The sequence below is a fragment of the Azospirillum sp. UENF 111221 genome, from assembly GCF_058780625.1.
The window spans coordinates 168,082-224,301 of sequence record NZ_JBSNCH010000002.1 but is presented as its reverse complement, the minus strand read 5'-3'; the positions used below and the strand labels follow the sequence as shown (position 1 = coordinate 224,301).

Here is a 56,220-nt window from a genome sequence, read left to right as displayed (position 1 = left end):
GAGCGTGCTGAAGACGACGCGGCCGGGGCTTCAGGTGGTGCGCGGGCTGGGCATGCTGGGCTCGGCGCTGTTCTTCATCATGGCGATGCAGCATCTGCCGCTGGCCGAGGCCGCGGCGATCAGCTTCGTCTCTCCCGTCTTCGTCACCGTGCTGTCGATCCTGCTGCTGGCCGAGACGGTCGGCGTCCGCCGCTGGGCGGCGCTGCTGGTCGGGCTGGCCGGCGTCATCATCGTCATCCGGCCAGGGGCGGAGGGGTTCCAACCGGCCTCGCTGCTGCCGATCCTGACCGCCTTCAGCTGGGCGCTGGGGCTGGTGGCGACGCGCAAGATGACGGTGCAGGAGAACCCGCTGACCACCATGGTGTGGAGCGCGCTCACCGGCCTGATCGCCCTGACGGCGCTGCTGCCGCTGCATGCGGCATGGCCGACGCCGTGGGAGATGCTGCTGGGGGTCTTCATCGGGCTGGTCTACACGGCGGCGCAATGGCTGCTGATCCTGGCCTACCGCCAGGGCGAGGCATCGGTGCTGGCGCCCTTCACCTACGTACAGCTGATCTGGTCCACGGCGCTGGGGTTCCTCGTCTTCGGCGCGGTGCCCGACCATTGGACCTTCGTCGGCACCGGCGTGATCATCGCCAGCGGACTCTACACCGCGCACCGCGAGCGGATGCGGGCGCGGGAACGCCGTTCTGTTGCCTGAAATGGGATTTGCCGGGGCCATCCCCGGCTTGCGGAGAAGAAGCATGACCGACACGCCCAACCGCGTCGCCGCCCTCGGCGAATGCATGATCGAGATGTTCCGGCGGCCGGACGGGTCGCTGACCATGGGGTTCGGCGGCGACACGCTGAACACCGCGGTCTATCTGGCGCGTCTGGGCACGCCGGTCGACTATGTCACCGCGCTCGGCGACGACAGCATCAGCGACGACATGGTGGCGGCCTGGGCGGCGGAAGGCGTCGGCACCGGCCATGTCCTGCGCGTGCCGAACCGCCTGCCCGGCCTCTACCTGATCGAGACCGACGCCAGCGGCGAGCGCCGCTTCCTCTACTGGCGCGACAATGCCCCGGCGCGCGAACTGTTCGCCCTGCCCCAGACGACGGAGCTGTCCAAGGCGCTGGAAGGCTACGGCATCGTCTATCTGTCCGGCATCAGCATCGCCATCCTGGGCGAGCAGGGCCGCGAGCGCCTGTTCGAGGTGCTGGAGCGGGTGCGGGCGCAGGGCGGCAAGGTCGCCTTCGACACCAACTGGCGTCCGCGCCTGTGGCCGGACCTCGACACCGCGCGGGCCGCCTTCGACCGCATGCTGGCACTGACAGACATCGCGCTGCCCGGCGTCACCGACCTGCGCGACCTCTATGGTGACGCCGATGCCGACGCCGTGCTGGCTCGCGTCCGCAAGGCCGGCGTCACCGAGATCGTCCTGAAGCTGGAACAGCCCGGCTGCGTGGTGATCGAGAATGGCGAGGCGGTCGAGGTGCCGGCGCAGAAGGTCGCCACGGTGGTCGACACCACGGCGGCCGGCGACAGCTTCAGCGCCGGTTATCTGGCATCCCGCCTGCGCGGCGAGGGTCCGGCCGACGCCGCCCGCGCCGCCCACAAGCTGGCCGCCGCCGTCATCCAGCACCGCGGCGCCATCATCCCGCGCGACGCCATGCCGGCCTGATTCGCGGTTTTCTGTCGGCTTCAAGCCGACACATCACCCTTCCGCCGCCAGTTCGCGGCGGAAGGCGCGGCCCGCCATCCGGGCGACGACGGTAAGCGCCTCCTCGCCCATGCCGTCGCGCGCCGCCGCCGACATTCCCTTCATCGTGATGGCGACGAAGTCCGCCAGCGCGTCGGCCCGCTCCGGTGCCTCCGCGGCGATGAAGTCGCGGATCGCCGCCACGCCGGCCTTTCTCATCGTCTCGGCCAGCGCTGCCGCTTCCGGGTCGGCGCTGTTGCGCGCCCCGTCCAGCACCAGACAGCCCGCCACCCCATCACGCTTCGGATAGAGCCGCGCCGCCAGCAGCAGCGTGCGCTCGATCACCTCGGCCATGCTGCCGCCCTCGGCCTGCGCGCGGGCGAAGATGTTGGCCTCCCCCGCCGCATAGCGCCGAAGCGCCCGCTCGAACAGCCCCGCCTTGCTGCCGAAGGCGGCATAGAAGCTCGGCGGCTTGATTCCCAATTCGGCTCCCAGCTCGGCGACGCCCACGGCGTCGTAGCCGCGGGCGTGGAACAGCCTCATCGCCGTCTCGACCGCCTCGTCCACATCGAAGGACCGCCGCCGTCCACGGGCTCCGGATTTTTCTGTAGCGACCACTATATTTTCTCCTTGCGGAAATCCCCCGCCTGGATTTATATAGCGCTCACTACATTTTCTCAAGGAGCACATCATGGGTGAGTTCACCGGCCGCAAGATCCTGGTCCTCGGCGGCAGCCGCGGCATCGGCAAGGCCATCGTCCGCCGCTTCGCCAAGGCCGGCGGCGCGGTCGCCTTCACCTATGCCGGGTCGAAGGACGCCGCCGAGGCGCTTGCCGCCGAAACCGGCGCGGAGGCCATCCAAACCGACAGCGCCGACCGCGACGCCCTGATCGCAACGGTGGCCGGCCGCGGCGCGCTGGACGTGCTGGTGGTCAATGCCGGCACGGCGATCCTCGGCGATCCGCTGACCTTCGATCCCGACGCGGTCGACCGGATGATCGACATCAATGTCCGCGCGCCCTACCACGCGGCGGTCGAGGCGGCCCGGCGGATGAACGACGGCGGGCGCATCATCGTCATCGGCTCGGTCAACGGCGACCGCATGCCGTTTGCCGGCGGGGCCGCCTACGCCCTGACCAAGGCGGCGGTCCAGGGCATGGTGCGCGGCCTCGCCCGCGATTTCGGCGACCGCGGCATCACCGTCAACGCCATCCAGCCGGGTCCGACCCACAGCGACATGAACCCGGCCGACGGCCCGATGGCGCCCGCCATGCACAGCTTCATGGCGATCAAGCGCCACATCGACGCCGACGAGGTCGCCGAACTGACCGCCTATGTCGCCGGCCCGCATGCCGCGATGATCACCGGCTCGTTCCAGACCATCGACGGCGGCTTCGGCGCCTGACCGACGGGTCCGATTGCCGTCGAAGCCGGACCCGCCCGTCCCGGCCGTCATCCCCCGCCCTGGCGGAGTTGACGGCCGGGACGTTTCCTTCGGCACTCCTGCTCCGTTCCCCACCGCCCCGCAGCCAGGGTGCCCCACAGCCATGACGGGAATGGGGGGCGCCTTTGTCACACCCGGATCCGAACGGGGGATGAGCGAAATCGCTTGCCGCGCTAGCTAATATATTAGTATTCTGAGGCATGCGCTTCTGAGGAGGCTGGACGCCATGCCAACGGGCAACCCGCCGGCCAAAACCGGTTCCATCGCGGCGACACCGCCATCGACAACGCCACCGGCCACGCCACCCGCCACGCCGGTCATGCCGGCCAAGGCCGCCGCGCTGCTGGTCCGCCCGCCGGCGCGCCGGGACATGCGGCGCGGTCCGACCGCCGCCGACGCCATCCACCGCGACCTGCGGGCGGAGATCGTGTCGCTGAAACGCAAGCCGGGCGAGCCCATCGCCGAAAAGCAGATCGCCGAGGCCTATGGCGTCAGCCGCACGCCGGTGCGCGAGGCGGTGCTGCGGCTGGCCGACGAGGGGCTGATCGAGATCTTCCCGCAATCCGGCACCTTCGTCGCCCGCATCCCGCTGGGCGCCCTGCCGGAAGCCGGCGTGATCCGCAAGGTGCTGGAGCGGGCGACCGTACGCTTCGCCGCCGAACGCGCCAGCCGCAGCCAGATCGCCGCCTTGCGCGCCTGCCTGGAGCACCAGCGCGAGGTCGATGCGGTGGGCGACGCCGACGGCTTCCATCAGGCCGACGAGGCCTTCCATGCCCAGATCACCGAGATGGCGGGATATCCCGGCTTCTGGGGCATCATCCAGCAGGCCAAGGTCCAGCTCGACCGCTGCCGCCGCCTGACCCTGCCGGTCCCCGGCCGCATGCGCACGGTCATCGCCGAGCATGAGGGCATCGTCGAGGCCATCGCCGGCCACGATCCCGACCGGGCCGAACAGAGCCTGGTGCGCCATCTGGACAATCTGCAGATCACGGTGGACGACGTGCGCAACGCCGCCCCGCTCTATTTCTCCGGCAGCCTGACCGCCGACATCGCTGCCGCGACCACCCTGGACGGAGCGCTTCGATGACCGGTTCCCGTCGCCGCATCGGTGTCGTCGGCCTCGGCATGGCGTCGGCGCCGCACGCGCAGAGCCTGATCGATCTGGCCGACCGGGTGGAGGTGGCGGGCTGCTTCAGCCCGTCGGCCGACCGCCGCGCCGCCTTCGCCGCCCACCACGGCCTGCCGGTGGTCGACCGGCTGGAAACCCTGCTGGAGGACCCGGCGCTGTCGGCCGTCCTGCTGCTGACCCCTCCCGACAGCCATGCCGCTCTGGTGGCGCGCTGTGCCGCCGCCGGCAAGCATGTGCTGCTGGAAAAGCCGCTGGACGCGACGCCGGAGGGGGCGCGGGCGGTGGTCTCCGCCATGGAGGGAGCCGGGCTGACGCTGGGCGTGGTGTTGCAGCACCGCTTCCGCGCCTCGGTCGAGCGGCTGGCGGCACTGATGCGCGACGGCACGCTGGGCCGGCCGCTGACCGCGGCGGTCTCGGTGCGCTGGTGGCGCGACAACGCCTATTACGCCCAGCCCGGCCGCGGCATGAAGGCGCGCGACGGCGGCGGCGTGCTGCTGACCCAGGCGATCCACACGCTGGACGCCTTCGTCGGCCTCGTCGGCCTGCCGGATCAAGTTGCCGGATTCGCCGCCACCAGCGTCCTGCGCAAATCGGACCCAAGTGTGGGCATGGACACGGAGGATGTGGTCGCCACGGCCCTGCGCTACGGCAACGGCATGCTGGCGACCGTGAACGCCACCACCGCCGTCCATCCGGGCTATCCGGAGCGGATCGAGATCGCCGGGACCGGGGGCTCCGCCGTTCTGGCCGGCGACCGGCTGGAGGTGCAGCTGGTCGATGGCGAGCGCATCGCCGCCGGGGCGGACGGCGCCACGCTGGGCGGCGGCGCCGACCCGATGGCCTTCTCCCACCAGCATCACCGCGCGGTGCTGTCCGACTTCCTCGACGCGCTGGACGAAGGACGCCGGCCGCGGGTGGACGGGCGCGAGGCGCTGAAGGTCCACCGGCTGATCGAGGCGATGCTGGAGGCGTCTGGGCTTGAAGCATCGGGCCGTGGCGCGAGCGTGGAGGTCGGCACGCCCTGATCGGCAGTCCAACCGGAACGCCCACCGGCCGCAAGCGCGGCCTTGCGCAATCCACAGCTTTGGCGTAAAGCGCCAGAACCAGGCCGGGCCCCTCTGGCAACCTTCACCGGTTGCGATGTCGGACTGGGAACATCAGGAGCGGCCCGCGCCTTTTGCCCTTGACCGGCGCTTCCCGTCCGACGCCATCGGCGCGGCCCGGCCGGTCATCGGAAGACCCCGTGCGGCCTCTCCTCCCACACTGATCGTGATGCGAGGACTCGTGCCCAAATGACGGAACTCTTCACCACCGACGCGCTGTTCGCGCTGCTCCAGGTCATCATGATCGATCTGGTGCTGGCCGGCGACAACGCCATCGTCATCGGTCTGGCCGCCGCCGGCCTGCCGAAGGACCAGCGCGGCAAGGCGATCCTGATCGGCATCCTGGCCGCCACCGTGCTGCGCATCGGCTTCGCCGCCGTCACCACCCAGCTTCTCCAGATCATCGGGCTGCTGCTGGCCGGCGGCGTGCTGCTGCTGTGGGTCTGCTGGAAGATGTGGCGCGAGCTGCGCCAGTCCAATGAGGAGGACGAGGCGGTCGAGTCGCTGGAGAACGATGACGCCGCGGCGGCCGGCCCGCGCAAGACGCTGGGTCAGGCGGTCTGGCAGATCGTCGTCGCCGACGTGTCGATGTCGCTCGACAATGTGCTGGCCGTCGCCGGTGCGGCGCGCGAGCATCTGGGGGTGCTGGTCATCGGCCTGACCCTGTCGATCGCCCTGATGGGCCTCGCCGCCAGCTTCATCGCCCGCATCCTGCACAAGCACCGCTGGCTGGCCTATGTCGGCCTCGCCATCATCCTCTATGTCGCCCTGCACATGATCTATCGCGGCGCCCTGGAGGTGTGGCCCCTGGTGAACGGTCACGCCTGACCGACTGAAGGAGTTCGGCGCCGCATCCGAGTACTGGGGGGCTGGCTGCGGCGGACGCTGGGGCCGAATGTCGCACCCGCCCCCCTGCGGCGATCCGTGGTCTGGCCGAAACCCGCCCCGCCAGTCACTTTGTCCCTCTCCCCGCAATCCTGATCGCAATAAAGTCCGAACGGTTGTTGCCGCTTTGAACTTTCAGGGTTGCGCGCAGATTGATATACTAATATCCTAAGTACAGTGAACAGGGGGCGGCGCAAGGTTAGCCGGGGGGCTGAAGGAGGATGGGGGGCAGGGCCGGTGTCGGCCATGCATGGTGCCCGGTCGCGCGCCGCGCTGTCGCAGCGCTGCGAAATCCGGCCGCCGCAAGTCCCACCTTCCACGCTTCGTCTGTCACCGGTCCACGGTACGTGCTGTCGAGTGTGCAGGGCGGCCCGTCGCCTTCAGGCCAACGGGCAACGCCAGAACAAGAAAGGACGGGCCGCAACAGGCTTCGTCCCCACCATCAGGAGGAGAACCTATGAAGTTTTCGCTGACTTCGGTCCGCACCGCGCTGCTGGCCGCCTGTGCCGTCTGCGGCATCCTGGCCACCCCGATGCTGTCTGCGCCGGCCGACGCGCGCGACTTCCGGTCCGCCGACATCCACCCGACCGACTACCCGACCGTCGAGGCGGTCCGCTATGTCGGCAAGCTGGTGGCTGAGCGCAGCAACGGCAAGCTCGGCATCAAGGTGTTCCCGAACGGCGCGCTCGGCACCGAAAAGGACACCATCGAGCAGCTGAAGATCGGTGCGCTGGAGATGATGCGCATCAACGTGGCGCCGCTGAACAACGTGGTGCCGGAGACGATGGTCACGGCACTGCCCTTCATCTTCCGCGACACCGGCCACATGCGCCGCGTCCTGGACGGCCCGATCGGCGACGAGATCCTGGCGGCGATGGAAAGCCAGGGCATGATCGGCCTCGCCTTCTACGACAGCGGCTCGCGCAGCATGTATTCGGCCGCCAAGCCCTACAAGACTCTGGCCGACATGAAGGGCGCCAAGATCCGCGTCCAGCAGTCCGACCTGTTCGTCGCCATGATCCAGGCGCTGGGCGCCAACGCCACGCCGATGCCCTTCGGCGAGGTCTACACCGCGCTGAAGACCGGCATCGTCGATGCCGCCGAGAACAACTACCCGTCCTACGAATCCTCCCGCCACTTCGAGGCGGCCAAGTACTTCACCCTGACCGAACACGCGATGGCGCCGGAAGTGCTGGTCTTCTCCAAAGTCGCCTGGGACCGCCTGTCGAAGGACGATCAGGCCACGGTCCGCAAGGCCGCCAAGGACTCCGTGCCCTACATGCGCAAGCTGTGGGACGAGCGCGAGCTGAAGTCCAAGGAGATCGTGACCCAGGCCGGCGCCCAGATCGTCGAGGTTCCGAACAAGCAGGAATTCATCGACGCCATGAAGCCGGTCTACACCCAGTTCGCGAACACGCCGAAGCTGCAGAGCCTCGTCCAGCGCGTCCAGGAAACCAAGTAACGACCTTTCTGTAACGCCAAGAACAAGGCGGCGCGCGGCTTCGTCCCGTCCGGGACGGACCGCGCTCCGCCGGGGTCTCAGGAGTGGGGAGCCGCAGCATGGATATCGAGCTGCAAGCAATGGACGTCAGCCCGCCGCATGCGGCTGGCTGGTTGACCCGCATGAACGCGGCGCTGGCCAAAACCGGCATGTATGCCGCCATCATCGGCCTGATGATGATCGTGTGCGTCGTCTTCTATCAGGTGTTCGGCCGCTATGTGCTGAACAGCTCGCCGACCTGGGCGGAAAGCCTGGCCATCGTGCTGGTGCTCTACGTCACGCTGATCGGCGCCGCCGTCGGCGTCCGCGATGCCGGCCATATCGGGCTGGAATCGCTGCTGGTGATGCTGTCGGACAGCGCACGCCGCAAGATGGACGTGCTGATCTACGCCCTGGTCGGCATCTTCGGCGCCTGCATGGCCTACAATGGCTGGATCCTGGGCAGCTCCGTCGCCTCCTACACCATCCCGAACCTGCATGTCTCCGAAGCCGTGCGCTATGTGCCGCTGGTGCTGTCGGGCGTGCTGATCGTTCTCTTCTCCATCGAGCATATCGTCGCCATCGTGCGCGGCGAGGAGGTCAAGCCGTCATGGAACTGACCATCCTGTCCATCACCTTCTTCGGCTTCCTCATCCTCGGCATTCCGGTCGCCTTCGCCATCGGCCTGTCGGCGCTCTGCACCATCCTCTATGAAGGCCTGCCGGTCGCGGTGGTCTTCCAGCAGATGATGTCGGGCATGAACGTCTTCTCGTTCCTGGCCATTCCCTTCTTCGTCTTCTCCGGCGAACTGATGCTGCACGGCGGCGTCGCCGACAAGATCGTCACCGCGGCCAAGAGCATGGTCGGCCACATCCGCGGCGGGCTCGGCATGTCCAACGTGGTGGCCTGCACGCTGTTCGGCGGCGTCGCCGGATCGCCGGTCGCCGACGTGTCGGCCATGGGCGCCGTGATGATCCCGATGATGAAGCGGGAAGGCTACCACGCCGATTACGCGGTCAACGTCACCACCCACGCCGCACTCGTCGGCGCGCTGATGCCGACCAGCCACAACATGATCATCTACGCGCTGGCCGCCGGCGGAAAGGCGTCCATCGGCGCGCTGATCGCCGCGGGCCTGATGCCGGCGCTGCTGCTGATGGTCTGCAACCTGGGTGCGGCCTATTACGTCGCGGTGAAGCGCGGCTATCCCAAGGGGACCTTCCCCGGCTGGGACATCCTGGCGCATTCCTTCGCCGCCGCGGCGCCGGGCCTGCTGATCGTCGTCATCATCCTGGCCGGCATCACCACCGGCGTGTTCACCGCGACCGAGTCGGCCTCGGTGGCCGTGATCTACGCGCTGCTGCTGACCACCTTCGTCTACCGCACGCTGAGCTGGGAGAAGTTCCTGGCCGCCGCCGCCAAGACGGTGAAGACCACCGGCGTGGTGCTGCTGCTGATCGGCGTGTCGACCATGTTCCAGTACCTCATGGGTCTCTACGAGGTGGCGGACATGACCGGCGAGCTGCTGGCCGGCGTGTCGACCAACCCGCTGATGATCTTCCTGCTGATCAACATCATCCTGTTCCTGCTGGGCACCTTCATGGACATGGCCAGCACCATCCTGATCTGCACGCCGATCTTCCTGCCGATCGCCATGCAGTACGGCATGGACCCGGTCCAGTTCGGCATCGTCATGCTGATCAACTGCGCGCTGGGCCTGAACACCCCGCCGGTCGGCACCACCCAGTTCATCGGCTGCGCCATCGGCGGCGTGTCGGTGGGCGAGGTGATGCGCTCCATCACGCCCTTCTACGGGGCGCTCTTCGTCGCACTTCTGCTGGTCACCTATGTCCCGGCCTTCTCGCTGTGGCTGCCGCGCATGCTGATGCACTGAGGCGGACCGGGAAACAGGCGGCGCTCCCGCACCCCTGAACGACTTCTCTCCTGGACTGGGCCATCGGGTTTTCCCGATGGCCCTGTTTTTTGTGCGCTTTCCCCGCCCAGCCGCGCCGGCCCCTCCCGAATTGGGGGTAGTTTTCGAGTAATACCCCCCAATCTGGAAAAAGAGTGGCAAGCCGCCGCAACAAGCCCGACCGGCCGGATGGCGTCGAAATCGGAAGAGACCGCACCGCTTTCGCTATGACGGAGAAAACAGATCGCCCGGCCGGAGTGGATGCTTCCCAAGGAATGATGGGCTTATTGGACGTTGTTTGGTGGACATGATCCCGTACATCACAGAACGCGCAAACGACTTCCAACAATTCCCCAGAAAGGGGTTTTCATGCACGGGATCATTCTTGCCGACGCCGCTCTGGCCGACATCGATGCGCTGATCGGCCGGCACGCGCCGGACGTGACGGTGGTCCGGGTCGCCGCGGACGAGGACGCCCTGGGCCTGCTGGCCGACGCCCTGGAGGCCGCCCGCGAGGCAGGCCCGGCGGCGGTCCACCTGATCGCCCATGGCGCGCCCGGTGTTGTGAAGCTGGGAGCGACGCCGCTCGACACCAGCGCCCTGTTCGACCGCCGCTGGCCCGATGCGACCGGCTGCGAGATCCTGATCCATGCCTGCGACGTCGGCGCCGGAGGCAACGGCCGCCGCTTCGTCGAGCGTCTGGCCGCCGTCACCGGTGCCCGCGTCGCCGCCGCCAGCCACCCGGTGGGTCATGCCGACCAGGGTGCCTCCTGGGACCTCGACGTGGTGACCGGCCCGATCCTGGCGGCCCGCCCGTTCGCCGGTGCCGAGGCCTGGCCGCACCGGCTCGGCTACAGCGGCACCGCCACCAGCGGCAACGACACGCTGATCGGCGACAACAGCGGCAACACCATCAACGGGCTGGCCGGCAACGACAGCATCGTCGGCGGCACCGGCAACGACAGCCTGATCGGCGGCATCGGCAACGACACGCTGGTCGGCGGCGGCAATACGGGCCAGTCGGCCGGCGACACCATGAACGGCGGTCTGGGCGCCGATCACTATGTCGGCGGCAGCGGCTTCAACATCGTCACCTACGAGAACGCCACCAGCGGCCTGACGCTCGACCTGACCAACGGCGCCAACAACACCGGCGAGGCGGCGGGCGACACCTTCGTCAACATCCAGCGCTGGATCGGCTCCGAATATGCCGACAGCCTGACCGCCGGCGACACCGCCGTGTGGTTCTGGGGCCATGGCGGCAACGACGTCGAGCATGGCGGCGCCGGCAACGACACGCTGGAGGCCGGCGACGGCAACGACAGCGTCTTCGGCGGCGGCGGCAACGACCTGATGTACGGCCGCGCCGACAACGACCAACTGCATGGCGAACTGGGCAACGACACGGTGGCCGGCGGCGGCGGTGCCGACCTGATCTACGGCGATGCCGGCAACGACCTGCTGAAGGGCGATTGGGAGCGCGACACCGTCTATGGCGGCGACGGCGACGACACCATTCTCGCCGGCATCGTCAGCTCGGGCAGCTACGCCCAGACCCAGGCCGACCTGATCTATGGCGATGCCGGCAACGACCGCTACATCGTGGTCAGCCAGTATGACGCCGGGACGGTCAGCTTCGACGGCGGTGCGGGCACCGACACGCTGGAGCTGCGGTCGGACAACCTGACCAGCTACAACGGCTACAATCTCGAATATTACAACGACGTCGCCTCGCCGAAGATCGACATCAGCGGCATGACGCTGACCAGCGTAGAGACGCTGGCCCTCACCGGCAGCCAGCGCCACACCGTGACGATGACCGCGGCCCAGGGCAACGGCTTCGGCAGCATCACCGGTGCGGCAACCGGCGACGCCTTCGCCATCGTCGGCGCCGCGCTGTCGGGGACGGTCGGCAGCGGCAACGGCAGCACGCTGACCGCCGGCAAGGTACAGGCGGAGACGGTGAACGGCGTCACGCTGGTCCATGTCGGGCTCGACGGCACCGCCGGCTCCGACCTGACCCTGCGCATCGCCGGCAGCTTCGCCGCGTCCAACATCAGCCTGTCCGGCAACACCATCACGCTGGGCCAGGGGAGCGGCTCGACCGGCGGTGGCGATACGGGGGGCGGCAACACCGGAGGCGGCAACACCGGCGGTGGGACGGGCAGCACGGGCGGCCAGACGCTGACCGGCACCGACGGCCGCGACTATCTCACCGGCGGCAGCGGCAACGACACCATCATCAGCAACGCCGGCAACGACTACATGACCGGCGGCGCCGGCAGCGACATTTTCGTCTTCAAGCCGGGCGACGGCTGGGACTATGTCGGCGACTTCCAGGCCGGCAGCGGCGGCGACGTGCTGAACGTCGCGGGCTGGGGCGGCTTCAAGGACTTCGCCTCGGTGATGGCCGTCACCGTGCAGGACGGCGCCAACACCGTCGTGAATTTCGACGGCAACAACAGCGCCATCCTCGCCAACGTCACCCGCAGCAGCCTGACCGCCGCCAACTTCTCCTTCACCGCCATCGGCGGCAGCACGGGCGGCGGCAGCACAGGTGGTTCGACCGGCGGCACGCCGGGCCAGACCATCACCGGCACCTCGGCCGGCGAGTATCTGGCCGGCGGCAGCGGCAACGACACCATCACCGGCAATGCCGGCAACGACTACATGATCGGCGGCGCCGGGCGCGACACCTTCGTCCAGCATGCCAGCGACGGCTGGGACGTCATCGGCGACTTCCAGGCCGGCACCGGCGGCGATGTGATCGACATCCGCAGCATCAGCGGCTTCACCAGCCTGAACAGCGTGCTGACCCACTCGACGCAGGACGGCGCCGACCTGTCCATCGACCTGGGTGCGTTCAACTCGATCAAGCTGATGGGCGTCGACCGCAACAGCCTGACGGCGGAGAACTTCCTGTTCGCCAGCTCGGTGGGGTGATCGGGGGAAGCTGACCACTCCCTCTCCCCCGCTCATGCGCAAACTTCGTTTGCGCTGACGCGACAGGCGGATCGAAGATCCGCCGAAAGCGGGGAGAGGGTCGGGGTGAGAGGGAAGCGCGGCAGGATTTCCACAAAGGTCCCGCAGTGCGTCCCCCTCACCCTAGCCCTCTCCCCGGGGGGGAGAGGGGATCCTGGTGCGGTGCCGCTTTACCGCTCCACCGCCACCGGGACGTTCAACGCATTGCGCTTCTGCACCGCCTCGTAGACCGGGGGGAAGGCAGGGCGGTTGATGTAGCGGCCGGCGCCGCGCACCGCGCGGCTCTCGCCCAGCGCATGGACGATGCGGCCCTGGCTCAGCGTGTAGACCGGGGTGCCGGTGACGGTCATGCCCTCGAAGATGTTCAGGCCGACCTTCTGCATCTGGGTCTTGGCCGAGATGGTCTTGGTCGCCTTCGGATCCCACACCACCAGATCGGCATCGGCCCCGACACTGACCGAGCCCTTGCGCGGGTAGAGGTTGAAGATCTTCGCGGCGTTGGCGGAGGTCACCGCGACGAACTCGTTCATCGTCAGCCGGCCGGTGTTGACCCCGTGCGTCCACAGCGCGGTCATGCGGTCCTCGATGCCCGCCGTGCCGTTCGGGATCTTGGTGAAGTCGTTGCGGCCCATCGCCTTCTGCTCCGCGCAGAAACAGCAATGGTCGGTGGCGGTGGTGTGCAGGTGACCGGCCTGGAGACCGCGCCACAGCGCGTCCTGATGCTCCTTCGGGCGGAAGGGCGGGCTCATGACATGGCCGGCGGCGAAGTCCCTGTCGGGGCTGCGGTAGACCCCGTCGTCGATCAGCAGATGGCCGGCCAGCACCTCGCCGAACACGCGCTGGCCGTCGTTCTGGCCGCGCTCGATGGCGGCCAGCGCCTCCTTGGCCGAGACATGGACGATGTAGACCGGCACGCCGAACACCTTCGCCACCTGGATGGCGCGGTTGGCGGCCTCGCCCTCGACCTCCGGCGGGCGGGAGAGCGGGTGCGCCTCAGGCCCGGTCAGGCCCTGGGCCAGCAGCTTCTTCTGGAGCTGGAAGACCAGCTCGCCGTTCTCGGCATGGACGGTGGGGATGGCGCCCAGCTCCAGGCAGCGCTGGAAGCTGTTCACCAGCGTCTCGTCGTCGGCCATGATGGCGTTCTTGTAGGCCATGAAGTGCTTGAAGCTGTTCACGCCATGGTCGGCGACCAGCGTGCCCATGTCCTGCCGCACGCTCTCGTCCCACCACGTCACGGCGACGTGGAAGCTGTAGTCGCCGGCCGCCTTCTCCGCCCAGCCGCGCCAGGTGTGATAGGCCTCCATCAGGCTCTGCTTCGGGTTGGGAATGACGAAGTCGATGATCGTCGTCGTCCCCCCGGCGAAGCCGGCGGCGGTGCCGCTGAAGAAATCCTCCGTCGTCACCGTGCCCATGAAGGGCAGTTCCATGTGGGTGTGCGGATCGATGCCGCCGGGCATGACGTAGCAGCCGCCGGCATCCACCACCTCGGCCCCCGCCGGCACGTCGAGAGCGTCGCCCACCGCGGTGATGAGGCCGTCCTGGCAGAGGACGTCGGCGCGGCGGGTTTGCTCGGCGGTGACGACGGTGCCGCCACGGATCAGGATGGTGGGCATGCTCGGGCGCTCCCTCAGGAAATGGATGGGACGGAGTCGGTGGGCGTTTCGGCGATTTCGGGCTCCGGCAGGCCGGCGGCGCGCAGGACCAGCCGCAGCACCTCCGCCGTCATGGCGGCGAAGTCCTGGCGGGTCAGGGTGCGGCGGCCCAGAACCTTGCGGATCTGCACGTCGAAGTCGGCGTAATGCTGGGTCACCGCCCAGATCATGAACAGGAACTGGCGGGCATCGACCGGGGCCATGCGGCCGGCGGCGACCCAGCCGTCGATCACCGCCGCCTTGGCGTCGACCAGCGCTTTCAGGTCTTCGGCCAGGAAATGCTCGACCTGGGTGCCGCCATGCAGAATCTCGTTGGCGAAGACCTTGGAAGCATGCGGCCGCGTGCGCGACGCCTCCATCTTGGCGCTGACATAGGCGGTCAGGGTCTCCACCGGATCGGCGTCCGGGGTGAAGGAGGCGATGGGCGCAAGCCACAGCCGCAGGATGTTGTCGAGCACCGCGCGGTAGAGATCGTCCTTGGTGCCGAAATAGTAATGCAGGTTGGCCTTGGGCAGGCCGGCCCGTTCGGCGATGTCGGCCATGGTGGCGCCGGCGAAGCCGGCCTCGGCGAAGACGCGCTCGGCCGCCTTCAGGATGCGCTCGACGTTCTCGCGCCGGATGCGTCCTTGGGACGGGGAGGATTCTACGGTGTCGGCAGCCGTTCGCGCCATCGCTTTGATAACCACTCGTTCATTGCCGGGGCTAATCCCCTCTCCCCCGGGGAGAGGGTCAGGGTGAGGGGGATGCACGGCGTGGATCAACAAGGAATGGAAAGTTCCGTTCGCTCACCGACTCCACGCAATGCGTCCCCCTCACCCAACCCTCTCCCCGGGGGGAGAGGGCTCACTTCCGCCATGGCATTCGCGCGGTCGAGCACCGCGTGCAGCAGCACCTCGCAGCCGGCGGTCGACCATTCCGGGGTCGTCTCCTCGACCTCGTTGTGGCTGATGCCGTCGATGCAGGGGATGAAGACCATCGCCGTCGGCGCGACCTTCGACAGGTAGCAGGCGTCGTGGCCGGCGCCCGAGACGATGTCGCGGAAGCTGTGGCCGGTGCGCTCCACCCCCTTGCGGACGGCGGCGACGCAGGTCTCGTCGAACTTGATCGGGGCGTAGTACCAGATTCTGCTGGAAGTCGGTCTCCAGCCCGATCTCGCCGGCGATGCGCTCCACCTCGGCGCGCAGCTCGCCGTCCATGGCGGCAAGGATGGCGTCGTCCGGATGGCGGAAATCGACGGTGAAGAAGACGCGGCCGGGGATGACGTTGCGACTGTTGGGGTGGATCTGCATCAGCCCGACCGTGGCGCAGGCGAGCGGGCCGTACTTCATGCCGATGCGGTTGACCGCATCGACCACGCGGGCGGCGCCCAGCAGGGCGTCCTTGCGGCGGACCATCGGGGTCGGGCCGGCATGGGCCTCCTGGCCGGTGAAGGTGATCTCGTACCAGCGCTGGCCCTGGCAATCGGTGACGACGCCGATGGTCTTGCCCTCGATCTCCAGGATCGGACCCTGCTCGATGTGGGCCTCGAAATAGGCGCCGACCTTGCGCCCGCCGACCTCCCGGTCGCCGGCATAGCCGATGCGGGCCAGCTCCTCGCCCATCGTCTTGCCGTCGAGGTCGGCGCGCGACAGGCCGTAGTCCAGATCGAACACCCCGGCGAAGACGCCGGACGACACCATGGCCGGGGCGAAGCGCGAGCCCTCTTCGTTGGTCCAGACCGCGACCTCCACCGGGGCCTCGGTGACGTAGTTCATGTCGTTCAGGCTGCGCACCACCTCCAGCCCGGCCAGCACGCCATAGACGCCGTCATACTTGCCGCCGGTCGGCTGGCTGTCGAGATGGCTGCCCATGATGACCGGGGGCAGGCTGTCGTCCCGGCCGGGGCGGCGGGCGAAGATGTTGCCCATCCTGTCGACCGAAATCGTACAGCCGGCCTCCTCGCACCAACGCACGAACAGGTCGCGGCCCTGTTTGTCGAGGTCGGTCAGCGCCAGCCGGCACACGCCGCCCTTGGGCGTGGCGCCGATCTGCGCCATGTCCATCAGGCTCTGCCACAGGCGCGAGCCGTTCACGGCGACATTCTGCGGGGTGGACATGTTGCTCTCTCCTGAACGTCGTTCTTGTTCGGCGGCGTTTTATTCGGCGGCGGCTTCGGGGACGCGCATCGGGTTGCGGGCGTCGTTGGGCCAGGTGACATAGGGCAGGTCGGTGTGCTCCGGCACCATGGTGATGCAGTCCGGCACCGGGCAGACATGGCTGCACAGGTTGCAGCCGACGCACTCCTCGTTGACCACGGTGAAGACGCGGCGGCCCTCGCCTGCATCGATGCGGATCGCCTGGTGCGAGGTGTCCTCGCAGACGATGTGGCAGCGGCCGCAATCGATGCACAAGGCGGGGTCGATCACCGCCTTGGTCGAGAAGTTCATGTTCAGGTCGTTCCAGTTGACGACGTTGCGCACGGCACGGCCGCTCAGCTCGTCCAGCGTCCGGTATCCCTTCTCGTCCATCCAGTTGGACAGGCCGCCGATCATGTCCTCGACGATCTTGAAGCCGTAGGTCATGGCGGCGGTGCAGACCTGCACGTTGGTGGCGCCCAGCGCCAGGAACTCCGCCGCGTCGCGCCATGTGGCGACGCCGCCGATGCCGCTGACCGGCAGGCCGCGCGTGTCCGGGTTGCGGGCGATCTCCGCCACCATGTTGAGCGCGATGGGCTTCACCGCCGGGCCGCAATAGCCGCCATGGCTGCCCTTGCCGTCGACCACCGGGGTCGGCGCCATGGCGTCGAGATCGACCGCGACGATGGAGTTGACGGTGTTGATCAGCGACACGGCATCAGCGCCGCCGCGCCTGGCCGCCTCGGCCGACCACAGGATGTTGGTGATGTTGGGGGTCAGCTTGACGATCACCGGCAGGTTGACGGCGTTCTTCACCCAGCGGGTGACCTGCTCCACCATCTCCGGCACCTGCCCGATGGCGGAGCCCATGCCGCGCTCGCACATGCCGTGCGGGCAGCCGAGGTTGAGTTCCAGCCCGTCGGCTGCCCCCGTCTCAGCGATGCGGCGGGCGAGGTTGGCCCAGGCCTCCTCCTCGATGCGGGCCATCAGCGAGACGACCATGGCGCGGTCGGGCCAGTCGCGCTTGACCTCGATGATCTCCTGAAGATTGACCTCCAGCGGCCGGTCGGAGATCAGCTCGATGTTGTTGAAGCCGATCATCCGGCGGTCGGTGTCGAGATGCGCGCCATAGCGGCTGGAGACGTTGACCACCGGCGGATCCTCGCCCAGCGTCTTCCAGACGACACCGCCCCAGCCCGCCTTGAAGGCGCGGACGACGTTGTAGGCCTTGTCGGTCGGCGGGGCAGACGCCAGCCAGAAGGGGTTGGGGGAGCGGATGCCGGCGATGGTGCTGCGAAGATCGGCCATGATGTGGCTCCCTTTCCTCAGGCGGTCAGGTGGCTGTGGATGGCAAGGGCGGCGAGCTTGCCGTCCTGCACGGACTGGACCGTCAGGTCTTCGCCCGTGGCGACGCAGTCGCCGCCGGCCCAGACCTTGGCGAGGGTGGTACGGTAGGTGTCGTCGATGGCGATCTTGCCGCCGGTGATCTGCAGCCCGTCGAGCACCTCGGCCGACAGTTTCTGCCCGACCGCCTTCAGCACCATGTCGGCCTGGAGGGTGAAGGTCTCGCCGGTGCCGGACAGCTTACCGTCGCTGAGGCGGGTGCGTTCGAAGGTGATGTCGGTGTCGCCGATTGCCGAAGGGGCGGCGAAGGTCTTCAGCACGACGCCTTCGGTCTGGGCCAACTCCTGTTCCCAGGCGGTGGCACCCATCTGGGCACGGCCGCGGCGGTAGACCAGGGTGACGTCCTCGGCACCCAGGCGCTTGGCCTGGATCGCGGCGTCCACCGCGGTGTTGCCGCCGCCGATCACCACGACGCTGCGCCCCACCGCCGGCGGCTGGCCGGGAAGGGCCTGACGCACCCGCTCGATGAAGGCGGTGGCGTCCTCCACACCCGCGCGCTCCTCGCCGGGGATGCCGAGACGGTTGTTGGACCCCAGGCCGACGCCCAGGAAGACGGCATCGAAGTCGGCGCGCAGGCTGTCGAGCGACAGGTCGGCGCCCAGCCTGCGGCCATGCTCCACCGCGATGCCGCCCACGCCGAGGATGAAGGCGACCTCGCGCTGGGCGAAATCGTCGGCCATCTTGTAGGGGGCAAGGCCGTACTCGTTGAGGCCGCCGGATTTCGCCTTCGCCTCGAACACCGTCACCTCATGGCCGAGCGTGGCGAGGCGGTGGGCACAGGACAGCCCGGCCGGGCCGGCACCGACCACGGCGACGCGCTTGCCGGTCGCGGCGGCGCGGGCGAAGGGGTGGGCCGGCTCGCCGTCGATGAGAGGGTCGGTGGCGTGGCGTTGCAGCCGGCCGATGGCGACGGGGCGGTCCTCCGCCCGGTTGCGGACGCAAGACTGCTCGCACAACGTCTCGGTCGGGCAGACGCGGCCGCAGGTGCCACCCATGATGTTCTCCGACAGGATCGTCGTCGCGGCGCCCTTCAGGTTGCCGGTGGCGATGGAGCGGATGAAGGCCGGGATGTCGATCCCGGTCGGGCAGGCCTTGATGCAGGGCGCGTCATAGCAGAACAGGCAGCGGTTCGAACTCGGCCAGCGCCTGCACCGGCGTCATCGCCGGGGTCAGGTCGGCGTAGGGCGAAGCCAACTGGTCTTCGGTGGTGGCAAGCGTAGCGATCAGGGTCATGGCGGATGGCTTCCCTTCGGTCGCAGAGCGGCGTGTCTACCGAAGCATCAGCAACCCGCGTGCCAAGAGAACCAACCAGCACTGCCAACGGAGACGGGCGGCGGAAAAGCTGACTGTTCGGTCAAAAACTGACGGTATGGACAGGCATGACTTCATCATGCCAGCCATGCGGATTGCACGCAACTCAGCCTTTTGGCGCCTCTTTTGTCGGCGCCACGCAAGAAACGCATGGGAATTCGCGGGTGCGGAAACAGGAAATTGCGCTGTATCAAAGGGTTGCATCGCCGGAGCGCTGCCTTCAATTTCGGCAGCGCACCTGTGCAAGTGAGATAGGGTGCAATCGGGATAGGGGATGCCGCGATGTCCGCTTTCTCAAGCCTGCTGATCGACCGCACCGCGACGCCCATCGGCGAGTTGATCGTGGTGGCGGACGGGGACGGCGCCCTGCGCGCCATCGACTGGACCGACCATGAGGACCGGCTGCACAGGCTGCTGCGCCTGCACCATCCCGGCGGCTACGAACTGCGGCCGGCCGGCGATCCGGGCGGGTTGACGCAGGCGATGGATGCCTATTTCGCGGGCGATCTTGCCGTCATCGACCGGCTGCCGGTGCGCACCGGCGGGACGCCGTTCCAGCGCGCAGTGTGGGCGGCGCTGCGCGGGATTCCCTGCGGCAGGACCATAACCTACCGCGACCTGGCGGCGCTGGCCGGGCGTCCGGCGGCGGTGCGGGCGGCGGGACATGCCAACGGCGCCAACCCGGTCGGCATCGTGGTGCCCTGCCACCGGGTGATCGGATCGGATGGCACGCTGACCGGCTATGGCGGCGGGGTGGAGCGCAAGCGCTGGCTGTTGACCCATGAAGGGACGGCGGTAAATCCCCCCTCGCGGGAATGACGGCCGAACAGGCTTGAGCCGCCCCTCCTACAGCTCCGCCGCGAGCTTCGTCCCCTGGGCGATGGCCCGCTTGGCGTCCAGTTCGGCCGCGACGTCGGCGCCGCCGATCAGGTGGACGGCGATGCCGGCGGCCTCCAGCGGGGCGTGCAGCTCACGCAGCGGCTCCTGCCCGGTGCACAGGACGATGCTGTCCACCGCCAGCGTCTGCACCCGCTCGCGCTTCTCGCCGAAGCTGACGGTCAGCCCCTCGTCGTCGATGCGCTCGTAATTCACGCCGGACAGCGCCTGGATGTTCTTCATCTTCAGCTGCGCCCGGTGGATCCAGCCGGTGGTCTTGCCCAAGCCCGCGCCGGGCTTGCTCGCCTTGCGCTGGAGCAGCACGACCTCGCGGGCCGGCGGCGTCAAATGCGGGCGGATGCCGGCGACACCGCCGCGAGCCTCGGCGGGATCGGCAACCCCCCATTCGGCCCGCCACAGCGCCGGGTCCAGGCTGGGCGACGGCGGCTCCTGGACCAGGAATTCGCTGACGTCGAAGCCGATGCCGCCGGCTCCCACCACGGCAACGCGGCGGCCGACCGGCTTGGCGCCGCGCAGCACGTCGATGTAGGTCAGCACCTTCGGATGGTCCTGGCCCGGGATCTTCGGGTCGCGCGGCACCACCCCGGTCGCCAGCACCACCGCGTCGAAGCCGCCGCCGGCCAGCGCGTCGGCGCCCACCCGCCGCCCCAGATGCAGCGCCACACCCGTCTCCGCCAGCCGGTGGCGGAAATAGCGCAGCGTCTCGTGGAACTCCTCCTTGCCGGGGATCAGCTTCGCCATGTTGAACTGGCCACCGACCTCGTCCGCCGCGTCGAACAGGTGCACCTCGTGCCCGCGCTCCGCCGCGGTGGTGGCGCAGGCCAGCCCGGCCGGTCCGGCACCAACCACGGCGACGCGCTTGCGTTTGGTGGCCGGGGTGATCACCAGCTCCGTCTCGTGGCAGGCGCGCGGGTTGACCAGACAGCTCGCCGTCTTGCCGGAGAAGATGTGGTCCAGGCAGGCCTGGTTGCAGGCGATGCAGGTGTTGATCGCCTCCGCCCTGCCCGCCGCCGCCTTGGCGACGAAGTCCGGGTCGGCCAGGAAGGGCCGCGCCATCGACACCATGTCGGCCAGCCCGTCGCCGATCACCGCGTCGCCGACCTCCGGCGTGTTGATGCGGTTGGTGGTGCAGAGCGGGATCGACACCGCGTCCTTCAGCTTCCTCGTCACCCAGGCGAAGTTGGCGCGCGGCACGCTGGTGGCGATGGTCGGCACCCGCGCCTCGTGCCAGCCGATGCCGGTGTTGATGATGGTGGCTCCGGCCCGCTCGATGGCCTGGGCCAGCTGCACCACCTCCTCCCATGTGCTGCCGTCGGGGATCAGGTCCAGCATCGACAGGCGGTAGATGATGATGAAGTCGCGCCCGACCGCCTCGCGCATGCGCGACACGATCTCCACCGGGAAGCGCATGCGGTTCTCGTAAGGCCCGCCCCATTTATCGGTGCGCTGGTTGGTGTGGGTCACCAGGAACTGGTTGATCAGGTAGCCTTCCGACCCCATCACCTCCACCCCGTCATAGCCGGCCTCGCGCGCCAGCTCGGCGCAGCGGACATAGGCGCGGATCTGGCGCTCCACCCCTCTGGCGGTCAGGGCGCGCGGGGTGAAGGGGGTGATCGGCGACTTGATGCGCGACGGCGCCACCGACAGTGGGCTGTAGGCATAGCGGCCGGCATGCAGGATCTGCAGCGCGATCTTGCCGTCTTCGGCATGCACCGCGTCGGTGATGACCCGGTGCGCCCGCGCCGCGCCATGCCGCGCAAGGGTGGAGCCGAATGGCGACAGCCAGCCCTCCACGTTCGGCGAGAAGCCGCCGGTCACCATCAGCCCGACCCCGCCGCGCGCCCGCTCGGCGAAATAGGCGGCCAGCCGCGGGAAATGGCGGCGCCGGTCCTCAAGCCCGGTGTGCATCGACCCCATCAGCACCCGGTTCTTCAGCACCGTGAAGCCGAGGTCGAGCGGGGCCAGCAGATGCGTGTAGGGCTGGGAGCCGGGCATGGTCAAGGGGCACGTCCTCCGGTTATCGAACCCGCGCTTCTGGCGGCGCTGGGCAGGCTGATGATTGGCAGTGCAAATCCTAGTTCAGGGTGACGTATGCGTCAATCAGGTTCCGCGGCATCCGCCGACGCCCCTGGACGGCCGATCAGGGCCCGATCGTTCGCGCACCCCGCTTTCCGCTGTGTGAAAAAGCCGTTCGGCGAACTGGCTCAGGGGCCTGCGCGGCGGTCAAGCTCCCAACCCAAGGGCCGCCCCTCCATCCTCGGCGGCCGATTTGCGTAACCGGGAGTTCGGTCATGGTGCAGTTCGCCGCCAACCTGACGATGCTCTACAACGAGCATCCCTTCCTCGACCGATTCGCCGCGGCGGCCGATGCCGGCTTCCGTGGGGTCGAGTATCTGTTTCCCTATGATTTCGCCGCCGACGCGCTGGCGGAGAAGCTGCGCCAGCATGGGCTGACCCAGGTCCTGCACAACCTGCCGGCCGGCAACTGGGGCGGCGGCGAGCGCGGCATCGCCATCCTGCCCGACCGCGTGCAGGAGTTCCGCGACGGCGTCGCCCGCGCCATCGACTATGCCGGCACGCTGGGCTGCAAACAGGTCAACTGCCTCGTCGGCATCCTGCCGCAAGGCGCCGACGCCGCCACCGCCGAAAGCACGCTGACCGCCAACCTCGCCTATGCCGCCGACGCGCTGGCCGGCGCTGGCATCCGCCTGCTGATCGAGCCGATCAACACCCGCGACATCCCCGGCTTCTACCTGACCCGCACCCGCCAAGCGCTGGACCTGATCGCCAAGGTCGGCTCCGACAATCTCTTCGTGCAGTACGACATCTACCACATGCAGATCATGGAGGGCGATCTGGCCCGCACCATCGAGGCCAACCTCGCCCGCATCGCCCATGTCCAGCTGGCCGACAATCCCGGCCGCTTCGAACCCGGCACCGGCGAGATCAATTATCCCTTCCTGTTCAAGCATCTGGACGCCATCGGCTACAGCGGCTGGGTCGGCTGCGAATACAAGCCGAAGACGACGACGGACGAGGGGCTCGGCTGGTTCGCCCCCTACAGGACCGAACCGGCGCACGCCTGAAGCACCCTCATCCATTCAAAGAGAAGGACTATCGTCATGAAGGTCGGTTTCATCGGTCTCGGCATCATGGGCACCCCGATGGCGGGGCATCTGCTGGACGCCGGTCACACGCTCTACGTCCACGACATCAAGCCGGTTCCGGCCGAGCTGACCGATAAGGGCGCCATCCCCTGCCCGAGCGGTGCGGAGGTCGCGGCGGCGGCCGAGGTCATCATCACCATGGTGCCGGATACCCCCCATGTCGGCGCCGCCCTGTTCGGCGAGAACGGCATCGCCGCCGGCCTGTCGGCTGGCAAGATCGTGGTCGACATGTCCTCGATCTCGCCCATCGAGACCAAGGAATACGCCAAGCGCATCAACGATCTCGGCTGCTCCTACCTAGACGCGCCGGTGTCGGGCGGCGAGGTCGGGGCCAAGGCCGCCTCGCTTACCATCATGGTCGGCGGCCCGCAGGAGGCCTTCGACACGGTCAAGCCGCTGTTCGAGAAGATGGGCAAGAACATCACGCTGGTCGGCGGCAACGGCGACGGCCAGACCACCAAGGTCGCCAACCAGATCATCGTCGCGCTGACCATCGAGGCAGTGGCCGAGGCCCTGCTGTTCGCGTCCAAGGCCGGGGCCGATCCGGCCAAGGTCCGTCAGGCGCTGATGGGCGGCTTCGCCTCCTCGCGCATCCTGGAGGTCCATGGCGAGCGGATGATCAACCGCAACTTCACCCCCGGCTTCCGCATCGAGCTGCACCAGAAGGATCTGAACCTGGCGCTGAGCGGCGCCAAGGCGCTGAACCTGTCGTTGCCGCACACCGCCAGCTGCCAGCAGCTGTTCAACGCCTGCGCCGCGCAGGGCGGGGCGGCCTGGGACCATTCCGGCATGCTCCGCGCGCTGGAACTGCTCGCCGGGCACGAAGTCGGGTCGAAGTGAGGGGTCAGGGGCGCCGTCACATGATGGCGCCCCACCCAAACCATTGGCCTGCCAACCATTCGCGTGCATTCTAAGCGCCCAGCCACCCACGACGCCCGAGCGACCATGACCGCCACCGCCCCCGCTGCCGCCCCCGCTTCAGACGCCCTGCTCCACGACCTGTTCCAGGCGGCGCTCACCGCGGTGACCGCCGAGACCCGGCTGCCGGCAGCCCTGCCGCAGCCGCCGAAGGGCCGCACGGTGGTCATCGGTGCCGGCAAGGCGGCGGCGGCGATGGCGAAGACGGTGGAAGACCACTGGCCGGGGCCGCTGACCGGCCTCGTCGTCACCCGCTACGACCACGATTTGCCGACCGAGCGGATCGAGGTGGTGCAGGCCAGCCACCCGGTGCCCGACGCCGCGGGGCAGGAGGCGGCACGGCGCATCGTCGACATGGTGCAGGGGCTGACCGCCGACGACCTCGTGCTCTGCCTGATCTCCGGCGGCGGCTCCGCCCTGCTGGCGCTGCCGGCCCCCGGCATCACGCTGGAGGACAAGCGCGCCGTCGCCAAGGCGCTGCTGAAGAGCGGCGCCGACATCGGCGAGATGAACTGCGTGCGCAAGCACCTGTCGGCGGTGAAGGGCGGCCGGCTCGCCGCCATGGCCCACCCGGCGCGCGTCGTCTCGCTGCTGGTCTCCGACGTGCCGGGCGACGATCCGTCGGTGATCGCCAGCGGCCCGACCGTGCCCGACCCGACCAGCTTCGCCGACGCCCGCGCCATCCTGGCGAAATACGGCATCGCCCCGCCGCCCGCCGTGGCCGCCTTCCTGGAGGCTGCCGAGGACGAGACGCCGAAGCCCGGCGACCCGCGGCTTGCCGGCGCCGAGACCACCATCATCGCCACCCCGCAGGACGCGCTGGAGGCGGCGGCGGCGCTGGCCCGCGACCGCGGCTACACCCCCGTCATCCTGGGCGACGCCATCGAGGGCGAATCGCGCGAGGTCGCCAAGGTCCATGCCGGCATCGCCCGGCAGGCCGCCCGCCACGGCCAGCCGGCCCCGGTGCCCGCCGTGATCCTGTCCGGCGGCGAGACCACGGTGACGGTGCGCGGCCAAGGCCGCGGCGGCCGCAACGTCGAATTCCTGCTGGCGCTGGCCGTGGCGCTCGACGGCCATCCCGGCATCCGGGCGGCGGCCTTCGACACCGACGGCATCGACGGGACGGAGGACAATGCCGGCGCCGTCCTGCGCCCCGACACGCTGGCCCGCGCCGAGGCGATGGGGCTGGACGCCAAGGCCTTCCTCGCCAACAACGACGGCTACAGCTTCTTCAAGGCGCTCGGCGATCTGGTCATCACCGGCCCGACGCGGACCAACGTCAACGATTTCCGGGTGATCGTCATCGATCCGGCCTGACCAATCGCGACCAATATCGACTGGCAGATGCCAACACTGGAGGAGGTGCGCCTGTGTAGGCCCACCTCAAGGCACTGTAAGCACAATCTTTCCGAAACCGCCGCCGCGCTCCATCGCCTCGTGCGCCTGCACGACGTCTGCCAGGGGAAACACCTGCGAAACCACGGCACGCAGGGTGCCGGAGGCGACGAGCGGCAGCATACGGTCGGCAAAGCGCTGAACCATCGCGCGCTTTTCGTCCGGCTGCCGCGACTTCATCACCGTTCCCACCAGCCGTAGATGGTTGTGAAGAAGCAGGCCGAGAGGAATTGGCGCATCGCCTCCGCCTCCCATCAGCCCGACCTGCACCAGGATCCCGCCCGGCCGCAGGCTGCGCAGGTTGCCGGCGAGCGTGTCACCGCCGATGAAATCGACCACCGCGTCGAGACCCCGGCCTGCCGTGAACCACCGGGCCTCCGCCTCGAAATCCCCTGACCGGTAGTCGACGACCGCCTCAGCCCCCAGCGAGAGGACATCGCCGAGGCGACCGGCACCGGCCGTCGCCAGGACACGGCCCCCCAAGGCGCGGGCGACCTGCACCATGGCGGAGCCGACACCACCCGCCGCGGCGTGGACGAGTACGGTCTGCCCGGTGCCGAGACCCGCCAGATGTCCAACGACCTCATAGGCGGTGACGAAGGATTCCATCACTGCCGCCGCCTCGATGAAGCCGAGATGATCGGGCATGTGGACAGCCAGCGCCTGATCGACGCGCGCGACCTCCGCATAGGCACCGCCGCCGGTGATCGCCATCACCCGGTCGCCGCGGCGGAACCCCGTCACCGCCCCGCCGACTTCCACCACCTCGCCGGCCAGTTCGAGACCGAGAAGCGGGCTGTCGCCGTACGTCTCCGTCCCATAGACCCCCTGCCGCTGCAGAAGATCGGCCCGGTTCACACCGGCGGCACGCACCCGCACCAGCAGAATCCGTCGGCCGGATCTCCGGGACAGGCACTTCGGCGAGGCGGAGAACATCCGCCCGGCCGAAGTCCTCGAAGACCGCCGCCTTCACTTCACACCCTCCAGCGCCCGCAACTTTGCACGCCGCGCAATGCTGGCCGCGAAAAGCGGCGTCTCGCGCCGGTTGTGGTCGCCACCGGCGGCTTGACGGGCGGCGGCGGCGGCTTCGTAGGACAGTTGATGCGCCTCCAGAAACTCCATGAAGACATCCGTGGGATGCGCGGTCACCCGGTTGGTGTAGCGGGTCCGGCCATTGTCGATGGCTTCGGCCATCAATTCCCAGACGACATTGACCTGCGTGCGGCCATTCGCCGTGAAGACGTCGGAGATCGAATTCATCCGCACATAGGCCGGGCCGGCTTCCTCGGCGACGTAATGCTGGACCACCAGCCCGGTCCCGATCATCTCGACATTGATCGACATCCGGCGACCGTCGTCGGTCGTGGTGATGCCAGCGGCGATATGGTCGGGTGCGCAGCAGCGCTGATATTCGGCCTCCGGCAGTGAAAACAGCCATTCCTCGATGTCCACCTGGTCCAGCGGCACGTCGATTTCGGCCGAATAGGCGGATTGGGACAGGATGCGATCCAGGACTTTCATTGTACTCTCCATTTCACCTCAGTCGGGCTCCGGCGCCCGGCTGGTGGAATGGACCTTACGCAGCCTCCGCAGGGGCGAGAATGCAGCCAGACATCGAAACCTTTTTGCTCGGAACGCAAAGATGATCGATCCGCGCTTCGCAGAGCATCTGACGGTCTTCGTCGATGTGGTCAGGGGCGGCAGCTTCTCCAACGCGGCGCGGCGGCGCGGCCTCACGCCGTCCGCCATCGCCCGCCAGATCGACGCGCTGGAACACAGCGTCGGCGTCCCGCTCTTTGTGCGCTCGACCCGCGCCCTGGCGATGACCGATGCCGGTGAGCGGCTTTTCGAACGCGCGCAACGGCTTCTGGACGATTTGGCCGACACCCACGCGGAGATCGCCGCCTTCGACGGAACGGTGACCGGCGTCTTCCGCCTCGCCTGCTTTCCCACCTTCGGCAAGCGCTATGTGATCCCGGCGGTGGAGGCGGCGATGCGGGACCATCCCCGGCTGACCGTCGAACTCGATCTGACCGAACGGCTGGCAGACCCGGTCCTCGAACGTCTCGACGCGGTGATCCGCATCGGAGAGCTGGCGGACAGCACGCTCATCGCCACCCGTCTCGTCGGACAGAAAAGGCTCCTCGTCGCCTCGCCGGACTACCTGTCGCGCAACGGGACGCCGGCCGACCGCCCCTCGCTCGCCGGTCACCGGCTGATCGACAAGCTGCATGGCGCCGATCTGCTCGGCTGGACGGACGTGCTCGGCCATCCGGCAGGGCATCGGCAGGATGCCGGCGTGGTCTTCCGCTGCGACGACTTCGAGGCGATGCGGGGCGCGGCTCTCTCCGGAATCGGCATTGCTTTTCTGCCGGATTGGGTCGTCGGTGCCGACGTTCGTGCCGGCGCTCTCCTGCGCCTGACTCTCGACGCCGAATCCGGGGCCATATCCGGAGCCGAAATCTTGGAATATGTCGGATACGGGCATCCACCTGCTGCGCGCCTTGGCGCAACCCTCCGCGAAATTCCGGGTGGTGAGCAGCGCCATCCGTACGGTGATCGGTGCGCCACCGGTCTGGACTCCCTGATCCCGGTTTTGCACGCATCGCACAATCGGGCCTTGCCGCCACCATAAGACTCCACGGAGGTCGGCATCGTGTGTCCGGCGACGTCCGCCACCTGAGACGGATGTCCAGTGCCGGACCTCGGCAAAGCGGTCCTCGACGGAATTGCCGCTATTGCGCTTTCTTCGTCAGCTGCGCGATGTAAATCCGCGCCAGCGATTTCAGGATCGGCGGCATCGCCATCACCGCATCCTCGAAGCTGCGCTTGTCGATCACCTCGCAAACCCCGCCGCTCACCGCCACCGCGGTGACGTCGGGCTTGCGGCCGGTCAGCAGATCAGATCTCGCCGAACAGGCTGCCCGGCCCGAAGCTGGCGATCTCCTCGTCCTGCGTGCCCCGGCCGGGGCGGAACGCGACACGGCCGGACTGGATCAGATAGGCGGCGTTCAGCGGCTCGTTGGGGCTGAAGAAGACGTGCCCTTCGCGGATCATCCGGCGGTCGGCCACCTTCTGGAACGAATTGGTGGAGCGGAAATCCACCGCATTGCCGACCCGCTCGGTCGGCGGCAGGCCATAGTCGCGGCGGATGGCGGCGATCAGGCTCTGCAACAGGTAGGACGCCAGCGGCGGGCTGCGCTTCAGCAGGCCGCGGAACACCTCTCGCGTCACCTCGACGCACGTCACCTCGGTCAGCGACCGCACGGTGGCACTGCGCTCGCCATCGTCGATCAGCGCCATCTCGCCGACCACCGCCCCCTTGCCGACCACCCCCAGCCGCCGGATGCTGCCGTCCGCGGCGGTCAGCAGCACCTCCAGCTCCCCGGATTCGATCAGCCATGCCCGGTCGGCGCGCTCGCCCTGCAACATCATCACGATGCCGGGCTCGATGGTGTAGCGCTTGGGACCGGAAGAGGCGGACTGCGTCATTGGGCGGCTCGGGACAGGCGGAGGTTATCTCCCCACTCTACCCCATGGCCGCCGCATCGTCAGCCTCGGGTCTTCATCACCCCGCGGTCGCGGGCCGGCCCGCCGCCAGTGCCGCCGCCGCGGCCCAGGAACTGGCGCAGAAAGGCGACGACCTCCGGCGAATCCCACTCCACCGCCCCTTCGACGCGGCCAAGCTCACGGCCCTCGGGATCGACCAGGATGGTGGTGGGCAGGCCGCGCAGCGACAGCGCCTTCATCGACTCCGAACCCGGATCGAGGAACACCGTCAGATGCTCCACCCCCGTCTTCTTGTAGAAGGGCTCGACCGCCGTCCGCCCGCCGCGGTCCAGCGACAGCGCCACCACCTGGAAGGCGTCGCCGCCCAGCTGGGCCTGGAGCCGGTCGAGCGACGGCATCTCCTTCACGCACGGCCCGCACCAGGTCGCCCACAGGTTCAGCAGGATCACCCGGTCCTTGAAATCGGCCAGATCGACCCGCCGCCCCTCGGCATCGACGAAGGACAAGGGCGGCATCGGCTTGGGCTCCGCCCCCTTGAACTTCTCCAGCTTGTCGGCGCCGGTCGAGGCGGCGGGCGTGACCGCGTCGGACGCGCCCAGCCGCACCACCTCCGGCGCAGCAGGCGCCGCACCGGCGCTCCACCACAGGCCGGCCCCGGCCATGCACACACAAACCGTTGCGACCGCCGTCAAAGTCCGCATACTCACGCTTCCTCGCTCCCCTTCACCCGAATGCCCCGGTATCCGTCCCCATGAGCGCCGATCAGACCACGCCGACTTCCGCCGCCCCGACCGGCGCCTCCACCGGCTCTGCCGCACCCGCCGCCAGCCAGATGTGGGGCGGGCGATTCGCCCGCGGTCCCGCCGCCATCATGGAGAAGATCAACGCCTCCATCGGCTTCGACAAGCGGCTCGCCGACCAGGACATCGCCGGGTCGAAGGCCCATGCCGCGATGCTGGCCAAGCAGGGCATCATATCCCAGGCCGACGCCGACGCCATCATCGACGGGCTCGACCGCGTAAAGGCAGAGATTGACGCCGGCAGCTTCACCTTCAAGGTGGAGCTGGAGGACATCCACATGAATGTGGAGGCCCGGCTGGCCGAACTGATCGGCGAACCGGCCAAGCGCCTGCACACCGGCCGCTCGCGCAACGACCAGGTGGCGACCGATTTCAAGCTGTGGGTGCGCGACGCCATCGACCGCACCATCGCCGGCCTGACCGCGCTGCAGACCGCGCTGATCGACCTGGCGGAGCAGCACACCGGCACGGTGATGCCCGGCTTCACCCATCTCCAGGCGGCGCAGCCGATCAGCTTCGCCCATCACCTGCTGGCCTATGTCGAGATGTTCGGGCGCGACCGCAGCCGGTTCCGCGACGCCCGCTGCCGGCTGAACGAATGCCCGCTCGGCTCGGCGGCGCTGGCCGGCACGCCCTACCCCATCGACCGCTTCATGACGGCGGAGGCGCTGGGCTTCAACCGGCCGACCGCCAATTCGCTGGACGCGGTGTCCGACCGCGACTTCGCGCTGGAATATCTGTCGGCGGCGTCGATCTGCGGCATGCACCTGTCGCGCTTCGCCGAGGAGATCGTGATCTGGTGCTCGGCGCAGTTCCGCTTCATCAAGCTGTCGGACGCCTTCACCACCGGCTCGTCGATCATGCCGCAGAAGAAGAACCCCGACGCGGCGGAGCTGGTGCGCGCCAAGGCCGGGCGCGTCATCGGCAGTTTGAACAGCCTGCTGATCGCCATGAAGGGCCTGCCGCTGGCCTATTCCAAGGACATGCAGGAGGACAAGGAGCCGGTGTTCGAGGCCGACGACACGCTGGCGCTCTGCATCGCCGCCATGGAAGGCATGGTGCGCGACATGCAGCCCAACGTGCCGGCGATGCGCGAGGCGGCCGACCGCGGCTTCCTGAACGCCACCGACCTCGCCGACTGGCTGGTGCGGGAGCTGGACATGCCCTTCCGCGAGGCGCACCACGTCACCGGCCGCGCCGTGAAGGCGGCGGAGGACCGGCGCGTCGGCCTGACCGACCTGACGCTGGCCGAACTCCAGGCCATCGAGCCGCGCATCACCGAAGCCGTCTATCCGGCGCTGAGCATCGAGGCGTCGCTGAACAGCCGCACCAGCTTCGGCGGCCCGGCCCCCGTCCGCGTGCAGGAGGCGGTGAAGGCCGCCCGGGAGCGTTTCCTGTGAACAGCCGTCTTCCCCGCTCCGTCTCCCTGACCGTCCTCGCCCTGGCCGGCGCCCTGGCGCTGGCCGGCTGCGGCAAGAAGCCGAAGGCCGTCGACAGCCCGGTTCCCGAAGGGCAGGTCGATCCCTTCCCCCGCACCTATCCCAACCCCTCGCTGGACCCGAAGCCCGGTAAGCCGGCCGGTTCCGGAGTCCAGTTCCCATGACCGCCCGCACCGGTGCCCCGAACGGCTCACCCATGAGCGTCTTCGCCTACCGCAACGGCGTTCTGCACGCCGAATCCGTGTCGCTGGAGGATGTGGCGCGGGAGGTGGGCACACCCTTCTACCTCTATTCCACCGCGGCGCTGGAGTCGCACTACAACGCCTATGCCGGCGCCTTCGCCGGCCAGGATGCCGGCGTCTGCTATGCGCTGAAGGCCAACTCCAACCTCGCCGTCATCCGCACGCTGGCGAAGCTGGGGGCCGGCGGCGACGTGGTGTCGGTCGGCGAGATGAAGCGCGCGCTGGCCGGCGGCATCCCGCCCGAGCGCATCGTCTTCTCCGGCGTCGGCAAGACCCGCGACGACCTGCGCGCCGCCCTTGAGGCCGGCATCCACCAGATCAACGTGGAATCGGTGCCGGAGCTGGAGGCGCTGAGCCAGATCGCCTCGTCCATGGGCGTGGAGGCTCCCATCGCCTTCCGCGTCAACCCGGACGTCGACGCCAAGACCCACGCCAAGATCGCCACCGGCAAGAAAGAGAACAAGTTCGGCATCGACTACGACCACGCGCGTGAGATCTACCGCCGCGCGGCCGCCCTGCCGGGCATCAAGCCGGTCGCCATCGCCGTCCATATCGGCTCGCAGCTGACCGACCTCGCCCCCTTCCGGGCGGCCTATGAGCGGGTGGCGGCGCTGCTGCACCAGTTGCGCGAGGACGGCCACGACATCCAGCGCCTGGATCTCGGCGGCGGGCTCGGCATCACCTACAAGAACGAGGCGCCGCCCGATCTGGCCGACTATGCCGCGATGGTGCGCTCGATCACCGGCAATCTCGGCTGCCGGATCACGCTGGAGCCGGGCCGCTCGCTGGTCGGCAACGCCGGCATCCTGGTCAGCCGCGTCATCTATGTGAAGCAGGGGCTGCACCGCCGCTTCGCCATCGTCGACGCGGCGATGAACGACCTGATCCGCCCGTCGCTGTACGACGCTTATCACGGCATCGTGCCCGTCGCGGAACCCGCTGCCGACGCAGCTGCCGAGCCCTACGACGTGGTCGGCCCGGTGTGCGAGAGCGGCGACACCTTCGCCGTTCAGCGCCCGCTGCCGCCGCTGGCCGACGACGACCTCGTCGCCTTCCTGTCGGCCGGCGCCTATGGCGCGGTGATGGCCTCGACCTACAACACCCGGCCGCTGGTGCCGGAGGTTCTGGTCAACGGCGACCGCTTCTCCGTCATCCGCCCCCGCCCGACGGTGGAGGAGATGCTGGCGGCCGAGCGGGTGCCCGATTGGCTGTAAGGGACTGGCTGTAAAGGGCTGGCTGTAAAGGACTGGCGCCCCCTCCCCATCGGAGAGGGGGCGGTCCCCGTCAGCCATCCAGCACGAACCGGGCGTTCTTCGCGGTCAGTGCCTCGAAATAGGGGCGCAACGTGGCGTCGTCGAAGCCGAAGGCCTGCTGGAAGCGGATGATCAGGTCGCGCTCGCCCTGCTCCGCCTCGCCGTCGGCCATGGCGCTGTCGATCATGTTCAAGAGGATGCACAGCCGCTGCTGCTGGTTCAGCTTCGGCGCGACTTCGGCCAGGAAGCTGTCCGGCGGGGTGCTGCGCGCATATTTGAGGCAGCCGTCCAGCTCCTCCCGCGAGGCGCGGCGGCCGAGGACGGAAACCAGATGGCCGACCTCCTCCGGGTCGATCTCGCCATCCGACCCCATGCAGTAGACCAGCGACACCACCAGCGCACGGCGCGGATTCATCTCCAGCGGCGCGTTGCCCTTGAACATATCGAACAGACCCATCGTTCGACCTCCCCAATGGTTCAGACGCCCGCCCATTTGGGTCCATGGGACAGGCCGCGCAAGAGGAGGGGCGGCGCGATTTTTTTGAATGAGGCGGGCGTTTCCGGCCCCGCAAGCCCCCTGAAACTGTCCGGCCATCGGGGCAAACCCCAAGCCCCCTCCCGCTCGAATAGCACAGCCGCTCCCCCGGTTTCGTGATAGTTTGGATGTAAAGTTTCGGGCGGGCCGCATCGCGCATCGGCACACAAAAGGGGGATTTGTGGGACGCTTCCTACGGGGCGCGCTGGTGGTGGTGGTCGTGCTGGCCGCATTGGCGGGCAACGCGGCCCACAGGGTCTATTACGATTACCAGGACACCCAGCAGCGCCGCTTCGCCCTGGTGCAGGACATGGCCCGGCTGGTCGACGACCATGTCCGCCGCACGGTGCGGACGGCGGACGTGGCGCTCGACCAGGCAGCGGCCATGGTGGCGGAGGCCCGCGGCCTGGAGAAGCTGCGCGACCTGAAGCATTGGGCCCGTCTGCGCGAACAGGCCGCCCAGGTCGAGGGCGCCGATGCCATCTGGATTTACGACGCCGACGGCCGCGCCGTGCTCGAATCGGCCAGCTTCCCCAACCGCATCGCCGATTTTGCCGACCGGACCGGTCTGGAGGCCCTGCGCGGCGGGACGCGCCTGCACATCGGCGCGGCGCAGCCGGTCCGCACCGGGGCCTATCCGCTGGTCTTTCCGGTTTCCCGCCCACTGCATGACGACGAGGGGCGCTTCGTCGGGGTGGCGTCCGTGTCGATCCGGGTGAACCACCTGACCGACTTCTACAGCATTCCGGGCCTGGAATTCGATCCGCTGATCGCCGTCTACCGGCCGAACGGCGAGGTGGTTGCCCGCCGCCCGGAGCCCGAAGCCTCGGCCGGCCGCACGGCCGTAGCCGGAACGCTGTTCCAGTCCCGGCTGCGCGAAGCGCCGGAGGGGCAGTTCCTGTCGCTGTCGCCGCTGGACGGGGTGCTGCGCATCGCCGCCTACCGGACCGTGCGCGACTATGGCCTGGTGGTGCTGGCCGGCATCGACCGGGACGAGGCGATGGCCGTGTGGCGCACCCGCACCCTGCACACGGTGGTGGAGACCCTGGTCGGCCTGCTGGCGGTCCTCGGGATGCTGGCCTGGGGAATGCGCTATCTCGACCGCGAGCGCAAGGCGCAGGTCGCCTTGGCCGAGGCGCGGAACGCGGTGGAGCGGACCAGCGCCGAACGCGACGAGAGCGCCCGGCTCGCCGCCGCGCTGAACCAAGCCCGCGACATGGCGGAGAGCGCCCGGCAGGCCGCCGAGGCCGCCAACCGGGCCAAGGGCGAGTTCCTGGCCGGGCTGAGCCACGAGCTGCGCACGCCGCTGAACGCCGTCATCGGCTTCGCCGACCTGATCGCCCGCGAGGCGGAGGGGCCGGTCGGCACCCCGTCCTACCGGCAATATGCCGCCAATGTCCGCGACAGCGGCCAGCATGTGCTGGAGCTGATCAACGAGATCCTCGACCATGCGCGGGCGGAGGCCGGGGCGCTGACCCTGGAGGAGGGGCACTGCGACCTGGAGGACGCGGCGGATTTCGCCGTCCGCATGTTGACCCCGCGGGCGGAGCGCGCCGGTGTGCTGCTGTCGGCGGTGGTGGCGCCGGCGGTGAGTGCCTTGCGCGGAGACGACCGCCGCATCCGCCAGATCCTGCTGAACCTGATCGCCAACGGGGTGAAATACACGCCGTCCGGCGGATCGGTGACCCTGTCAGCCCTGCTGGAGGACGGCACGCCGGTGATCCGCATCACCGACACGGGGCTGGGCATCCCGGCCGAGGATCTGGATCGCGTGCTGGAACCCTTCGCCCGTGTCGAGAGCGCCGACCACCGCGGAGTGGAGGGCGCCGGGCTGGGCCTGCCGCTGACCAAGCGGCTGGTCGAGCTGCATGGCGGCACGCTGGCGCTGCGCAGCACGCTGGGCGTCGGCACCACGGTGACGGTGCGGCTGCCGGCGAACCGCCTGTTGCCGGCGGAGGCTTCGGGCAGGACAGCGGCACCCCCGGCCCACCCGGCCATCGCTCACTCGGCCATCACCCGCCCAGCCATCGCCCCCGCCGTCCCCCCACAGCCTGCGGCCCAGCCCTTGCCGCCTGCGCTTTCCCCGCCGCCGGCCGGACCGCTGTCGATCCTGCTGGTGGACGACGACCCGACCGTGCGCGACATGGTTTCCGGGCTGCTGCGCGGCTGGGGCCATCGGGTGATCGCGGCGACCAACGCCAACGAAGCGCTGGTGGTGCTGGACGGGCCGGAGAAGCTCGATCTGCTGCTCAGCGACGTCGTCATGCCGCCGGGCATGGACGGGACGGAACTGGCCCGGCACACCGCCCGCATGCGCCCGGGCCTGCCGGTTCTGCTGGCCTCCGGCTTTGCCGCCCATGCCGTCGGCACGCCTGCCGGCTTCGGCCCCGACGTGGCGATGATCGCCAAGCCCTTCTCCATCGACGACCTGCGCCGGCAGCTTGCCCGCGTCGCCGGCCGGCGGGCGGAGACGGCAGCCCAGGCTCAGGCAATCGCCGCCCCGCCGCCTGCCCAGCTTACCCCACCCCACCCCACTCCCCTGCCCCATCCCGCCGGACCGCCGCGCCTGCTGATCGCCGAGGATTCTGTCGATCAACCGCGAACTGCTGGCGGCGCTGTTCAAGGACAGCGGCTACCGCATCGATCTGGTGGCCGATGGCGCCGCGGCGGTGGAAGCGGTGAAGGCCGGCGATTACGACCTCGTGCTGATGGACGTGCAGATGCCGGAGATGGACGGGCTGGAGGCGAGCCGGATCATCCGCGCCCTGCCGCCGCCGCTGGGCGACCTGCCGATCCTGGCGCTGACCGCCGGTTCGTCGGACGAGGAGCGGCGCGACTGCTACGAGGCCGGCATGAACGGGCACATCGGCAAGCCCTATGAGCGCGACCTGCTGCTGCGTCAGGTCGCCCGCACGCTGGCCGCCGGGCGCAGCCGCACCGGCGCCGCCTGAAGGCCCGCCTGAAGCCGGGTCAGGGCTGCTCGAACACCCTCGGGAAATGGGCGAGACGCCGGCCGAACAGGCTTTGCGGCGTGGCGTCGGTCACGACCGGCTCCGCCTGGCTGGCGGGCAGCGGTGCCATGGGCAGGGGCGTGGCGGAGAGCGCGCGCGCCGAGGCCGGGCGTGGACGGCGCTCGGTCTTCTCGGGTGGGGCGTAGAAATGCAGGGTCAGCTGGCCGTCGGCTTCCGCCGCATAAGGCAAGCCTGGGACCGTCCGGCGTTCGGTGCCGGGAAGCACATACTGCTCACCTTGGTCGGTGCGTTCGATATGCGGCATGACCGGTATCCTGTCTCCACCGGACCGATCCTGCCGTTCCCGCCCTTGCGGGTCAAGGGCGGGCTGCGTCACGAAGGGCTTATCCGATCGTACTGGTATCCGCCCCCTCGTTCACAGGGTGTTCTCCCCCAAATCGAGGCCCTTACGGGTGCAGGACGCTCGCCACCAGCAGGTAGGACAGCCAGGCGACGATGCCGGAGGCGGGAATCGTCAGCACCCAGGCCCAGACGATTCGGCCCGCCAGCCCCCAGCGCACCGCCGAGGTGCGGCGGGCGGAGCCGACGCCGACGATGGCGCCGGTGATGGTGTGGGTGGTCGAAACCGGGATGCCCAGCCACGTCGCGCCGAACAGGGTGATGGCGCCCGCCGTCTCGGCGCAGAAGCCCTGGTAGGGCTTCAGGTCGGTGATGCGCGACCCCATGGTGCGGACGATCCGCCAGCCGCCCATCATGGTGCCCAGCCCCATCGCCAGCTGGCAGGCGATGATCACCCAGAAGGGCACGTGGAAGGTATCGCCCAGCATGCCCTGGCTGAACAGCAGGACGGCGATGATGCCCATCGTCTTCTGCGCGTCGTTGCCGCCATGGCCCAGGCTGTACAGCGCCGCCGAAACCAGCTGCCAGTGCCGGAACTGGCGGTCGACCGCGAAGGGGGCGGCCCGGCGCAGCGCCCAGGACAGCACCAGCATCAGGAGCAGCGCCAGCAAGAGGCCGATGCCCGGCGACAGCACGATGGCGACCGCCGTCTTGGTGAAGCCGCTGGCGATGATGGCGCCGAAGCCGGCCTTGGCGATGCCCGCCCCGGCGATGCCGCCGACCAGCGCATGCGACGACGAGGACGGCAGCCCGAGATACCAGGTGATCAGGTTCCAGCCGATGGCGCCGATCAGCGCCGCCAGGATCACCGCCGGGTCCATCACCAGCGGATCGACCAGCCCGGTGCCGATGGTGGTGGCGACATGCAGGCCGAAGAACAGGAAGGCGATGAAGTTGAAGAAGGCCGCCCACAGGACGGCCAGCTTGGGCGACAGCACGCGGGTCGACACCACGGTGGCGATGGAGTTCGCCGCGTCGTGCAGGCCGTTGATGAAGTCGAAGGCGAGCGCCACCAGAACGATGACGGCGATCGCCGGCAGGCCGAGCTGCAGGGCCTCCATGACCGGGACCGCCTCAGACCTGATCGAGCGTGATGCCCGCGACCAAGTCGCCGACGTCGTCGCACCGGTCGGTCACCGCCTCCAGCATCTCGTACAGCTCGCGCCGGCCGAGGAAGGCGATCATGTCCGGCTTTTCCGCGATCAGCGACTGGAGCGCGCTGCGCAGGATATCGTCGGCCTCGTCCTCGATGTCGGACAGCCGGCCGCAGAGATGGTCGATCCGCTCGGCGTTGCGGGCGATGGCGCCCAGGAGCGGCATCAGCTCGACAAGCACGTCGGCCTGCTGGCGGATCAGGGCGACGAAGCGGCGCATCGGCTCGTCGAACGCCTCGATGCCGTAGAGGCCGGCATGGCGCGGCACCTCGTCCATCAGGTCGATGGCGTCGTCCAGCGCGTTGATCAGCGACAGGATGTCCGAGCGGTCGAAGGGGGTGATGAAGGCGCGGTGCAGGTCGCGCCCGGCATCCTTGGCGATGCGGTCGGCGTCCTTCTCCACCCGCTTCAGCGCTGCGACCTTCTGCGCGCGGTCGTCCGGTCCGGAATCCATCACCGCTTCCAGTGCGATGGATGCTGCCACGATGTGGCGGGCCTGCTCGACGAACTGGTCGACGAAGCGTTCCTCCTTCGGCATCAGCGAACGGAATGCGCGCAGCAGCATGGGACGGTGACTCGCGTAGACTGGAATGGTTTGGCGCTGCTCTTAGCACGCTTCGCGGTGCGGTGCAGCGGCGGCATGTCATGTAAAGGTCATGAAACAGTCATTTGGTAGCAAAATCGCCACAGGTCGCGGCACATCGCCGCTTTTCACCCTTCCAACCAATCCGGCAAACCGGTTGGGCCGGCCCCATAACCAGGGACCATGGAAAGCCGCCGGCCGCCTTCCCAAATCTCACAAAGCCCCTCCCCCGACCGCAGGGTTCCGCCCATGACGTGCCCATCCCCCGCTCTCCGCCTTGCCATGCCGGCGCTCGCCGTCCTGCTGCTGAGCGCCGCCCCGCTGCATGCCCAGACGGTTCCACCCGGCGACCCGGCCGGCCGGTGCAGCCCGACCGTCTCGGCGGCGCTCAGCACCTGGGACACCGGGGTCGCGGCGGCGGAGCGTTTCGGCGACAAGGCCGCGGCGGTGGCGCGCGAGAAGGGGCGGGAGTATCTGCTGCCGCTGCTGGGGATCGACCCGAAGGCGGTGCCGCCCGACGCCAAGGGCGGCGGCACGACCGACGATGTCGGCCGCGCGCTGGAGGAAAGCCGCAACGATCCCAAGCGCCGCGCCGACCTCTGCGCCGCCATCACCCGCGCGGCGGACGAGGCGAAAAACTCGGCCGGCGCCGGGCTCGACGCGCTGAAACGGGCCCTGGACAACTGGCAGCTGACGCCGCCCGCCGCTCCGGCGCCCGGCCCGGCCCCTGCTCCGGAACCGACGAAGCAGGACGGGCTGATCCGGACCTGACTTTCTTCAAATTCGCCGAAGCGGACGCCGGGCGCTCCACACCCCGGCCAGGAAGGGCAGCGCCAGCAGGACCTGCAAGGCTGCCCAACCCAGCGCTTCCCAGTTCGGCCGGGTCCATTCGACCTCGTGCAGCGCCTCCATGAAGGGCAGTTGGCCGTAGATCAGCGATTCGAGCGGCACGAAGCCCTCCGCCACCACGGTCAGCAGCGCCGCCAGCAGCAGGCCGAAGCCCAGAGCCAACTCGACCGGCAGGCGGCGGACGGCGCCGCACAGGCCGCGCGGCTCGCCGTCGGCGACGGGAATCGCCGGACGGAACAGGCTGGCGATGCCCAGCGCGCCCTGCGTCTCCGTCCCCACCGGCCGGCGGGCGGCGCGGATCAGGCCCAGCGCCGGCAGCGCCACCGCCGGGATCAGCAGGTACGGGTTGGGGAAGTCGCGGTAGCGGCCGTCGAAGACGATCAGCAGCGACCAGACCAGCGCCGCGACGCCCAGCGCCACGGCGCTCCACCGCCCCACCCGCTCGGTGCGGGTCAGGGCCGGGCGGGCATGGCGCAGGCCGGCCAGCGGCTCGCTCGCCAGACCGCCGCTCGCCAGCGTGCGGTGGGCGGTCAGCAGAACCGCCAGCGCCAGCGCCGCGGTCAGCGCCAGCATCGCCACCGCCAGCGTGGTGTCCTGCCAGTAATGCTTGCCATGCTCCGCCAGGAAGGCGGCGCGGATATAGAGGGTGGACAACGCCTGCGCCAGCAGGATCAGCACGACCCAGCCGGTGCCCGGCACATGGCGGCGCAGCAGCGACAGCCCGCCCAGTAGCACCAGCGCCAGCCCGCTCGACGCCGCGAACAGCCAGGGCCACGCGACATTGCCGACGACCGGCCCGGCCAGCGAGAATTTCGGCGTGCGGTCGGCGTTGTACAGGCCCCAATGGCCGCCGACCGTGCCCTCAAGCTTGGCCTTCCATTCCTGATCGAAGGCTTCGATCACGTTGTAGTCGAAGCCCTCCTGCTCGGCCATGCGGACGAAGGCATTGACGAACTTCGCCTTGTTGACCAGCCCCGGCACGGCGGCCCCGCGCGAGCGGCCTTGAGTCGGCCAGCCGGTCTCGCCGACCAGGATCGGTTTGCCGGGAAAGCGGTGGGCGATGGTTCGGTAGCTCTGGCGGATGCGCTCGGTCGCCGCCTCGACGCCGGCCGGCACATCCTCCCAATAGGGCAGCAGGTGGATGGTCAGGTAATCGACGTGGTCGGCGATCTGCGGGTATTTCAGCCACCATTCCCACACGTCGGCATAGGACACCGGCTGCTTCACCGCCGCCTTGACGCGGTCGATGTAGCCGGCGACCTGCTCCGGCGTCAGCTCGCGGCGCAGCAGCACCTCGTTGCCGACGATGACGCGGGTGATGACGTCGGGATAGCGGTTGGCGAGGTCGATCAGCGAGGCGATCTCCGCCTCGTTCTTGTCGGTCCGCGAGGACAGCCAAGCCCCCATGGTGACCTGCATGCCGTGCTTGCGCGCCAGTTCCGGCACCACCTGCAGGCCTTCCAGCGAGGTGTAGGTGCGGATGCCGGCCACCTGCGGCGCCAGTGCGACGAGGTCCTCCTCGATCTGGGCGGTGGAGGGCAGGACGCCGGTCAGCGGGCTCTGCCCGTCGCGGAAGGGCGCGAAGGACACGCTGCGCAGCTTGCCGCCGGGCGGCGGGTCGAGCGGCACCGGCAGGTTCGGCAGGGACCAGACGGCGAGATTGGCGAGGCCGGCGACGAGCAGCGCGGCAAGGATGAGGATCAGGCGCATGGGCGGGATGTCTACACCAAAGGCTTGACGGTTTGAACGGCGACCGTCGCACCAACAGGCCGGACGCCGATTTTATTCACGGATGCGGACAGAAAATGGGCGCGCCCCCCAAAGGAGGCGCGCCCAGTCGGTCAAGGATTGAGTGACGTGCCTTCGTCACAATTCGGTAAACCGGCGGGAGGGGAGGTTTATTCCGCCGGGGCGACAATTTATGCAGGTCAATGGCCTTCGTGCGCTCAGTATGAAACGCAAGACGCCGTAACCGGCCTCATCAGCCCGCTTGGGCACGCGCCAGCCAAACCGTGTGACCGTTGCACTCAGGATCCTCTCGTACATGCGCGACGACATCGAACCCGTGCGCATCCAGCAACGCACGGTATTCATCCCCGTCCAGGCTGGCATGGAACAGGGGTTCACCCTGGAGAGCACCGATCGCCTCTCCATGCGCGGGGCCACTGGTGAACATGAGAGCGGTCGCCGGCGCCGCATGGCGTTGAAAAACCTCGAACATCCGCTGTTGGTCATCCCAGCGCAGATGAAAGAAGCTGTTCCAGGCCAGGATGCCGTCAAAACGCCTGGGCAAGGACAGTCCGCGCATGTCCGACAAGAGCCAACGATGCTCGGGAAACCGCTCCTGCGCCAGTCCCAGAAGAGGCGGAGACGTATCGATCCCCGTCACCGCGAACCCGCGCTCGATGAAATAGCGCGCCACGGGGTCGGCGCCCCCACAGCCCAGATCCAGGACAGCACCCCCGGACGGCAGAAGCTCCTGGAAACGATCGAGCCAGACCTTCTCGAAAAGGCTACGGCCGCGGCTGGACTCCCACGCAAGGCCATGCTTTCGGTAAATCTCGATGATCTGATCGGCCGCGTCCGTCATCGCACCACCATAACGACGCGTCCGGGCTGCAACCAGGCCTCCCAGTCATCGAATCCAATCAACCCGGGAAGAGCGGAGGGACGCTGGGAAAACCGGAAGCCTGAAGTCCATCAGGCACTTCCGTGAACGCCTGATGGACTCCGGTGGAACGCATGAAACTCTGGCGCGGCCCGAAAGCCGATACCCTCAGCGCTCCACGAACGCCTTTTCGATGACGAAGCCGCCCGGCTCGCCGTTGGTGCCCATGACGAAGCCGCGCTTTTCCATCATCGCGGTGGTCTCGGCCAGCATGGCCGGGCTGCCGCAGATCATCACGCGGTCCTTCTCGGCGTCCAGTTCCGGCAGGCCCAGGTCTTCGTATAGCTTACCGGTTTCCATCAGCGTGGTCAGGCGGCCCTGGTTGCAGAAGGGCTCGCGCGTCACGGTCGGGTAATAGAGCAGCTTTTCCTTCACCTGCTCGCCGAAGAACTCGTTCTCCGGCAGGCTGTGGTGGATCAGGTCGTCATAGGCCAGCTCCGCCACCGTGCGGGTGCCGTGGGTCAGGATCACCCGGTCGAACTTCTCGTACATCTCCGGGTCCTTGATGATGCTGAGGAACGGCGCCAGGCCGGTGCCGGTGCTCAGCAGATACAGGTTCCGCCCGGGAAGCAGGTTGTCGGTGATCAGCGTGCCGGTCGCCTTGCGGTTCACCAGCAGCGTGTCGCCTTCCTTCAGGTGCTGGAGCCGCGAGGTCAGCGGGCCGTCCTGCACCTTGATGCTGAAGAACTCCAGCGTCTCCTCGTAATGCGCGCTGACGAGGCTGTAGGCACGCAGCAGGGGCCGGCCTTCGACCTCCAGCCCGATCATGGTGAACTGCCCCGGCAGGAAGCGGAAGGACGGATCGCGCGTGGTGGTGAAGCTGAACAGCGTGTCGGTCCAGTGGTGAACGGTCAGCACGCGCTCTTTGATCAAGTTGCTCATGGGGGCGTTCCAAAACCTGTCGAGGCCAAGCTCTGTTGGCAATGTTCAATACAGAAGTCCGGGACGCTGCGTTCAGGTGGCCGGCGCGATGACACGAGCGGAGCTGCCGCGACGCAACGGCCGAAACCTATCAACAAACCCGGTCGAAGGCCACGGATTTATACCAGTCAAATGACGGGCTTTCCGGCAAACAACACGAATTCCGCCGTACAACATTGATCCCGGTCAATTGAATCCTTATTCCGCGCTGGGCGGCGCGAACAGGTAGGGCGACAGGCCGCGCAAATTCTCATCGACGATAAGCCGATGATTCAGCGGCGGAAACGCCCGCTGCGAACAGTCCAGCCGCGGGCAGAGCCGGCAATTCACCCCGATCGGCGTCGCCGCATCGGTGTTGGACAGGTCGAACCCGTCCGCATAGGTGACCTGAGCCGCATGCTGGACATCGCAGCCCAGCGCCACGGCGAATTGCTGCGGCGGGCTGCGGTGACCGCCGCCGGCCTTCACCACCGTGCGGGCGATGGAGAAGTAGGCGGTGCCGTCCGGCATCTCCGCCATCTGGCTGTGGATCTTGCCGGGCGTGCGGAAGGCCTCATAAACGATCCAGCGCGGGCAGCCGCCGCCGAAGCGGGCGAAATGGAAGCCCGCACCCGAAAAACGCTTCGACACGTTGCCGGCGCTGTCCACCCGCATGAAGAAGAAGGGCACGCCCTTCGCCCCCGACCGGTGCAGGGTGGTCAGCCGGTGGCAAACCTGCTCGAACGACGCATCGAAGCGCCGCCGCAGGATCTCGATGTCGTAGCGCAGCTGGGTCGCCGCCTCGTGGAAGCGGGCATAGGGCATCAGCACCGCCGCGGCGAAATAGTTCGCCAGCCCGATCCGGGTCAGCCGCCGCGCCTCGTCGTCCGACAAATTGGCGGCATCGACGATGCCGTTCAGCAGGTCGCGGTGGCGCAGCAGCGCGATCTGGCAGGCGAGCTGGAAGGTGCGGCCCGACGGCGCCAGCATCTCCGACAGCAGGATGCGCCGGCTGTGGCGGTCGAAGCGGCGCACCGCATAGCCCATCACCTCCGACGGCAGCAGGCGGACACGGACGCTGTGCTGGGTGTTCAGCCAGTCGACCAGCCCGCGATAGAGGTCGCCGCGTTCCAGCTTGCCGTCCTGCCACAGGCTTTCCGCCGCCGCCTCCAACTCGGGGAAATGGTTGGAATGGGTCTGGAACAGGTCGCGCACCTCGTCCTGCGGGAAGCCGGTGGCCTGCACCAGATGCAGCTTCTCGCGGTCGGCGACCCGCTCCGCCAGGGCCTGGAGATCGTCGCGCGCCCCGCGGAAGCCGCGATAGAGCGCCACCACCGCCTGCCCCAGCGTCGGCGCCACCGCCGCCAGTTCGCGGAAATCCTGGTTCTTGATGTCGGAGCCGTCGAACAGCTGGTCGGAGAACACCTCGCGCAGGCCGGCCACCAGCCGGCTTTCCTCATCCTCGGCGAAGGCCTGGAGATCGACGCCGAACTGCTGGCCCAGCTTCAGCAGCAGCGGCACCGTGACCGGGCGCTGGTTGTGCTCGATCAGGTTCAGGTAGCTGGGGGAGATGCCGAGCTGGTCGGCCATCTGCGCCTGGGTCAGCCCCTGGTCGCGGCGCAGGCGGCGGACCTTCGGTCCCAGCATCGCCTTCTTTTCCATGGTCGCCACCGCGCTTCTCCGCTTTACAAGATTTACCGATTTACAGCTTTGTGAAGACGGCAGTTTACAAACGGACCTTTTTACAAACAAGGGCTTATTGCAACGCACTCGGGCCGGGTTTAAGTCTTGGTTCACGGCCGCGCTGTAAAGCGCAAGCGGCCCCGAAGACACCGGACGGCAGAGCAAGGCGGGAGGAAACGCCACTGTCCGCAACCGGATGCCGGGACCGACAAAAGGCCCGCCCCGAGACCCCAGTTCCGCCCCGATCGACCGGGCGCACCGGACAAAAGGAACCTGACCCATGTCGCTCGATGAAAAGACCAAGACCGCCATCCACGCCGCCCGTTACGAGGGCATCCGCCGCGACTACACCATGGACGACGTCAAGCGTCTGAGCGGCTCGGTCAAGATCGAGTACACGCTGGCCGAGCTGGGTGCGCGCCGCCTGTGGGAGCTGCTGAACACCGAGCCCTACATCAACACGCTGGGTGCCTTGACCGGCAACCAGGCGATGCAGGCGGTCAAGGCCGGCCTGAAGGCCATCTACCTGTCGGGCTGGCAGGTCGCCGGCGACGCCAACACCGCCGGCCAGATGTACCCGGACCAGAGCCTGTATCCGGTGAACTCGGTCCCGGCGGTCGTCGAGCGCATCAACAACACCTTCAAGCGCGCCGACGAGATCCAGACCTCCGAGGGCAAGGGCGACACCTACTGGTTCGCGCCGATCATCGCCGACGCCGAGGCCGGCTTCGGCGGCCCACTGAACGCCTTCGAACTGATGAAGGCGATGATCAAGGCCGGCGCCGCCGGCGTGCACTGGGAAGACCAGCTGGCTTCGGAAAAGAAGTGCGGCCATCTCGGCGGCAAGGTTCTGATCCCGACGCAGCAGCACATCCGCACGCTGAACGCCGCCCGTCTGGCCGCCGACACCTGCGGCACCTCGACCCTGGTGATCTGCCGCACCGACGCCGAATCGGCGCAGCTCATCACCTCCGACGTCGACGAGCGCGACCATCCCTTCATCGACTTCGACGCCGGCCGCACCGCCGAGGGCTTCTTCCGCCTGAAGAAGGGCGTCGGTGTCGAGCACTGCATCGCCCGCGGCCTGTCCTACGCGCCGTACTCGGACCTGATGTGGTGGGAGACCTCCAAGCCGAACCTGGACGAGGCGCGCCGCTTCGCCGAGGCCGTGCACAAGCAGTTCCCCGGCAAGATGCTGGCCTACAACTGCTCGCCCTCCTTCAACTGGCGCGCCAACCTGGACGAGGCGACCATCGCCAAGTTCCAGCGCGAGCTGGGCGCCATGGGCTACAAGTTCCAGTTCGTCACGCTGGCCGGCTTCCACAGCCTGAACTACTCGGCCTTCACGCTCGCCAAGGGTTACGCCGAGCGCGGCATGGCCGCCTATTCCGAACTGCAGCAGGCCGAGTTCGCGGCCGAGAAGGACGGCTACACCGCCACCAAGCACCAGCGCGAAGTCGGCACCGGCTACTTCGACGCGGTCGCCACGGCGATCTCCGGCGGCACCTCCTCGACCACCGCGTACAAGGACTCCACCGAGGCTGACCAGTTCCATTGATCGCAGGTTCCGATCAACGGGAGTGGTCCGTGATCCAGTGTGCGAGCTGGATCTTTTCGAACGGCTGATGCTTTGACTTGCCGACGGCCGGGGGCCTTCCCCCCGGCCGCTTTTTTTGCGTCATGCAGCCTACACCCGGTTCATTCGGAATAATCCTTCGGGGAAGCCACGCCCCCATGGTATGGCTGACCTGCGCCGCATCAACCGGTGGTATGGGCCGGTTGGCCCGAAAGTCTTGAACTGGGCTGGAAAATGCAGCCGAATCCACCGGTTCCAATGGAATCCGGCACGCCCCATCCTTGGGTGCGCCGCGGAATCCCTTGTTGACTTGGGGCCTCATCGGGACCAATTAAGTCCGCATGCTGAAAACAAACCGATCCGGGACGTAAAGGTCCCACACGCCGGCACCCGACCTCGGGGTCCCGGCGGGCGGAACTGGCCGCCGCGCATCCCCATGCGCGGCGATGACCGTTTCCCGGCCGCCTCCCCTGCTCCGGTGGGCCCCCCGGCGGGTTCTCCCCTGGCCGACATGCCATCGGGGATGCTCCGGCGTTCTATTGGTGAAACGATGAAAGGACAAGACAGTATGGATCAATCGCTCGCAGGAAAGTCCATCGCCATCCTCGTCTCCAACGGCTTCGAAGAAGCGGAGATGACCGAGCCGCAACGCGCCCTGATCAAGACCGGCGCCACGCTGCGTACCATCTCGACCGAGACGGGTCTGGTCAACGGCTGGCACGGCAAGTCCTGGGGCCATTACTTCCCGGTGGACAAGCATCTGAGCGAGGCGCTCGGCGCCGACTTCGACATGCTGCTGCTGCCGGGCGGTGAGCGCAGCGTGGCGAAGCTGCAGCAGTCGGCCCACACCCGCCGCATCGTCGGCCACTTCCTCGATGCCGGCAAGCCGATCGCCGCCATCGACCAGGGCATCCAGCTGCTGGCGATCCCCGGCAAGCTGCGCGGCCGCCTGCTGGCCGCCCCGGAAGCCTACCGCGCCGACCTGACCGCCGCCGGCGGCAAGATCAGCGACGAGGCTCTGGTCGTCGACGACATCACGGTCTCGGCGCTGGGCCAGGACCAGCTGAACGAGTTCGTCGAAGCCGTGGTGAAGCTGTTCACCGAGCTGGGGTCCGTTCGCAAGGCCGCCTGATCTCCATCCTCGGACGGTCCCGAAACGGCCGCCGCACCATCCGGGTGCGGCGGCCGTTTCGTTTTCGGCCCTCCTTCGCGCCCCAGTCGAATCGCGCCCTGTGACCATTGCCCGACAGCCCGGATTTCCGACGGATTCGCTCACCTTCCGCGTTGATAATGATACAGCGTCGCCGCCATCCGCATGATGACCCACCGGCTCGGCCATCCAAACCGACGACATCCAAACCGCTCCATGGTCTGTCGAAACGGGGACTGTCGAAATGGGGTCTTACGCGGTGTCGCGTCCAAATTTACCCGATTGCCCTGCGGTGTGCTCTTGTGACAGTGTATGATCTATCAATAGTGGAGTATATTGAAAGATGAGCGTAGATATGTCTGGATTCAATGGCTTGTCCAGCAGAACGATATTTTGCGCATGGACTGGAAAAAACCCGCTTAGCCAACAAAGACTTAACTGTCTATTTTCTCTCATGCAAAATCCTTGCTGCCCAGTAATACTTTTAAAGAGCAGCACACTTTCCAATTGGATATTGCCGGACTCGCCATTGCATCCCGCTTACGAATACCTAAGCGAGACTCATAAAAGTGACTATCTCAGGTGTTATCTAATGCATCATTTCGGAGGTGGTTATTCAGATATTAAGTTGACTGGCTACAACTGGCTTCATGCATTTTCTGCACTGGAGAACAGTGACGCAGATGGAGCTGGATATACTGAGCTTGGTCCAGGATGCGTTGCCGTTCATCCCTCATCCGATGGCCCCGCGCTGAGGGCAGCATATAAGAAATTGATCGGGAATGCAGCTTTCTTGTTCAAGAAAAGAAGCAGTTTTACAACGGAATGGTTCAAAAGAGTGAATAAAACACTTGATGAGAAAATGGAATTGCTTAAAGAAAATCCTTCGAAACACCCACGGGATATCTTGGGAATGCAATTTAGCGATGGAACGGTATCAAAATATCCACTCCGATGGGCTGAAATTCAAGCAGAGATATTCCATCAATTAACGTTCGAGAGAATGGACAGCGTGATACATGTCGACATTGTGCCGTTGATGCATTCTTATCGCTAATCGTCTCCAGCGCTCTTTCTGATCGGTACACGCAGAAAGAGCGGATGATATTTTCTGCGCCGTAGTCTGTATGCGGGTGGTGAAGCCTGGTCATGCCCGGGGTAAGTAGCGTTGGCTGTGCCGGCGATGCGGATGCCAGTTCACCCGAATCGACAGACATGCGGTGGACGACAGACATGCGGTGGATGGTAAGACGTCCGAGGAGACCAAGCGCGCGACTGTGACCGTTTCCCGACCGCCTCCCCTGCTCCGGTGGGCCCCCCGGCGGGCTCTCCCCTGGCCGACATGCCATCGGAGATGCCCCGGCGTTCTTTGGTGAAACGATGAAAGGACAAGACAGTATGGATCAATCGCTCGCAGGAAAGTCCATCGCCATCCTCGTCTCCAATGGCTTCGAAGAAGCGGAGATGACCGAGCCGCAACGCGCCCTGATCAAGACCGGCGCCACGCTGCGTACCATCTCGACCGAGACGGGTCTGGTCAATGGCTGGCACGGCAAAAGTCCTAGGGCCATCACTTCCCGGTGGACAAGCATCTGAGCGAGGCCCTGGTCGTCGACGACATCACGGTCTCGGCGCCGGGCCAGGACCAGCTGAACGAGTTCGTCGAAGCCGTGGTGAAGCTGTTCACCGAGCTGGGTTCCGTTCGCAGGGCCGCCTGATCTCCATCCTCGGCCATTTCGTTTTCGGGCTTCCTTCACGCCCCATTCGACCAGCAGCCTGTGACCATTGCCCGGCACACCGGATTTCCGACGAATTCACTCACCTTCCGCGTTGATAATTTTAAACATTCGGATTAGTAAGGTTGAGGGTCGGACAATACCTTCGGATGGATGGAATTCTTGCCGAAGGCTTGGCGGGGATGCAGGCAACATGGCTAAAATTCGAGCATTCGGACAGTTGACCATCCGCGCCAAGATCATCGTCGCGGTGTTGGGCACTGTGGTGATGGCCGGCGCCTTCGGGATTTTCACGCTCAGCCGGCTGGAAATCCTAAACAATGCTGCCGAAACAATGCGCAGCCGTTCGCTGCCGGCGACCCAGCTGGCCGGTCAACTGACCTCCGCCGCGCAGAGCCACCGCATCGCCGAAGCCGCCTATGCGCTCGCCACCAACGAGATGCAGGTGAACCAGGCGGAAAAGGGCTGGACCGAGGCCGTTGCCGAAGTGACCGCCCGCCGTCAGGCCGCCGGAGCCCGCTTCGCCGGCGGCGAGGGTGCCGCCCGTCTGGCCGCCTTCGACGAGGCCTGGACCGCCTATGCCGCCGCTGCCGACCGCGTGCGCGGCCAGGCCCGCGACGGCAACGCCCAGTCCGCCGTCAGCGTCTTCAAGCGCCCCAGCGCCGTCGCCTTCGCCCGCGTGCAGGAGGCGCTCGACGCGCTGGTGGACGGCACGATGGCCGACGCCGGCGCCGTCGCCGACCAGGGGGCGGCGGTCTACAGCAGCGCCCACGGCATGGTGCTGGGCGGGGTGACGCTGTGCACCCTGCTGGCGCTGGGCTTCGGCGCCGTGCTGGTGCGCGGCATCTCCCGCCCGATTCTCGACGTCGCCGGTTCGCTGGAGCGTCTGGCCGCCCGCGATTTCACCGCCAGTTTTGAAGAAGGCCGCCGCGACGAGATCGGCCGCATGGCGACCGCCGCCCGCGTCTTCCGCGACACCATGCTCGATACCGAACGTCTCCAGCAGGAGCAGGAGCGGCTGAAGACCGCCGCCGCCGAGGAACGCCGCCGCGAGCTGCGCACGCTCGCCGACGGCTTCGAGGCGACGGTGAAGCGGCTGGTCGAGGCGTTGTCGGCCTCCACCGCCGAAATGGCCGCGGCCTCGTCCGCGATGGCCGAGGGGGCCGCCGAGACGGCGCGCCATTCCGACGCTGTGTCGTCGGCCGCCGGCCGCGCCTCGGCCAATGTCGACAGCGTCGCCGCCGCCACCGCCGAACTGTCGGCCAGCTTCGCCGGGATCGCCCGTCTGGTCGCCGATTCCGCCGGCATCGCCGCCGACGCCACCCGCGACGCCGAACGCAGCACCACCGTGATGGGCAGCCTCGCCGAGGCGGCGGAGGAGATCGGCAAGGTGGTGGAGATGATTTCCGGCATCGCCGGCCAGACCAACCTGCTGGCGCTGAACGCCACCATCGAAGCCGCCCGCGCCGGGGAGGCCGGCAAGGGCTTCGCAGTGGTGGCGAGCGAGGTGAAGCAGCTCGCCGGCCAGACGGCCAAGGCGACCGCTGAAATCCAGGCGCGCATCGCCGAAATTCAAAGCGCGTCGGGCACCGCGGTCGACACCATCGGTGCTGTGACCCGCACCATCGCCCGGCTGAACGAGATCTCCAGCGAGGTCGCCGCCGCAGTCGAACAGCAGACCGCCGCGGTGGGCGAGATCGCCGCCAACATCCAGGACGCCGCCGACGGCACCCGCAGCGTCTCCGACAACATCGCCGCCGTCACCGCCGCCGCCGCGTCCGCCGAACAGGCCAGCGGCGTGATGGTGCGCTCGGTGGACACGGTGCAGGACGACGCCGGGCGGATGCGCCGGGAGGTCGACGGCTTCCTGGGGGCGCTGCGGGCGTCGTAACAGACAGGACCGGAGCCGCCGGGGTGCGTTTCCCCTCTCCCCTCCGGGGAGAGGGTGCTCACGCCTGCTTGGCGTCGATGATCCCCCGGCGCACCGCGCGGGTCTTGGTGAAGTGGTCCTGCAACTGCTCCCCCTCGCCCCAGCGGATGGCGCGCTGCAAGGCCGTCAAATCCTCGGTGAAGCGCTGGAGGATTTCCAGCACCGCCTCGCGGTTGTTCAGGAACACGTCGCGCCACATCACCGGGTCGCTGGCGGCGATGCGGGTGAAGTCGCGGAAACCGCCGGCCGAGAATTTGATGACCTCGGACTTGGTGTCCTCCTCCAGGTCCGACGCGGTGCCGACGATGGTGTAGGCGATCAGGTGCGGCAGGTGCGAGGTGATGGCCAGCACGCGGTCGTGGTGGCTGGCCTCCATGATCTCGACGGTGGAGCCGACGCGGCGCCACAGCTCCGTCACCCGCTCCAACGCCGCGCTGTCGGCGCCGGGCGGCGGGGTCAGGATGCACCAGCGGCCCTGGAACAGCGTGGCGAAACCAGCCTCCGGTCCCGAATGCTCGGTGCCCGCCACCGGATGGCCGGGGATCAGATGGACGCCGTCGGGCAGATGCGGCCCGACGTCGCGCAGGGTCGCCTGCTTTACCGAGCCGACGTCGGTGACGATGGTCCCGCGTTGCAGAAGCGGCCCGATGGCCTCGGCCACCGCGGCATAGCTGCCGACCGGGGTCGACAGCACCACCAGATCGGCGCCGGCCAGGGCCGCGGCCGGATCGGTGGAGGCCTCCGCCACGATGCCCAGCTCCAGCGCCTTGGCGCACACCTCGGCGCTGCGGTCGGTGCAGACCACCTGCCGCGCGATCCCATACTCCGCCAGCGCCCGCGCCAGGGAGGAGCCGATCAGACCGATGCCGACGATGGCGACGCGGTCGAACAGGGGGCCAGGGGCGGAAACGGAAGCGGTGGCGGTGGTGGACATGACGCTGGGTGTCCCCAAAGCGGAGTGAACGGGCGAAAAACCGTCCCGTTTAAACCACCTCGCACCCGCGGGACCAAGCGAATCTTTCGCCGCCGCCCCGTCAGCCGTCCTTCGCCGTCATCTCCGCCCTCAGCGCTTCGGCCAGCCGCTGGAAGGTTTCCTTCCGTCCCGAGGTGCGGCGCCAGGCCAGCGCAATCCGCCGCCCCGGCCGGTCGCCGGCCAGCGGGCGCACCGCCAGATCGAGCCCGCGCAGGATGCCGGAATCGACCGCCATCTGCGGCAGCAGCGTCACCCCCAGCCCGTTCGCCACCATCTGCACCAGCGTGTGCAGGCTGGTGCCCTGGAAAGCGGTGTTGTGCGGCGTGCTGTCCAGCGTGCAGGCCGCCATGGCGTGGTCGCGCAGGCAGTGCCCGTCCTCCAGCAGCAGCAGATCCTCCGACGGGACCGTCACCGGCTGCGCCGGGTCGCCGCCGTTCAGCCGGTGGCCGGACGGACAGACGAAGGAGAAACGGTCCTCGGCGATGTCCTCCGTCTCCAGATCGCCCATCGGGTAGGGCAAGGCCAGCAGGGCCGCGTCCAGCTTGCCGGCGTTCAGCTGCTCCAGCAGCCGCGCCGTCTGGTCCTCGCGCAGATAGAGCCGCAGCCGCGGGAAGCTCTCGCGCAGGGCCGGCATCACGCGGGGGATCAGGAAGGGGCCGATGGTCGGGATCACCCCCAGATGCAGGGCCCCCGACATCGGGTCGGCGGCGGAGCGGGTGATGTCCACCAGTTCCTCCGCCCCCTTCAGAAGCTGGCGCGCCCGCTCCGCGATCTCGCGCCCGAGCGGGGTCGGCAGCACGGAGCGGCGCGTGCGCTCCACCAGGGTGGCGCCCAGCAAATCCTCCAGCTCCTGCAAACCGGCGCTCAAGGTCGACTGGCTGACGAGGCAGGCCTCGGCCGCCTGTCCGAAATGGCAGCGGTCGACGACGGCGACGAGATAGCGGAGCTGGCGCAGGGTGGGGAGCGGTTTCATGCCCAGTTATGTAATCGGATTTATCGATCAGTTCAATTGGTATTTTCTACTTCTCTTGATCACAGATTTCCCGTATTCCTCCACGGGTCAACGGGACACAGGGAACATCGCCCCATCCCCTGGCCACACGGCAGGCCCCCTTGTTCGACCCGGTGCGCCGCACTAAGTCGGGCATGTCACGGCCACCGGCCGAGGCCAGCGGCCAGGGATTGAGGCGACAACCAAATCATCGCACCTATCGGAGAACACAAATGTCCTTGATCAACAGCGAGATTAAGCCCTTCAAGGCGACCGCGTACAAGAACGGCAAGTTCATCGACGTGACCGACGCCGACCTGAAGGGCAAGTGGTCGGTCGTGTTCTTCTACCCGGCCGACTTCACCTTCGTCTGCCCGACGGAGCTGGAAGACCTGGCCGACAACTACGACGAATTCCAGAAGCTGGGCGTCGAGGTCTACAGCGTCTCGACCGACACCCACTTCTGCCACAAGGCCTGGCACGACACCTCGCCGGCCATCGGCAAGATCGGCTACACCATGATCGGCGACCCGACGCTGGCGATCAGCCGCAACTTCGAGGTTCTGATCGAGGAAGTCGGCCTGGCCGACCGCGGCACCTTCGTCGTCGATCCGGACGGCAAGATCCAGATCGTCGAGATCACCGCCGGCGGCGTCGGCCGCGACGCCAAGGAACTGCTGCGCAAGATCAAGGCCGTGCAGTACGTCGCCGCCCACCCGGGCGAGGTCTGCCCGGCCAAGTGGCAGGAAGGCGAGAAGACCCTCGCCCCGTCGCTCGACCTCGTCGGCAAGATCTAAGGCTTTTCCCTTAAAGGGAAAACCACGGATCGGGGGCCGGCTCCAGCCGGCCCCCACCCCCGCCGCCGACAGGCTTGGATGGCGGGATTTAACGGGTACCCTTGCCGCCGCAGCCGGCCGCAAGGCAGGTTTTTACGGGCCGGCTTTCAAAAGCCTCCCCATTCGGGTTCCGTCACCGGTTTCCCCATCCCCGCGAAGGCGGGCATCCAGGCGCGTTTTGTCGCAGTCCTTTCAAAATCTGGATCCCCGCCTGCGCGGGGAGGACGATGACGTTTCAAACCCTCCACTGTTTCAAAACCAGACCGCCCGCCCGACCGGCTCTTCCTGCTCGGGCCACCATTTTCTCCGCCCGGACCGCCGCGACTATGCGCAGGCGATCCGCCCCGGACACGAGACGTTGGGAACGAAAGCCATGCTGGACGCCAATCTGAAGACGCAGTTGAAGGCCTATCTGGAGCGCATCACCCACCCGATCACGCTGGTGGCGTCGCTGGACGAGGGTGCGAAGTCGCAGGAGATGCTGGGCCTGCTGGAGGACATCGCCTCGCTGTCCGGCAAGATCACGCTGGACCGCAGCGGCGCCGACGCCCGCCGGCCCTCCTTCGCCATCAAGCGCGACGGCAGCGACATCGGCGTCACCTTCGCCGGCCTGCCGATGGGGCACGAGTTCAACTCGCTGGTGCTGGCCCTGCTCCAGGTCGGCGGCCACCCGTCGAAGGAGTCCGAGGAGCTGCTGGAGCAGATCCGCACCCTCGACGGCGATTTCAGCTTCGAGACCTATTTCTCGCTGTCCTGCCAGAACTGCCCGGACGTGGTCCAGGCCCTGAACCTGATGAGCGCGCTGAACCCGCGGATCAAGCATGTCGCCATCGACGGCGCCCTGTTCCAGCAGGAGGTCGAGCAGCGTCAGGTGATGGCCGTCCCCACCGTCTTCCTGAACGGCGAGCCCTTCGCCCAGGGCCGGATGGACGTGGCGCAGATCGTCGCCAAGCTGGACACCGGCGCCGTCGCCCGCGCCGCCGAGAAGATCAAGGCCAAGGCTCCGTTCGAGGTGCTGGTGATCGGCGGCGGCCCGGCCGGCGCCGCTGCCGCCATCTACGCCGCCCGCAAGGGCATCCGCACCGGCGTGGCGGCCGAGCGGTTCGGCGGTCAGGTGCTCGACACCATGGCGATCGAGAACTTCATCTCGGTCTCCCACACCGAGGGGCCGAAGCTGGCCGCGGCGCTGGAACAGCACGTCAAGGACTATGAGGTCGACGTGATGAACCTGCAGACCGCCACCGCCCTGGTCCCGGCCACCCAGGAGGGCGGCCTGATCGAGGTGAAGCTGGCCAGCGGCGCCTCGCTGAAGTCCCGCACCGTGGTGCTGTCGACCGGCGCCCGCTGGCGCTCGATGAACGTCCCGGGCGAGGCGGAATACCGCAACAAGGGTGTGGCCTACTGCCCGCACTGCGACGGTCCGCTGTTCAAGGGCAAGCGCGTGGCGGTGATCGGCGGCGGCAACTCCGGTGTGGAGGCGGCCATCGACCTCGCCGGCATCGTCTCGCACGTCACGCTGATCGAGTTCGACAGCCAGCTGCGTGCCGACGCGGTGTTGCAGCGCAAGCTGCACAGCCTGCCGAACGTCACCGTCCTGCTGTCGGCCCAGACCACCGAGGTGCATGGCGACGGCAACAAGGTGGTCGGCCTGTCCTACAAGGAGCGCACCGGCGGCGAGCTGAAGCGGGTCGATCTGGAAGGCATCTTCGTGCAGATCGGGCTGGTGCCGAACACCGAATGGCTGAAGGGCACGCTGGCCCTGACTCCGCGCGGCGAGATCGAGGTGGACAACCGCGGCCAGACCTCCCTGCCCGGCGTGTTCGCCGCCGGCGACGCGACGACGGTGCCGTTCAAGCAGATCGTCATCGCCATGGGCGAGGGTGCCAAGGCCGGGCTGGCCGCCTTCGACCACCTGATCCGCACCGTGCCGGCCGAGGAGCCCGCCCGCGAGTCCATCGCGGCGGAGTGACCGGTCCGGGATGAAAAAGCCGGCGGCCCCGCAGGGGGCCGCCGGCTTTTTGTTGTTCGAAATGTGAAGCCTCTACTTCTTCACCGCCGCCTTTTCCTTGTCCACCGCATCCAGGATTCGCTGCAACGCCTCGGTGCTCAGGGCCGACTCCATCGTCAGGCTGTCGCCGAACTTGCGCAGCGCACCGATGACGCGGCGGCGCGCGACGAACTCGTCGTCGCCCTGCTCGAACGGCTCGACCACCGGACCCTTGTAGTAGCCGCCGCGGAAGCTCCACTGGCGGCGGCCGTCGGCGCGCCATTCGCTGCCGTCGGACAGCACCATGCAGCGCCCCCCTTCGGTGTAGCGCTCCACCGTGGCAATGGACTGCGGAATGGACTGGCCGCTGCGGATGGTCACGCGGTCGCCGACGCGGAAGCTGGCGGCAGTGAACATGCTGTCTCCCAAATGGCACCTGCTGAAAGGCGCCCGCCCTCTCGACCGGAGCGCAGCGCCGCAAAATTCCCGAAGACGCTGTTGTCCACCAGTTGCGTTCCTGAATCCAGCGCCATGTCCCGCCGACTGGCCGAACACGGCGATGGGTTCAAGGAGAAACAC

General features: G+C 68.0%; 51 protein-coding genes and 3 pseudogenes (2 of these 54 cut by a window edge). 29 read left to right on the top strand and 25 right to left on the bottom strand.

Translation table 11 applies throughout. The annotated features are described in order from the left end of the window. A protein-coding gene (locus tag ACWPN3_RS05555) for a DMT family transporter (RefSeq protein ID WP_492243687.1) crosses the window boundary here: on the top strand, positions 1-700 show its 3' portion. Its footprint begins 239 nt before the window's first position; the window shows 700 of its 939 coding nt (coding positions 240-939); its start codon lies off the left edge, out of view; the stop codon is at positions 698-700. 43 nt (positions 701-743) lie between these two features. After that, on the top strand, positions 744-1,664 hold the full coding sequence (locus tag ACWPN3_RS05550; RefSeq protein ID WP_492243688.1) for a sugar kinase: 921 nt from the start codon (positions 744-746) through the stop codon (positions 1,662-1,664). A gap of 33 nt (positions 1,665-1,697) precedes the next feature. Here ACWPN3_RS05550 and ACWPN3_RS05545 read toward each other — a convergent pair whose 3' ends face one another. Further along, entirely contained in the window at positions 1,698-2,300 is a 603-nt protein-coding gene (locus ACWPN3_RS05545) for a TetR/AcrR family transcriptional regulator (RefSeq protein WP_492243689.1), read from the bottom strand. 73 nt (positions 2,301-2,373) lie between these two features. Between ACWPN3_RS05545 and bdcA the strand changes: the two genes are divergently transcribed. The 8 genes from bdcA to ACWPN3_RS05505 all read left to right on the top strand — a co-directional run bounded on the left by bdcA (position 2,374) and on the right by ACWPN3_RS05505 (position 12,578). Continuing rightward, positions 2,374-3,087 (top strand): SDR family oxidoreductase, encoded by a 714-nt coding sequence (bdcA, locus tag ACWPN3_RS05540; protein ID WP_492243690.1) that lies wholly within the window; start codon positions 2,374-2,376, stop codon positions 3,085-3,087. Positions 3,088-3,352: 265 nt separating this feature from the next. Beyond that, positions 3,353-4,213, top strand: coding sequence for a GntR family transcriptional regulator (locus ACWPN3_RS05535; RefSeq protein WP_492243691.1), 861 nt, complete (start codon positions 3,353-3,355; stop codon positions 4,211-4,213). After that, the gene (locus ACWPN3_RS05530) at positions 4,210-5,280 is read left to right on the top strand and encodes a Gfo/Idh/MocA family protein (RefSeq protein ID WP_492243692.1); all 1,071 of its coding nucleotides are present in this window, start codon (positions 4,210-4,212) and stop codon (positions 5,278-5,280) included. The genes ACWPN3_RS05535 and ACWPN3_RS05530 overlap by 4 nt, the downstream gene beginning before the upstream one ends. Positions 5,281-5,547: 267 nt before the next feature. Beyond that, the gene (locus tag ACWPN3_RS05525) at positions 5,548-6,186 is read left to right on the top strand and encodes a TerC family protein (protein WP_492261166.1); all 639 of its coding nucleotides are present in this window, start codon (positions 5,548-5,550) and stop codon (positions 6,184-6,186) included. A 514-nt stretch (positions 6,187-6,700) separates the two neighbouring features. After that, positions 6,701-7,705 (top strand): TRAP transporter substrate-binding protein, encoded by a 1,005-nt coding sequence (locus tag ACWPN3_RS05520; RefSeq protein WP_098735923.1) that lies wholly within the window; start codon positions 6,701-6,703, stop codon positions 7,703-7,705. 98 nt (positions 7,706-7,803) lie between these two features. After that, a complete protein-coding gene (locus ACWPN3_RS05515) occupies positions 7,804-8,343 on the top strand; it encodes a TRAP transporter small permease (RefSeq protein ID WP_174474888.1) in 540 nt (179 codons plus the stop codon). After that, positions 8,334-9,617 carry a TRAP transporter large permease gene (locus ACWPN3_RS05510; protein WP_109096368.1) on the top strand — a complete coding sequence of 428 codons (1,284 nt, stop codon included), beginning with the start codon at positions 8,334-8,336 and terminating at the stop codon, positions 9,615-9,617. Before ACWPN3_RS05515 ends, ACWPN3_RS05510 begins: the two co-directional genes overlap by 10 nt. Positions 9,618-10,004: 387 nt before the next feature. Beyond that, positions 10,005-12,578: a DUF4347 domain-containing protein gene (locus tag ACWPN3_RS05505; protein WP_109096367.1), complete on the top strand. Its 2,574-nt coding sequence runs from the start codon at positions 10,005-10,007 to the stop codon at positions 12,576-12,578. Positions 12,579-12,787: 209 nt separating this feature from the next. Here ACWPN3_RS05505 and hydA read toward each other — a convergent pair whose 3' ends face one another. The 6 genes and pseudogenes from hydA to ACWPN3_RS05475 form a co-directional block, all read right to left on the bottom strand. Next, the gene (gene hydA, locus ACWPN3_RS05500) at positions 12,788-14,230 is read right to left on the bottom strand and encodes a dihydropyrimidinase (RefSeq protein WP_492243695.1); all 1,443 of its coding nucleotides are present in this window, start codon (positions 14,228-14,230) and stop codon (positions 12,788-12,790) included. Positions 14,231-14,244: 14 nt separating this feature from the next. Next, positions 14,245-14,940 carry a TetR/AcrR family transcriptional regulator gene (locus ACWPN3_RS05495; protein ID WP_492243696.1) on the bottom strand — a complete coding sequence of 232 codons (696 nt, stop codon included), beginning with the start codon at positions 14,938-14,940 and terminating at the stop codon, positions 14,245-14,247. A gap of 179 nt (positions 14,941-15,119) precedes the next feature. Then, positions 15,120-16,365, bottom strand: a pseudogene (locus ACWPN3_RS05490) (Zn-dependent hydrolase); the annotation flags it as partial. A 39-nt stretch (positions 16,366-16,404) separates the two neighbouring features. After that, positions 16,405-17,691, bottom strand: coding sequence for an NAD-dependent dihydropyrimidine dehydrogenase subunit PreA (gene preA, locus ACWPN3_RS05485; RefSeq protein ID WP_492243698.1), 1,287 nt, complete (start codon positions 17,689-17,691; stop codon positions 16,405-16,407). 17 nt (positions 17,692-17,708) lie between these two features. Further along, positions 17,709-18,863, bottom strand: coding sequence for an NAD(P)-dependent oxidoreductase (locus tag ACWPN3_RS05480; protein WP_492261245.1), 1,155 nt, complete (start codon positions 18,861-18,863; stop codon positions 17,709-17,711). 31 nt (positions 18,864-18,894) lie between these two features. Further along, positions 18,895-19,020, bottom strand: a complete 126-nt coding sequence (locus ACWPN3_RS05475; protein WP_492261165.1) for a hypothetical protein — start codon at positions 19,018-19,020, stop codon at positions 18,895-18,897. Between the two features lie 360 nt (positions 19,021-19,380). On the opposite strand from ACWPN3_RS05475, the gene ogt reads away from it, so the two are divergent. Then, complete coding sequence (gene ogt / locus ACWPN3_RS05470) at positions 19,381-19,917, top strand: methylated-DNA--[protein]-cysteine S-methyltransferase (protein WP_492243700.1); 537 nt, start codon at positions 19,381-19,383, stop codon at positions 19,915-19,917. Positions 19,918-19,944: 27 nt separating this feature from the next. Here the strand turns inward: ogt and ACWPN3_RS05465 are convergent, their stop codons facing one another. Beyond that, positions 19,945-21,990, bottom strand: coding sequence for an oxidoreductase (locus ACWPN3_RS05465; RefSeq protein WP_492244002.1), 2,046 nt, complete (start codon positions 21,988-21,990; stop codon positions 19,945-19,947). A 296-nt stretch (positions 21,991-22,286) separates the two neighbouring features. Here ACWPN3_RS05465 and hyi point away from each other — a divergent pair, with 296 nt between their 5' ends. The 3 genes from hyi (at position 22,287) to ACWPN3_RS05450 (ending at position 25,397) form a co-directional block, all read left to right on the top strand. Continuing rightward, positions 22,287-23,081, top strand: a complete 795-nt coding sequence (gene hyi / locus ACWPN3_RS05460; RefSeq protein WP_492243701.1) for a hydroxypyruvate isomerase — start codon at positions 22,287-22,289, stop codon at positions 23,079-23,081. 36 nt (positions 23,082-23,117) lie between these two features. Then, a complete protein-coding gene (glxR, locus tag ACWPN3_RS05455; protein WP_492243702.1) occupies positions 23,118-24,002 on the top strand; it encodes a 2-hydroxy-3-oxopropionate reductase in 885 nt (294 codons plus the stop codon). A 105-nt stretch (positions 24,003-24,107) separates the two neighbouring features. Beyond that, entirely contained in the window at positions 24,108-25,397 is a 1,290-nt protein-coding gene (locus tag ACWPN3_RS05450) for a glycerate kinase type-2 family protein (protein WP_492243703.1), read from the top strand. Positions 25,398-25,463: 66 nt separating this feature from the next. Here ACWPN3_RS05450 and ACWPN3_RS05445 read toward each other — a convergent pair whose 3' ends face one another. Both ACWPN3_RS05445 and ACWPN3_RS05440 read right to left on the bottom strand, forming a co-directional pair. Further along, entirely contained in the window at positions 25,464-26,354 is an 891-nt protein-coding gene (locus ACWPN3_RS05445; protein ID WP_492261164.1) for an NAD(P)H-quinone oxidoreductase, read from the bottom strand. A gap of 90 nt (positions 26,355-26,444) precedes the next feature. Further along, positions 26,445-26,996, bottom strand: coding sequence for a hypothetical protein (locus tag ACWPN3_RS05440; RefSeq protein WP_492243705.1), 552 nt, complete (start codon positions 26,994-26,996; stop codon positions 26,445-26,447). A 121-nt stretch (positions 26,997-27,117) separates the two neighbouring features. On the opposite strand from ACWPN3_RS05440, the gene ACWPN3_RS05435 reads away from it, so the two are divergent. Beyond that, a complete protein-coding gene (locus ACWPN3_RS05435; RefSeq protein WP_492261163.1) occupies positions 27,118-28,110 on the top strand; it encodes a LysR family transcriptional regulator in 993 nt (330 codons plus the stop codon). 100 nt (positions 28,111-28,210) lie between these two features. Here ACWPN3_RS05435 and ACWPN3_RS05430 read toward each other — a convergent pair whose 3' ends face one another. From ACWPN3_RS05430 to ACWPN3_RS05420, 3 genes are read right to left on the bottom strand one after another with little or no spacing between them, the layout of a single operon-like run. Continuing rightward, positions 28,211-28,336 (bottom strand): hypothetical protein, encoded by a 126-nt coding sequence (locus ACWPN3_RS05430; protein WP_492261162.1) that lies wholly within the window; start codon positions 28,334-28,336, stop codon positions 28,211-28,213. Between the two features lie 40 nt (positions 28,337-28,376). Further along, entirely contained in the window at positions 28,377-28,967 is a 591-nt protein-coding gene (locus tag ACWPN3_RS05425) for a cyclic nucleotide-binding domain-containing protein (RefSeq protein WP_492261161.1), read from the bottom strand. Between the two features lie 59 nt (positions 28,968-29,026). Next, positions 29,027-29,647 (bottom strand): TlpA family protein disulfide reductase, encoded by a 621-nt coding sequence (locus ACWPN3_RS05420; protein WP_492243708.1) that lies wholly within the window; start codon positions 29,645-29,647, stop codon positions 29,027-29,029. Between the two features lie 89 nt (positions 29,648-29,736). On the opposite strand from ACWPN3_RS05420, the gene argH reads away from it, so the two are divergent. Genes argH through lysA form a run of 3 tightly spaced genes read left to right on the top strand, consistent with a single transcriptional unit; the run spans position 29,737 to position 32,680 of the window. After that, positions 29,737-31,185: an argininosuccinate lyase gene (gene argH / locus ACWPN3_RS05415; protein ID WP_492243709.1), complete on the top strand. Its 1,449-nt coding sequence runs from the start codon at positions 29,737-29,739 to the stop codon at positions 31,183-31,185. After that, positions 31,182-31,388, top strand: coding sequence for a hypothetical protein (locus ACWPN3_RS05410; RefSeq protein WP_109096351.1), 207 nt, complete (start codon positions 31,182-31,184; stop codon positions 31,386-31,388). Before argH ends, ACWPN3_RS05410 begins: the two co-directional genes overlap by 4 nt. A 32-nt stretch (positions 31,389-31,420) precedes the next feature. Beyond that, positions 31,421-32,680 (top strand): diaminopimelate decarboxylase, encoded by a 1,260-nt coding sequence (gene lysA / locus ACWPN3_RS05405; RefSeq protein ID WP_109452416.1) that lies wholly within the window; start codon positions 31,421-31,423, stop codon positions 32,678-32,680. Between the two features lie 70 nt (positions 32,681-32,750). Here the strand turns inward: lysA and ACWPN3_RS05400 are convergent, their stop codons facing one another. Then, positions 32,751-33,176 carry a tellurite resistance TerB family protein gene (locus ACWPN3_RS05400; protein WP_492243710.1) on the bottom strand — a complete coding sequence of 142 codons (426 nt, stop codon included), beginning with the start codon at positions 33,174-33,176 and terminating at the stop codon, positions 32,751-32,753. 388 nt (positions 33,177-33,564) lie between these two features. Here ACWPN3_RS05400 and ACWPN3_RS05395 point away from each other — a divergent pair. Both ACWPN3_RS05395 and ACWPN3_RS05390 read left to right on the top strand, forming a co-directional pair. After that, positions 33,565-35,634 (top strand): annotated as a pseudogene (locus ACWPN3_RS05395) (ATP-binding protein); the annotation flags it as partial. Between the two features lie 268 nt (positions 35,635-35,902). Next, positions 35,903-36,100, top strand: a pseudogene (locus ACWPN3_RS05390) (response regulator); the annotation flags it as partial. Positions 36,101-36,224: 124 nt separating this feature from the next. On the opposite strand, the gene ACWPN3_RS05385 reads toward ACWPN3_RS05390, so the two are convergent. From ACWPN3_RS05385 to ACWPN3_RS05375, 3 genes are all read right to left on the bottom strand, one after another. Then, complete coding sequence (locus ACWPN3_RS05385; protein WP_109446046.1) at positions 36,225-36,530, bottom strand: hypothetical protein; 306 nt, start codon at positions 36,528-36,530, stop codon at positions 36,225-36,227. A gap of 142 nt (positions 36,531-36,672) precedes the next feature. Then, positions 36,673-37,686: an inorganic phosphate transporter gene (locus tag ACWPN3_RS05380; protein ID WP_109446045.1), complete on the bottom strand. Its 1,014-nt coding sequence runs from the start codon at positions 37,684-37,686 to the stop codon at positions 36,673-36,675. A 13-nt stretch (positions 37,687-37,699) separates the two neighbouring features. Continuing rightward, complete coding sequence (locus ACWPN3_RS05375; protein ID WP_109446044.1) at positions 37,700-38,344, bottom strand: DUF47 domain-containing protein; 645 nt, start codon at positions 38,342-38,344, stop codon at positions 37,700-37,702. A 267-nt stretch (positions 38,345-38,611) separates the two neighbouring features. On the opposite strand from ACWPN3_RS05375, the gene ACWPN3_RS05370 reads away from it, so the two are divergent. Beyond that, on the top strand, positions 38,612-39,133 hold the full coding sequence (locus ACWPN3_RS05370) for a hypothetical protein (protein ID WP_109446043.1): 522 nt from the start codon (positions 38,612-38,614) through the stop codon (positions 39,131-39,133). A 6-nt stretch (positions 39,134-39,139) separates the two neighbouring features. Here the strand turns inward: ACWPN3_RS05370 and ACWPN3_RS05365 are convergent, their stop codons facing one another. The 4 genes from ACWPN3_RS05365 to ACWPN3_RS05350 form a co-directional block, all read right to left on the bottom strand. After that, positions 39,140-40,921, bottom strand: a complete 1,782-nt coding sequence (locus ACWPN3_RS05365; RefSeq protein WP_492261160.1) for a glycoside hydrolase family 17 protein — start codon at positions 40,919-40,921, stop codon at positions 39,140-39,142. A 271-nt stretch (positions 40,922-41,192) separates the two neighbouring features. Continuing rightward, on the bottom strand, positions 41,193-41,801 hold the full coding sequence (locus ACWPN3_RS05360; RefSeq protein WP_492243712.1) for a class I SAM-dependent DNA methyltransferase: 609 nt from the start codon (positions 41,799-41,801) through the stop codon (positions 41,193-41,195). Between the two features lie 186 nt (positions 41,802-41,987). Next, entirely contained in the window at positions 41,988-42,761 is a 774-nt protein-coding gene (locus tag ACWPN3_RS05355; protein ID WP_492243713.1) for a ferredoxin--NADP reductase, read from the bottom strand. A gap of 237 nt (positions 42,762-42,998) precedes the next feature. After that, a complete protein-coding gene (locus ACWPN3_RS05350) occupies positions 42,999-44,441 on the bottom strand; it encodes a helix-turn-helix domain-containing protein (protein WP_098736258.1) in 1,443 nt (480 codons plus the stop codon). Positions 44,442-44,742: 301 nt separating this feature from the next. On the opposite strand from ACWPN3_RS05350, the gene aceA reads away from it, so the two are divergent. From aceA to ACWPN3_RS05320, 6 genes are all read left to right on the top strand, one after another. Beyond that, positions 44,743-46,020 (top strand): isocitrate lyase, encoded by a 1,278-nt coding sequence (gene aceA, locus ACWPN3_RS05345; RefSeq protein WP_109446038.1) that lies wholly within the window; start codon positions 44,743-44,745, stop codon positions 46,018-46,020. A gap of 586 nt (positions 46,021-46,606) precedes the next feature. Then, complete coding sequence (locus tag ACWPN3_RS05340; RefSeq protein ID WP_109048549.1) at positions 46,607-47,170, top strand: DJ-1/PfpI family protein; 564 nt, start codon at positions 46,607-46,609, stop codon at positions 47,168-47,170. Between the two features lie 361 nt (positions 47,171-47,531). After that, entirely contained in the window at positions 47,532-48,245 is a 714-nt protein-coding gene (locus ACWPN3_RS05335; protein WP_492243714.1) for a glycosyltransferase family 32 protein, read from the top strand. A gap of 341 nt (positions 48,246-48,586) precedes the next feature. Beyond that, complete coding sequence (locus ACWPN3_RS05330; RefSeq protein WP_492243715.1) at positions 48,587-48,784, top strand: hypothetical protein; 198 nt, start codon at positions 48,587-48,589, stop codon at positions 48,782-48,784. Beyond that, positions 48,769-48,906, top strand: coding sequence for a hypothetical protein (locus ACWPN3_RS05325; protein WP_492243716.1), 138 nt, complete (start codon positions 48,769-48,771; stop codon positions 48,904-48,906). The genes ACWPN3_RS05330 and ACWPN3_RS05325 overlap by 16 nt, the downstream gene beginning before the upstream one ends. 211 nt (positions 48,907-49,117) lie before the next feature. Further along, positions 49,118-50,815, top strand: a complete 1,698-nt coding sequence (locus ACWPN3_RS05320; RefSeq protein WP_109446036.1) for a methyl-accepting chemotaxis protein — start codon at positions 49,118-49,120, stop codon at positions 50,813-50,815. Positions 50,816-50,873: 58 nt separating this feature from the next. Here the strand turns inward: ACWPN3_RS05320 and ACWPN3_RS05315 are convergent, their stop codons facing one another. Both ACWPN3_RS05315 and ACWPN3_RS05310 read right to left on the bottom strand, forming a co-directional pair. Continuing rightward, positions 50,874-51,788 carry a prephenate/arogenate dehydrogenase family protein gene (locus ACWPN3_RS05315; protein WP_109446034.1) on the bottom strand — a complete coding sequence of 305 codons (915 nt, stop codon included), beginning with the start codon at positions 51,786-51,788 and terminating at the stop codon, positions 50,874-50,876. A gap of 100 nt (positions 51,789-51,888) precedes the next feature. Then, positions 51,889-52,800: a hydrogen peroxide-inducible genes activator gene (locus ACWPN3_RS05310; protein WP_492261159.1), complete on the bottom strand. Its 912-nt coding sequence runs from the start codon at positions 52,798-52,800 to the stop codon at positions 51,889-51,891. A 251-nt stretch (positions 52,801-53,051) separates the two neighbouring features. On the opposite strand from ACWPN3_RS05310, the gene ahpC reads away from it, so the two are divergent. Further along, a complete protein-coding gene (ahpC, locus tag ACWPN3_RS05305) occupies positions 53,052-53,615 on the top strand; it encodes an alkyl hydroperoxide reductase subunit C (RefSeq protein ID WP_109446030.1) in 564 nt (187 codons plus the stop codon). A gap of 412 nt (positions 53,616-54,027) precedes the next feature. Continuing rightward, positions 54,028-55,623 carry an alkyl hydroperoxide reductase subunit F gene (gene ahpF / locus ACWPN3_RS05300; protein WP_492243717.1) on the top strand — a complete coding sequence of 532 codons (1,596 nt, stop codon included), beginning with the start codon at positions 54,028-54,030 and terminating at the stop codon, positions 55,621-55,623. 72 nt (positions 55,624-55,695) lie between these two features. Here ahpF and ACWPN3_RS05295 read toward each other — a convergent pair whose 3' ends face one another. Both ACWPN3_RS05295 and ACWPN3_RS05290 read right to left on the bottom strand, forming a co-directional pair. After that, a complete protein-coding gene (locus ACWPN3_RS05295; RefSeq protein ID WP_109048545.1) occupies positions 55,696-56,058 on the bottom strand; it encodes a hypothetical protein in 363 nt (120 codons plus the stop codon). A gap of 148 nt (positions 56,059-56,206) precedes the next feature. After that, on the bottom strand, positions 56,207-56,220 hold the 3' end of the coding sequence (locus tag ACWPN3_RS05290) for a LysR family transcriptional regulator (RefSeq protein WP_492243718.1). 964 nt of this gene lie beyond the right edge of the window; the window shows 14 of its 978 coding nt (coding positions 965-978); its start codon lies beyond the right edge, outside the window; its stop codon occupies positions 56,207-56,209.

Bases quoted from the DNA above. Each gene is read 5' to 3' on its own strand.
- ACWPN3_RS05550 (WP_492243688.1), top strand. From the start codon at position 744: ATGACCGACACGCCCAACCGCGTCGCCGCCCTCGGCGAATGCATGATC.
- bdcA (WP_492243690.1), top strand. From the start codon at position 2,374: ATGGGTGAGTTCACCGGCCGCAAGATCCTGGTCCTCGGCGGCAGCCGC.
- ACWPN3_RS05535 (WP_492243691.1), top strand. From the start codon at position 3,353: ATGCCAACGGGCAACCCGCCGGCCAAAACCGGTTCCATCGCGGCGACA.
- ACWPN3_RS05530 (WP_492243692.1), top strand. From the start codon at position 4,210: ATGACCGGTTCCCGTCGCCGCATCGGTGTCGTCGGCCTCGGCATGGCG.
- ACWPN3_RS05525 (WP_492261166.1), top strand. From the start codon at position 5,548: ATGACGGAACTCTTCACCACCGACGCGCTGTTCGCGCTGCTCCAGGTC.
- ACWPN3_RS05520 (WP_098735923.1), top strand. From the start codon at position 6,701: ATGAAGTTTTCGCTGACTTCGGTCCGCACCGCGCTGCTGGCCGCCTGT.
- ACWPN3_RS05515 (WP_174474888.1), top strand. From the start codon at position 7,804: ATGGATATCGAGCTGCAAGCAATGGACGTCAGCCCGCCGCATGCGGCT.
- ACWPN3_RS05510 (WP_109096368.1), top strand. From the start codon at position 8,334: ATGGAACTGACCATCCTGTCCATCACCTTCTTCGGCTTCCTCATCCTC.
- ACWPN3_RS05505 (WP_109096367.1), top strand. From the start codon at position 10,005: ATGCACGGGATCATTCTTGCCGACGCCGCTCTGGCCGACATCGATGCG.
- hydA (WP_492243695.1), bottom strand. From the start codon at position 14,230: ATGCCCACCATCCTGATCCGTGGCGGCACCGTCGTCACCGCCGAGCAA.
- ACWPN3_RS05495 (WP_492243696.1), bottom strand. From the start codon at position 14,940: ATGGCGCGAACGGCTGCCGACACCGTAGAATCCTCCCCGTCCCAAGGA.
- preA (WP_492243698.1), bottom strand. From the start codon at position 17,691: ATGGCCGATCTTCGCAGCACCATCGCCGGCATCCGCTCCCCCAACCCC.
- ACWPN3_RS05475 (WP_492261165.1), bottom strand. From the start codon at position 19,020: ATGACCCTGATCGCTACGCTTGCCACCACCGAAGACCAGTTGGCTTCG.
- ogt (WP_492243700.1), top strand. From the start codon at position 19,381: ATGTCCGCTTTCTCAAGCCTGCTGATCGACCGCACCGCGACGCCCATC.
- ACWPN3_RS05465 (WP_492244002.1), bottom strand. From the start codon at position 21,990: ATGCCCGGCTCCCAGCCCTACACGCATCTGCTGGCCCCGCTCGACCTC.
- hyi (WP_492243701.1), top strand. From the start codon at position 22,287: ATGGTGCAGTTCGCCGCCAACCTGACGATGCTCTACAACGAGCATCCC.
- glxR (WP_492243702.1), top strand. From the start codon at position 23,118: ATGAAGGTCGGTTTCATCGGTCTCGGCATCATGGGCACCCCGATGGCG.
- ACWPN3_RS05450 (WP_492243703.1), top strand. From the start codon at position 24,108: ATGACCGCCACCGCCCCCGCTGCCGCCCCCGCTTCAGACGCCCTGCTC.
- ACWPN3_RS05440 (WP_492243705.1), bottom strand. From the start codon at position 26,996: ATGAAAGTCCTGGATCGCATCCTGTCCCAATCCGCCTATTCGGCCGAA.
- ACWPN3_RS05435 (WP_492261163.1), top strand. From the start codon at position 27,118: ATGATCGATCCGCGCTTCGCAGAGCATCTGACGGTCTTCGTCGATGTG.
- ACWPN3_RS05425 (WP_492261161.1), bottom strand. From the start codon at position 28,967: ATGACGCAGTCCGCCTCTTCCGGTCCCAAGCGCTACACCATCGAGCCC.
- ACWPN3_RS05420 (WP_492243708.1), bottom strand. From the start codon at position 29,647: ATGGCCGGGGCCGGCCTGTGGTGGAGCGCCGGTGCGGCGCCTGCTGCG.
- argH (WP_492243709.1), top strand. From the start codon at position 29,737: ATGAGCGCCGATCAGACCACGCCGACTTCCGCCGCCCCGACCGGCGCC.
- lysA (WP_109452416.1), top strand. From the start codon at position 31,421: ATGAGCGTCTTCGCCTACCGCAACGGCGTTCTGCACGCCGAATCCGTG.
- ACWPN3_RS05400 (WP_492243710.1), bottom strand. From the start codon at position 33,176: ATGGGTCTGTTCGATATGTTCAAGGGCAACGCGCCGCTGGAGATGAAT.
- ACWPN3_RS05385 (WP_109446046.1), bottom strand. From the start codon at position 36,530: ATGCCGCATATCGAACGCACCGACCAAGGTGAGCAGTATGTGCTTCCC.
- ACWPN3_RS05380 (WP_109446045.1), bottom strand. From the start codon at position 37,686: ATGGAGGCCCTGCAGCTCGGCCTGCCGGCGATCGCCGTCATCGTTCTG.
- ACWPN3_RS05375 (WP_109446044.1), bottom strand. From the start codon at position 38,344: ATGCTGCTGCGCGCATTCCGTTCGCTGATGCCGAAGGAGGAACGCTTC.
- ACWPN3_RS05370 (WP_109446043.1), top strand. From the start codon at position 38,612: ATGACGTGCCCATCCCCCGCTCTCCGCCTTGCCATGCCGGCGCTCGCC.
- ACWPN3_RS05365 (WP_492261160.1), bottom strand. From the start codon at position 40,921: ATGCGCCTGATCCTCATCCTTGCCGCGCTGCTCGTCGCCGGCCTCGCC.
- ACWPN3_RS05360 (WP_492243712.1), bottom strand. From the start codon at position 41,801: ATGACGGACGCGGCCGATCAGATCATCGAGATTTACCGAAAGCATGGC.
- ACWPN3_RS05355 (WP_492243713.1), bottom strand. From the start codon at position 42,761: ATGAGCAACTTGATCAAAGAGCGCGTGCTGACCGTTCACCACTGGACC.
- ACWPN3_RS05350 (WP_098736258.1), bottom strand. From the start codon at position 44,441: ATGGAAAAGAAGGCGATGCTGGGACCGAAGGTCCGCCGCCTGCGCCGC.
- aceA (WP_109446038.1), top strand. From the start codon at position 44,743: ATGTCGCTCGATGAAAAGACCAAGACCGCCATCCACGCCGCCCGTTAC.
- ACWPN3_RS05340 (WP_109048549.1), top strand. From the start codon at position 46,607: ATGGATCAATCGCTCGCAGGAAAGTCCATCGCCATCCTCGTCTCCAAC.
- ACWPN3_RS05335 (WP_492243714.1), top strand. From the start codon at position 47,532: ATGAGCGTAGATATGTCTGGATTCAATGGCTTGTCCAGCAGAACGATA.
- ACWPN3_RS05330 (WP_492243715.1), top strand. From the start codon at position 48,587: ATGGATCAATCGCTCGCAGGAAAGTCCATCGCCATCCTCGTCTCCAAT.
- ACWPN3_RS05320 (WP_109446036.1), top strand. From the start codon at position 49,118: ATGGCTAAAATTCGAGCATTCGGACAGTTGACCATCCGCGCCAAGATC.
- ACWPN3_RS05315 (WP_109446034.1), bottom strand. From the start codon at position 51,788: ATGTCCACCACCGCCACCGCTTCCGTTTCCGCCCCTGGCCCCCTGTTC.
- ACWPN3_RS05310 (WP_492261159.1), bottom strand. From the start codon at position 52,800: ATGAAACCGCTCCCCACCCTGCGCCAGCTCCGCTATCTCGTCGCCGTC.
- ahpC (WP_109446030.1), top strand. From the start codon at position 53,052: ATGTCCTTGATCAACAGCGAGATTAAGCCCTTCAAGGCGACCGCGTAC.
- ahpF (WP_492243717.1), top strand. From the start codon at position 54,028: ATGCTGGACGCCAATCTGAAGACGCAGTTGAAGGCCTATCTGGAGCGC.
- ACWPN3_RS05295 (WP_109048545.1), bottom strand. From the start codon at position 56,058: ATGTTCACTGCCGCCAGCTTCCGCGTCGGCGACCGCGTGACCATCCGC.